The 57671-nt window shown below is 61.0% G+C and carries 54 protein-coding genes and 1 other RNA gene (2 of these 55 running past the window's edge); 35 read left to right on the top strand and 20 right to left on the bottom strand.

Annotated features, from left to right (window positions below; translation table 11 throughout):
• The 4 genes from I6L32_RS04870 to I6L32_RS04855 all read right to left on the bottom strand — a co-directional run.
• On the bottom strand, window positions 1–117 hold the 5' end (the start) of the coding sequence (locus I6L32_RS04870) for a transcriptional regulator (protein ID WP_010675859.1). It extends 246 nt beyond the left edge of the window; the window shows 117 of its 363 coding nt (coding positions 1–117); its start codon is at window positions 115–117; its stop codon lies beyond the left edge, outside the window.
• Window positions 118–425: 308 nt separating this feature from the next.
• Complete coding sequence (degS, locus tag I6L32_RS04865; RefSeq protein WP_010675858.1) at window positions 426–1553, bottom strand: outer membrane-stress sensor serine endopeptidase DegS; 1128 nt, start codon at window positions 1551–1553, stop codon at window positions 426–428.
• 89 nt (window positions 1554–1642) lie between these two features.
• A complete protein-coding gene (locus I6L32_RS04860) occupies window positions 1643–3001 on the bottom strand; it encodes a Do family serine endopeptidase (RefSeq protein WP_042015057.1) in 1359 nt (452 codons plus the stop codon).
• Between the two features lie 81 nt (window positions 3002–3082).
• Window positions 3083–3463 carry a YhcB family protein gene (locus I6L32_RS04855; RefSeq protein WP_010675856.1) on the bottom strand — a complete coding sequence of 127 codons (381 nt, stop codon included), beginning with the start codon at window positions 3461–3463 and terminating at the stop codon, window positions 3083–3085.
• Window positions 3464–3602: 139 nt separating this feature from the next.
• Here I6L32_RS04855 and zapE point away from each other — a divergent pair, with 139 nt between their 5' ends.
• The 8 genes from zapE (at window position 3603) to I6L32_RS04815 (ending at window position 9785) form a co-directional block, all read left to right on the top strand.
• The gene (zapE, locus tag I6L32_RS04850; protein WP_049637186.1) at window positions 3603–4697 is read left to right on the top strand and encodes a cell division protein ZapE; all 1095 of its coding nucleotides are present in this window, start codon (window positions 3603–3605) and stop codon (window positions 4695–4697) included.
• Between the two features lie 266 nt (window positions 4698–4963).
• Window positions 4964–5392 (top strand): 50S ribosomal protein L13, encoded by a 429-nt coding sequence (gene rplM, locus I6L32_RS04845; RefSeq protein WP_005336289.1) that lies wholly within the window; start codon window positions 4964–4966, stop codon window positions 5390–5392.
• Between the two features lie 14 nt (window positions 5393–5406).
• Window positions 5407–5799: a 30S ribosomal protein S9 gene (gene rpsI, locus I6L32_RS04840; protein WP_005336286.1), complete on the top strand. Its 393-nt coding sequence runs from the start codon at window positions 5407–5409 to the stop codon at window positions 5797–5799.
• Between the two features lie 299 nt (window positions 5800–6098).
• Window positions 6099–6689 carry a ubiquinol-cytochrome c reductase iron-sulfur subunit gene (gene petA, locus I6L32_RS04835; RefSeq protein WP_010675854.1) on the top strand — a complete coding sequence of 197 codons (591 nt, stop codon included), beginning with the start codon at window positions 6099–6101 and terminating at the stop codon, window positions 6687–6689.
• A gap of 2 nt (window positions 6690–6691) precedes the next feature.
• Window positions 6692–7909, top strand: a complete 1218-nt coding sequence (locus I6L32_RS04830) for a cytochrome bc complex cytochrome b subunit (protein WP_010675853.1) — start codon at window positions 6692–6694, stop codon at window positions 7907–7909.
• The gene (locus tag I6L32_RS04825; RefSeq protein ID WP_216944757.1) at window positions 7906–8640 is read left to right on the top strand and encodes a cytochrome c1; all 735 of its coding nucleotides are present in this window, start codon (window positions 7906–7908) and stop codon (window positions 8638–8640) included. The genes I6L32_RS04830 and I6L32_RS04825 overlap by 4 nt, the downstream gene beginning before the upstream one ends.
• 87 nt (window positions 8641–8727) lie before the next feature.
• Entirely contained in the window at window positions 8728–9357 is a 630-nt protein-coding gene (gene sspA / locus I6L32_RS04820) for a stringent starvation protein SspA (protein ID WP_039040485.1), read from the top strand.
• Window positions 9354–9785: a ClpXP protease specificity-enhancing factor gene (locus I6L32_RS04815; protein WP_029314842.1), complete on the top strand. Its 432-nt coding sequence runs from the start codon at window positions 9354–9356 to the stop codon at window positions 9783–9785. Before sspA ends, I6L32_RS04815 begins: the two co-directional genes overlap by 4 nt.
• A gap of 43 nt (window positions 9786–9828) precedes the next feature.
• Here the strand turns inward: I6L32_RS04815 and dolP are convergent, their stop codons facing one another.
• Genes dolP through I6L32_RS04795 form a run of 4 tightly spaced genes read right to left on the bottom strand, consistent with a single transcriptional unit; the run spans window position 9829 to window position 13115 of the window.
• Complete coding sequence (dolP, locus tag I6L32_RS04810) at window positions 9829–10407, bottom strand: division/outer membrane stress-associated lipid-binding lipoprotein (protein WP_010675849.1); 579 nt, start codon at window positions 10405–10407, stop codon at window positions 9829–9831.
• Between the two features lie 4 nt (window positions 10408–10411).
• Entirely contained in the window at window positions 10412–11002 is a 591-nt protein-coding gene (locus I6L32_RS04805; RefSeq protein WP_010675848.1) for an SIS domain-containing protein, read from the bottom strand.
• A 9-nt stretch (window positions 11003–11011) separates the two neighbouring features.
• Window positions 11012–11305 (bottom strand): YraN family protein, encoded by a 294-nt coding sequence (locus I6L32_RS04800; protein ID WP_232098019.1) that lies wholly within the window; start codon window positions 11303–11305, stop codon window positions 11012–11014.
• Between the two features lie 19 nt (window positions 11306–11324).
• Window positions 11325–13115, bottom strand: coding sequence for a penicillin-binding protein activator (locus I6L32_RS04795; RefSeq protein WP_049637188.1), 1791 nt, complete (start codon window positions 13113–13115; stop codon window positions 11325–11327).
• A 199-nt stretch (window positions 13116–13314) separates the two neighbouring features.
• Between I6L32_RS04795 and rsmI the strand changes: the two genes are divergently transcribed.
• From rsmI to mutT, 21 genes are all read left to right on the top strand, one after another.
• The gene (gene rsmI / locus I6L32_RS04790) at window positions 13315–14148 is read left to right on the top strand and encodes a 16S rRNA (cytidine(1402)-2'-O)-methyltransferase (protein ID WP_216944756.1); all 834 of its coding nucleotides are present in this window, start codon (window positions 13315–13317) and stop codon (window positions 14146–14148) included.
• A 62-nt stretch (window positions 14149–14210) separates the two neighbouring features.
• Window positions 14211–14597, top strand: an RNA gene (gene rnpB, locus I6L32_RS04785) — RNase P RNA component class A.
• A 447-nt stretch (window positions 14598–15044) separates the two neighbouring features.
• Window positions 15045–15503 (top strand): division/cell wall cluster transcriptional repressor MraZ, encoded by a 459-nt coding sequence (mraZ, locus tag I6L32_RS04780; RefSeq protein WP_039040489.1) that lies wholly within the window; start codon window positions 15045–15047, stop codon window positions 15501–15503.
• A complete protein-coding gene (gene rsmH, locus I6L32_RS04775) occupies window positions 15504–16442 on the top strand; it encodes a 16S rRNA (cytosine(1402)-N(4))-methyltransferase RsmH (protein WP_042015088.1) in 939 nt (312 codons plus the stop codon).
• A 3-nt stretch (window positions 16443–16445) separates the two neighbouring features.
• Complete coding sequence (ftsL, locus tag I6L32_RS04770) at window positions 16446–16760, top strand: cell division protein FtsL (protein WP_010675842.1); 315 nt, start codon at window positions 16446–16448, stop codon at window positions 16758–16760.
• Window positions 16757–18523 (top strand): peptidoglycan glycosyltransferase FtsI, encoded by a 1767-nt coding sequence (locus I6L32_RS04765; protein WP_010675841.1) that lies wholly within the window; start codon window positions 16757–16759, stop codon window positions 18521–18523. The genes ftsL and I6L32_RS04765 overlap by 4 nt, the downstream gene beginning before the upstream one ends.
• Window positions 18524–18618: 95 nt before the next feature.
• Entirely contained in the window at window positions 18619–20103 is a 1485-nt protein-coding gene (murE, locus tag I6L32_RS04760) for a UDP-N-acetylmuramoyl-L-alanyl-D-glutamate--2,6-diaminopimelate ligase (protein WP_039040490.1), read from the top strand.
• Complete coding sequence (murF, locus tag I6L32_RS04755) at window positions 20100–21455, top strand: UDP-N-acetylmuramoyl-tripeptide--D-alanyl-D-alanine ligase (protein ID WP_216944755.1); 1356 nt, start codon at window positions 20100–20102, stop codon at window positions 21453–21455. Before murE ends, murF begins: the two co-directional genes overlap by 4 nt.
• The gene (gene mraY / locus I6L32_RS04750; protein ID WP_010675838.1) at window positions 21449–22531 is read left to right on the top strand and encodes a phospho-N-acetylmuramoyl-pentapeptide-transferase; all 1083 of its coding nucleotides are present in this window, start codon (window positions 21449–21451) and stop codon (window positions 22529–22531) included. The genes murF and mraY overlap by 7 nt, the downstream gene beginning before the upstream one ends.
• A 3-nt stretch (window positions 22532–22534) precedes the next feature.
• Window positions 22535–23818, top strand: coding sequence for a UDP-N-acetylmuramoyl-L-alanine--D-glutamate ligase (gene murD / locus I6L32_RS04745; protein ID WP_216944754.1), 1284 nt, complete (start codon window positions 22535–22537; stop codon window positions 23816–23818).
• Window positions 23815–24999: a cell division protein FtsW gene (gene ftsW, locus I6L32_RS04740; RefSeq protein ID WP_043154095.1), complete on the top strand. Its 1185-nt coding sequence runs from the start codon at window positions 23815–23817 to the stop codon at window positions 24997–24999. Before murD ends, ftsW begins: the two co-directional genes overlap by 4 nt.
• The gene (gene murG, locus I6L32_RS04735; RefSeq protein ID WP_042880173.1) at window positions 24996–26063 is read left to right on the top strand and encodes an undecaprenyldiphospho-muramoylpentapeptide beta-N-acetylglucosaminyltransferase; all 1068 of its coding nucleotides are present in this window, start codon (window positions 24996–24998) and stop codon (window positions 26061–26063) included. Before ftsW ends, murG begins: the two co-directional genes overlap by 4 nt.
• A 110-nt stretch (window positions 26064–26173) precedes the next feature.
• Entirely contained in the window at window positions 26174–27628 is a 1455-nt protein-coding gene (murC, locus tag I6L32_RS04730; protein ID WP_041211792.1) for a UDP-N-acetylmuramate--L-alanine ligase, read from the top strand.
• A 97-nt stretch (window positions 27629–27725) separates the two neighbouring features.
• The gene (locus tag I6L32_RS04725) at window positions 27726–28478 is read left to right on the top strand and encodes a cell division protein FtsQ/DivIB (protein WP_029314839.1); all 753 of its coding nucleotides are present in this window, start codon (window positions 27726–27728) and stop codon (window positions 28476–28478) included.
• A complete protein-coding gene (gene ftsA, locus I6L32_RS04720) occupies window positions 28459–29718 on the top strand; it encodes a cell division protein FtsA (RefSeq protein WP_010675832.1) in 1260 nt (419 codons plus the stop codon). The genes I6L32_RS04725 and ftsA overlap by 20 nt, the downstream gene beginning before the upstream one ends.
• A gap of 39 nt (window positions 29719–29757) precedes the next feature.
• Window positions 29758–30909 (top strand): cell division protein FtsZ, encoded by a 1152-nt coding sequence (gene ftsZ / locus I6L32_RS04715; RefSeq protein WP_005305686.1) that lies wholly within the window; start codon window positions 29758–29760, stop codon window positions 30907–30909.
• A 102-nt stretch (window positions 30910–31011) separates the two neighbouring features.
• Entirely contained in the window at window positions 31012–31935 is a 924-nt protein-coding gene (lpxC, locus tag I6L32_RS04710) for a UDP-3-O-acyl-N-acetylglucosamine deacetylase (RefSeq protein WP_010675831.1), read from the top strand.
• Between the two features lie 140 nt (window positions 31936–32075).
• The gene (locus I6L32_RS04705) at window positions 32076–32981 is read left to right on the top strand and encodes a M23 family metallopeptidase (RefSeq protein WP_039040495.1); all 906 of its coding nucleotides are present in this window, start codon (window positions 32076–32078) and stop codon (window positions 32979–32981) included.
• A 57-nt stretch (window positions 32982–33038) separates the two neighbouring features.
• Complete coding sequence (secA, locus tag I6L32_RS04700; RefSeq protein ID WP_069785548.1) at window positions 33039–35759, top strand: preprotein translocase subunit SecA; 2721 nt, start codon at window positions 33039–33041, stop codon at window positions 35757–35759.
• A gap of 65 nt (window positions 35760–35824) precedes the next feature.
• A complete protein-coding gene (locus I6L32_RS04695) occupies window positions 35825–37009 on the top strand; it encodes a tetratricopeptide repeat protein (RefSeq protein WP_216944753.1) in 1185 nt (394 codons plus the stop codon).
• An 8-nt stretch (window positions 37010–37017) separates the two neighbouring features.
• Entirely contained in the window at window positions 37018–37422 is a 405-nt protein-coding gene (mutT, locus tag I6L32_RS04690; protein WP_171864957.1) for an 8-oxo-dGTP diphosphatase MutT, read from the top strand.
• 55 nt (window positions 37423–37477) lie between these two features.
• On the opposite strand, the gene yacG is transcribed toward mutT, so the two are convergent.
• The 9 genes from yacG to I6L32_RS04645 form a co-directional block, all read right to left on the bottom strand.
• Window positions 37478–37672: a DNA gyrase inhibitor YacG gene (gene yacG / locus I6L32_RS04685; protein ID WP_039040499.1), complete on the bottom strand. Its 195-nt coding sequence runs from the start codon at window positions 37670–37672 to the stop codon at window positions 37478–37480.
• 10 nt (window positions 37673–37682) lie between these two features.
• Entirely contained in the window at window positions 37683–38405 is a 723-nt protein-coding gene (gene zapD / locus I6L32_RS04680; protein ID WP_010675825.1) for a cell division protein ZapD, read from the bottom strand.
• 37 nt (window positions 38406–38442) lie between these two features.
• The gene (gene coaE / locus I6L32_RS04675; RefSeq protein ID WP_201921352.1) at window positions 38443–39057 is read right to left on the bottom strand and encodes a dephospho-CoA kinase; all 615 of its coding nucleotides are present in this window, start codon (window positions 39055–39057) and stop codon (window positions 38443–38445) included.
• An 18-nt stretch (window positions 39058–39075) separates the two neighbouring features.
• Window positions 39076–39951, bottom strand: a complete 876-nt coding sequence (locus I6L32_RS04670) for an A24 family peptidase (protein WP_201921354.1) — start codon at window positions 39949–39951, stop codon at window positions 39076–39078.
• A gap of 77 nt (window positions 39952–40028) precedes the next feature.
• Window positions 40029–41270 (bottom strand): type II secretion system F family protein, encoded by a 1242-nt coding sequence (locus tag I6L32_RS04665; protein ID WP_216944752.1) that lies wholly within the window; start codon window positions 41268–41270, stop codon window positions 40029–40031.
• 127 nt (window positions 41271–41397) lie between these two features.
• Window positions 41398–43104 carry a PilB family type IVa pilus assembly ATPase TapB gene (gene tapB, locus I6L32_RS04660; RefSeq protein WP_041213997.1) on the bottom strand — a complete coding sequence of 569 codons (1707 nt, stop codon included), beginning with the start codon at window positions 43102–43104 and terminating at the stop codon, window positions 41398–41400.
• Window positions 43104–43547, bottom strand: a complete 444-nt coding sequence (locus tag I6L32_RS04655; RefSeq protein ID WP_080988740.1) for a prepilin-type N-terminal cleavage/methylation domain-containing protein — start codon at window positions 43545–43547, stop codon at window positions 43104–43106. The genes tapB and I6L32_RS04655 overlap by 1 nt, the downstream gene beginning before the upstream one ends.
• A gap of 310 nt (window positions 43548–43857) precedes the next feature.
• Window positions 43858–44721, bottom strand: coding sequence for a carboxylating nicotinate-nucleotide diphosphorylase (gene nadC / locus I6L32_RS04650; protein WP_042864860.1), 864 nt, complete (start codon window positions 44719–44721; stop codon window positions 43858–43860).
• A 3-nt stretch (window positions 44722–44724) separates the two neighbouring features.
• Window positions 44725–45195 (bottom strand): TIGR02281 family clan AA aspartic protease, encoded by a 471-nt coding sequence (locus I6L32_RS04645; RefSeq protein ID WP_049637199.1) that lies wholly within the window; start codon window positions 45193–45195, stop codon window positions 44725–44727.
• Window positions 45196–45323: 128 nt separating this feature from the next.
• Between I6L32_RS04645 and ampD the strand changes: the two genes are divergently transcribed.
• From ampD to lpdA, 5 genes are all read left to right on the top strand, one after another.
• Window positions 45324–45896, top strand: coding sequence for a 1,6-anhydro-N-acetylmuramyl-L-alanine amidase AmpD (gene ampD / locus I6L32_RS04640; protein ID WP_039040507.1), 573 nt, complete (start codon window positions 45324–45326; stop codon window positions 45894–45896).
• Window positions 45897–46172: 276 nt separating this feature from the next.
• On the top strand, window positions 46173–46937 hold the full coding sequence (gene pdhR / locus I6L32_RS04635) for a pyruvate dehydrogenase complex transcriptional repressor PdhR (RefSeq protein WP_010675815.1): 765 nt from the start codon (window positions 46173–46175) through the stop codon (window positions 46935–46937).
• Between the two features lie 83 nt (window positions 46938–47020).
• Window positions 47021–49681 (top strand): pyruvate dehydrogenase (acetyl-transferring), homodimeric type, encoded by a 2661-nt coding sequence (aceE, locus tag I6L32_RS04630; protein ID WP_039040509.1) that lies wholly within the window; start codon window positions 47021–47023, stop codon window positions 49679–49681.
• A 120-nt stretch (window positions 49682–49801) separates the two neighbouring features.
• Window positions 49802–51694 (top strand): pyruvate dehydrogenase complex dihydrolipoyllysine-residue acetyltransferase, encoded by a 1893-nt coding sequence (gene aceF, locus I6L32_RS04625; RefSeq protein ID WP_216944751.1) that lies wholly within the window; start codon window positions 49802–49804, stop codon window positions 51692–51694.
• A gap of 149 nt (window positions 51695–51843) precedes the next feature.
• Entirely contained in the window at window positions 51844–53271 is a 1428-nt protein-coding gene (lpdA, locus tag I6L32_RS04620; RefSeq protein WP_010675812.1) for a dihydrolipoyl dehydrogenase, read from the top strand.
• Window positions 53272–53344: 73 nt separating this feature from the next.
• Here lpdA and I6L32_RS04615 read toward each other — a convergent pair whose 3' ends face one another.
• The 3 genes from I6L32_RS04615 to I6L32_RS04605 form a co-directional block, all read right to left on the bottom strand.
• Entirely contained in the window at window positions 53345–53527 is a 183-nt protein-coding gene (locus I6L32_RS04615; protein WP_017779057.1) for a hypothetical protein, read from the bottom strand.
• A 143-nt stretch (window positions 53528–53670) separates the two neighbouring features.
• Window positions 53671–55317, bottom strand: coding sequence for a methyl-accepting chemotaxis protein (locus I6L32_RS04610; protein ID WP_124243695.1), 1647 nt, complete (start codon window positions 55315–55317; stop codon window positions 53671–53673).
• 122 nt (window positions 55318–55439) lie between these two features.
• Window positions 55440–57350 carry a methyl-accepting chemotaxis protein gene (locus I6L32_RS04605; RefSeq protein ID WP_109421779.1) on the bottom strand — a complete coding sequence of 637 codons (1911 nt, stop codon included), beginning with the start codon at window positions 57348–57350 and terminating at the stop codon, window positions 55440–55442.
• A gap of 273 nt (window positions 57351–57623) precedes the next feature.
• On the opposite strand from I6L32_RS04605, the gene I6L32_RS04600 reads away from it, so the two are divergent.
• Window positions 57624–57671, top strand: the beginning of a protein-coding gene (locus I6L32_RS04600; protein ID WP_041211778.1) for a patatin-like phospholipase family protein. It continues 2256 nt past the right edge of the window; 48 of the gene's 2304 nt are visible here — the first part of the coding sequence; the start codon lies at window positions 57624–57626; its stop codon lies beyond the right edge, outside the window.

Raw genomic sequence — 57671 nt, 5'->3', positions numbered from 1 at the left:
GGGGCGTATGCCCTGATCCGCCAGCAGGTTGTGAATGCGGGCCAGGGTCAGGTCGGTCTTGCGCAGCAGTGCCGGGCTGTCCGGGGTCAGGGGGGCGTCATGGGTGTCGGTATTCAAGGTCTGCTCTCCAGGCTGGCAGAAAGGATGGGCTCACCATAAAGCGGAGGAGAGTGCGGGAGGAGGCAGGTTTTTTCCGATTCGAAGTGGAAATTCGGAGGGAAAGGCATCAAAAGAAGCCCTTTTGGCGTTCAGGAAGAGGAAAGGAGCGAACTGGCGGCAAGGGAGTGTGATCGGTGGCGCGTTTTGACGTCGCCTTCGCCCGATTGCTCATTGGCGCAATGTGTGAGCTGTCTCACGCACAGGTGGGAGCCGGAGGAAAGCGGGCACAAAAAAGGGCCCTGTCGGGCCCTGCGAGGATCCGCCCCTCAGGTGGCGGGTGCCGCACTGCTGGTCGGCAGGGTTTGGTTCTGGTAGCGCAGGTCCTCTTCGATGATGACATCGACGTCCAGCGGCTTGCCGTTGCGGATCACCGAGATGGTGAGCTTGGTGCCGGGGCGGCTCTCGACGATCTTGTCCATGACGGGACGCACGCCGGTGATGGCCTCTCCGTTGATCTTGAGCAGCACATCCCCACGTTTGAGACCGGCCTTGGTGGCTGGGCCATTGGGATCCAGGCTCTCCACCACCAACCCCTGCAAGTCCCCCAGGTTCAGCATGCGCGCGACGATGGGATTGATCTCGACGCTGGAGATGCCGAGGTAGCCGCGGATGACCCGGCCGTTGGCGATCAGCTCGTCCATGATGCGCTTGGCCAGCTTGTAGGGGATGGCAAAACTGATGCCATAGCTCTCCTGATTGCCGTTGAGGTGGTAGGCGGCGGTATTGATGCCCACCAGATCACCACGGCCATTGACCAGGGCGCCTCCGGAGTTGCCCTCGTTGATGGCGGCATCGGTCTGCAGCAGATCCTGCCGGCCGTTGCTGTCCGGCCCCATGCTGGAGAGGCCGATACGCCCGGTGGCGCTGATGATGCCCTGGGTGATGGTTTGGCCGACGTTGTAGGGGTTGCCGATGGCGAGCACCACGTCTCCCACGTCCGGCAGACGATCCGGGTCCTGCGGGATCACCGGCAGGTTGTCCGATTCGATGTAGAGCACCGCCAGATCGGTCAGTTTGTCGGTGCCGACCAGCTCTGCACTGAATACCCGACCATCTTGCAGGGCGACGATGATCTGGTCCGCATCGGCGATGACGTGATAGTTGGTGAGCACGTGACCGCGCTGGTTCATGATGACGCCGGACCCCAGCCCCTGGGGTCTGAGTTCGGCTTTTTCACCGCGATTGCCGGCGAAGCTGCGGGTGTAGATGTTGACGACGGCAGGGCCGGCACGATGGGCCGCGTAGGAGAAGCTCAGCTCGCGGGCATTGGTGATGAGGCCCGGCAGGGGGGCGCCGCCGCGAAAATTGGGGAACACCAGCAACAAAAGCGCAGCCATGGCGAGGCCAAAGCCGACGGACTTGCCCAAGTAGCTGATCAGAGGTGGGATTTTCATGTCTTTCTCGTCCGTACAGGCTGCGGGCAGAGAATAACATTATCGATGGATAAAAATCACCCGCGGCGGTTGCCGCGGGTGTGAGGGGCTTAACGGATCACCAAATAGAGCGAGGAGTCACCGCGCTGGATGTTCAGCGCCAGGACTTCCGGCTTGTTTTTCAACACCTTGGTCAGTTCACCCATGGAGTTGATGCGCTGGCGGTTGACCCCGATGATGATGTCGCCCTTTTGCAGGCCGGAGGCGGCTGCCGGTGAGCGGGGATCGATGTCGGAGACGGCCACGCCGGTCACGGGGTCCGTGGTGGTGCTCAGCTTGGCCCCTTCCAGTGCCGGATGCAGGGCGCTGGCCAGGATCTCGCTGTCATCCGCTTTCTTCAGGGTGACCTTGACGGTCTGCTCCTTGCCGTCACGGATGAGGCCGAGCGAGACCTGCTTGTCGGCCCCCATGGTGGCGATTTTGGCACGTAGCTCGCCGAAGGAGCGGATGGGCTTGCCATCGATGCTGATGATGATGTCGCCTGCCTTGATGCCTGCCTTGGCGGCGGCGGAGTCAGGCATGACCTGGTTGACGAAGGCACCGTCCTTCTTGTTGTAGCCGAAGGTCTTGGCGATTTCGCTGGTGAGCTCGGTGCCGGTAATCCCCAGCTGGCCACGGCGCACTTCGCCGTATTTCACGATCTGCTCGGAGAGATCGCGCACCATGTTGGACGGGATGGCAAAGCCGATGCCGATGTTGCCGCCGTTGGGGCCCAGGATGGCGGTGTTGATGCCGATCAGCTCCCCGCGCAGGTTGAGCAGGGCGCCGCCCGAGTTGCCGGAGTTGATGGCCGCATCGGTCTGGATGAAGTTCTCCAGATTTTCGATGTTGAGGCCGCTGCGACCCAGGGCGCTGACAATGCCGGAGGTGACGGTCTGGCCCAGGCCGAACGGGTTGCCGATGGCCAGCGCGTAGTCACCGACTCTCAGCTCGTCGGAGTCGGCGAACTTGATCTGCACCAGATCCTCGGCCTTGATTTGCAGCAGGGCGATATCCGACTGTTTGTCTTCCCCTATTTTCTTGGCCGCATACTCACGGCCATCCTTCAGGTTGACCTTGATCTCGTCCGCCTCGTGGACCACGTGGGCGTTGGTGATCACGTAGCCTTTCTTGGCATCGATGATGACGCCGGAACCAAGCGCCTGGAAGGGCTGCTCGCTCACCTGCTCGTCAGGCATGTTGGGGCCGAAGAAGAAGCGGAATTGTTCCGGCAGGCGTTGGCGGGTGATCTTCTTGCCAGAGACGGAGATGTTGACCACGGCAGGGGTCACCTGCTCGAGGACGGGGGCCAGGCTCGGCATCTCCTGGTTGTTCGCCATCAGGGGCAGTGCGGCCTGCGCCGGTGCTGAGGACATGGCGATACCGACACTGAGGGCTAAGACACTGAATACAGAAAGAGATTTACGCATATGAGAAACAGCTCCCAGAAAAAGTTGCAGTGCAATCGTCAAGGTCTGACCACGATAAAGCGTAATTAGTTCAACCGACGATCAGCCCGGCTGCTTGAGCAGGCCGGACGCACCGGCGTAATCGCGGGGAGGAAGGCCCGGCTCCTCGCTGTTGGCGGCATCGCCTGTTTCTTCCACTTCGGGTTCGCGGAACAGTGGTTCCTGTACCTTGGCCAGGAACTTGCTCTGTTCCGCCATGTGGCGATAAAGGGTCTGGTACTGTTCGGCCAGTTGCTCCATCAGGGCGGCGCTGTCGGCGAAGTGGGTGGTGATCTGCCCCTGGTAGCTTTCCAGCTCCTTGTGGGCTTTTTTCAGCTCTTGTTCCAGGCGTCCGGCATCCCGGCTACGGACAGAGAAGCGGCCGATCAGCACGCCGATGATCAGGGCGGCGATCGCCAGCAGGATCCCGTTAAACAGAGTCATAGAAGCTCCTTGTTACAGCTAACACGATGAATTTGAAGCGGTCGGATGGACCGCAACGCCTCGTTGGCACTATACCGTGCCCCCTGAGAGCGTGATACCATTTTGTCCCTCATTCAGGGACTTGGAGGCGGTTTACAGGATGACCCCGCAGCAAAAATATCAGCAGGATTTGCAGCGCCCCGGCTTTGTGGCCGATCCGGCCCAGGCCATGGCAGTCGCCCGCCTGGAGCGACTCTATCAGGATCTGTGCGCAAGCCCGACTCCGACCAGATCCCGTGGCCTGCTGGGTTGGCTGCAAAAGCCGAAAACCCGTGACCCCGTCCAGGGGTTATATATGTGGGGCGGTGTGGGCAGAGGCAAGACCTGGCTGATGGATACTTTTTTTGAGAGCCTGCCGGGGGAGCGCAAACTGCGCATCCACTTCCACCGTTTCATGCACCGTGTGCACGACGAGCTCAGAGGGCTGACCGGTCAGTCCGATCCGCTCAAGCTGATCGCCCGCAAGCTGACCGACGAGACCGACGTCATCTGTTTCGACGAGTTTTTCGTCTCGGATATCACGGATGCCATGCTGCTCGGCACTCTGTTCCAGGAACTCTTTGGCCATGGCGTAGTGCTGGTGGCCACATCCAACATCCCCCCTCAGGATCTCTACCGCAACGGGTTGCAGCGTGCTCGCTTCCTGCCTGCTATCGCGCTTATCGAGCGTCACTGCGAGGTGATCAATGTCGATGGCGGTGTCGATTACCGGCTGCGAACCCTGGAACAGGCAGAGATCTATCACTTCCCGCTGGATGAGCAGGCCAGGAGCAACCTGGATCGTTATTTCAGCCAGTTGACCGGGATTGGGCCGGTGACTGCCGCCGCACTGGAAGTCAACCATCGCCAACTGAGTGCACTGGGCGTGGGGGAAGGGGTGCTTTATATGGAGTTTGAACAGCTGTGCTGTACTCCACGCTCCCAGGGCGACTACATCGAACTGGCCCGTGAGTTCCACACCGTCCTGCTGGCCAATGTGCAACCCATGGGCAGCAGCACGGATGACGCGGCCCGCCGCTTCATCGCCATGGTGGACGAGTTTTATGAGCGGCACGTCAAGCTCATCATATCGGCGGCGGTCCCCATGACCGGGCTCTATGGCGAAGGCCTGCTGAATTTCGAATTCAAGCGTTGCCTTTCACGGCTTCAGGAGATGCAATCGCACGAATACCTTGCCAGAGTGCACCTTCCTTAGTCACAATACCGCGCCTGCCAGTCGGATGGGCATCTGCGGCAGGTAGGGCCGGGCGACATTTGCTAGCTTCATGGCAGTGAAATTAGCAGGTGATATTTAAGGCAACTTCACTTATAATCGCCCGGCCCACGTTACAGCTGTCGATAAGACAGCAACACTTTAAGCTTTACTTGTATTCGAAGGGGTACAGGTAGGCCATCGTTTGTTGTTTGTGGGAGAGCCCCCATAAGCAATTGGGTCTGTAACAGGTAATTGGGTTTAACTTAATGAAAACTTTCGTTGCCAAGCCAGAAACCGTAAAACGTGACTGGTACATTGTGGACGCAGAAGGTAAAACTCTGGGTCGTATCGCAACCGAGATCGCTGCTCGTCTGCGTGGTAAGCACAAAGCCGAGTACACTCCGCACGTTGACACCGGTGACTACATCATCGTTGTAAACGCTGAGAAGGTACACGTAACCGGTAAGAAATTTACCGACAAAATGTACCACGCTCACTCCGGTTTCCCGGGTGGTATCAAGTCCATCAGCTTCGACAAGCTGATTCAGCGTAAGCCGGAAATGGTAATCGAAGCTGCCGTCAAGGGCATGCTGCCGAAGGGCCCGCTGGGCCGTGCCATGTTCCGTAAGCTGAAAGTTTACGCAGGCGCAGAGCACGCTCATGCTGCTCAGCAACCTCAAGTACTGGATATCTAACGGGAACTGGCAACATGGCAGAAAATCAATACTACGGTACCGGCCGTCGCAAAAGCTCCACTGCTCGCGTATTCATCAAAGCGGGTAGCGGTAAAATCGTAATCAACCAGCGCTCCCTGGAGCAATACTTCGGCCGTCCGACTGCCCGCATGGTAGTTCGTCAGCCGCTGGAACTGGTCGAGATGACCGAGAAACTGGATCTGTACATTACCGTTAACGGTGGTGGCATCTCCGGTCAAGCTGGTGCGATCCGCCACGGTATCACTCGTGCTCTGATGCAGTACGACGAGACCCTGCGTTCCGAACTGCGTAAAGCTGGCTTTGTTACTCGTGATGCCCGTAAGGTTGAGCGTAAGAAAGTCGGTCTGCACAAAGCGCGTAAGCGTCCGCAGTACTCCAAGCGTTAATTCGCTTTTGGTACGCACTCTCAGGAGTGTCAAAAAAGCCTGGCAATTTGCCAGGCTTTTTTTATTGGTAATGTTACATGTGACAATGCTAAGCATACGTCACAAAAGACAAAAAATTGTGTATTTATTGTTTTTGCCCATCGACTCCCTTTCTTGTCAAATTGTTATCTTTTCTTTAAAATTTCCATGGTCTTTCTGTGTCAATTGCCACTCCGCTTCCATTGCAGTTGTCAGAGGGAGAGGAGAAGTAAACAGGGACACTATAAGAATGAGCGGAGTCCACATGGGAGAGTTTTTGGATGAGCAATGCGCCAGTTGATACCGGTCGCCGCAGATTTCTTACCTGGTCAACGGTTGCCGTTGGCGGTGTAGGAGCTGCTTTTACCGCAGTGCCGTTTATTAAGTCATGGAATCCGAGTGCCAAAGCCAAGGCGGCAGGCGCCCCGGTTGAAGTGGATATCAGCAAGCTGGAGCCGGGTCAGCTGATCCGCGTCGAGTGGCGTGGTAAACCGGTCTGGGTGGTGAAGCGTACCAAGCAGACGCTGGATGCTCTGGCTGCACACGATGACAAGCTGCGGGATCCTGCGTCAGACGAGCCACAGCAACCGGACTATGCCCACAATGGCTACAGATCCATCAAACCGGAAATCTTCGTGGCCGTTGGCATCTGCACTCATCTGGGATGCTCCCCGTCCTATCTGCCCGACAGCTTCGGCGAGCAGGTTCAAGGGGTAACTTCCGGCTTCTTCTGCCCCTGCCATGGCTCCAAATTCGACATGGCTGGTCGAGTGTTCCAGGGCGTCCCCGCACCGCTGAACCTGGTCATTCCGCCATACCAATTTCTTAGCGACACCACCATTCTGGTCGGTGCCGATGGCAAGGAGGCCTGACCATGTTTGCCAAACTCATGGGCTGGATCGATGATCGTTTCCCGCTCACGGCCATGTACAACGACCATATGGCCAAGTATCCGGCGCCCAAGAACCTGAACTTCTGGTACTTCTTCGGCTCTCTTGCCATGTTGGTGCTGGTCAACCAGATCATCACCGGCATCTGGCTGACCATGAACTACAACCCTTCGGCGGAAGGTGCCTTCGCTTCCGTGGAATACATCATGCGGGATGTGGATTACGGCTGGCTGCTTCGCTACATGCACTCCACCGGGGCATCCGCCTTCTTCATCGTGGTCTACCTGCACATGTTCCGCGGCATGATCTACGGCTCTTACCAGAAGCCACGGGAACTGCTGTGGATCTTCGGCATGCTGATCTTCCTGGTGCTGATGGCCGAGGCCTTCATGGGTTACCTGCTGCCCTGGGGGCAGATGTCGTTCTGGGGGGCCCAGGTCATCATCTCGCTGTTCGGTGCCATCCCCGTTATCGGTGACGATCTGACCCTGTGGATCCGGGGGGACTATGTCATCTCGGGTGCGACTCTGAACCGCTTCTTTGCGCTGCACGTCATCGCTCTGCCGCTGGTGCTGGTGATGCTGGTGGCCATGCATATCCTGGCGCTGCACGAGGTGGGCTCCAACAACCCCGATGGCATCGACATCAAGAAGCACAAGGACGAGAACGGCTGGCCACTGGATGCGGTCGCATTCCACCCCTACTTCACCGTGAAGGACATGATCGGGGTAGCCGGTTTCCTGTTCTTCTTCTGTGCCATCATCTTCTTCAAGCCGGACATGTGGGGCTATTTCCTCGAGAAACCGAACTTTGAGGTGGCCAACGGCCTGAAGACACCGGCGCATATCGCTCCGGTCTGGTACTTCACCCCCTTCTACGCCATCCTGCGTGCGGTGCCTGACAAGCTGCTGGGGGTCATCATGATGGGCCTCTCCATCGTGGTGCTGTTCCTGTTGCCCTGGCTGGATCGCTGCAAGGTGCGCTCGGTGCGTTACCGCAGCACCCTGCACAAGCTGAACATCGCCCAGTTCGTGGTCTGCTTCATTATCCTGGGGGTGCTGGGCGTGCTGCCATCAACCCCGACCCTGACGCTGATTGCACAGCTCTGTACTCTGGGTTATTTCGGATTCTTCGTCCTGTTGTTCTTCTACAGCAAGAATGAGAACACCAAGCCGCTGCCGGAGAGGGTGACATTCAAATGAAAAGAATAATTTTTGCAGTGCTGGCCCTGCTGCCAGGTCTGGTGTTGGCCTCTGGCGGTGGCTTCCCCCTCGACAAGGCGGAGTACGATCTGAGTGACAAGGCATCCCTGCAACGGGGAGCCGCCACCTTCATGAACTACTGTGCCGGCTGTCACTCCACCCAGTATCAGCGTTATAACCGGGTGGCGGCCGACATCGGCATTCCGGACGATCTGATGAAGGAGAACCTGGTCTTCACCGGCGCCAAGATCGGCGATCTGATGAAGAGCTCCATGTCCGAGAAGGATGCTGCGCGCTGGTTCGGCGCGCCGCCCCCCGACCTGACCCTGGTTGCCCGGGTGCGTGGTGCAGACTGGATCTACACCTATCTGCGTTCCTTCTACGTGGACGAGACCCGTCCATTCGGGGTGAACAACGCCGTCTTCCCATCCGTGGGTATGCCCCATGTGCTGGAGCCGTTGCAGGGGACGCCCCGCGCCGAGTTCGAGACGCACACCCTGGATGGCGTGGAGATGCAGCAAGTCGTCAGCATCAAATCTGACGGCAACGGTGAAATGAACAACGAAGAATATGATCAGACGGTACTGGATCTGGTAAACTTCTTGGTCTACTCGGCTGAGCCGGTGCAGCAGGAGCGCGAACGCATGGGCTTCTGGGTACTCGGATTCATCGCTATCTTCTTCATCTTCACTGTGCTGTTGAAGAAGGAATTCTGGCGCGACGTTCACTAAGCGACCAGATCGGAGTAATATGACGCACGGCAATGAAGACAGACATGCTTCATTGCCGTTTCTGCTTTTTAATGACGGGAGGGTTCAATGGCTGTAGCTGCCAATAAGCGTTCGGTAATGACGCTGTTTTCCGGTGCCAACGATATGTTCAGCCATCAGGTGCGTATTGTCCTGGCGGAGAAGGGTGTTAGCGTGGATATCTGCCAGGTTGATCCTGCCAACCTGCCGGATGAGCTGGCCGAGCTGAACCCGTACAACACTGTACCGACTCTGGTGGATCGCGAGCTGGCGTTGTACACCTCGCGCATCATCATGGAGTATCTGGACGAGCGTTTCCCGCATCCGCCCCTGATGCCGGTTTATCCGGTCGCGCGCGGCAACAGCCGTCTGATGATGCACCGCATCGAGCTGGACTGGTACTCTCTGGCCGACAAGATCATGGCGGGCACCGATACCGAAGCCGCCCGTGCCGAGCTGCGCGACAACCTGCTGGCCATCGCCCCCATCTTCGGTGAGATGCCCTACTTCATGAGCGAAGAGTTCGGTCTGGTCGACTGCTACATGGCGCCGTTGCTGTGGCGTCTGCCGAGCCTGGGCATCGACTTTACCGGTCGTGGCGCCAAAGAGCTGAAGGCTTACATGGTTCGCCTGTTCGAGCGTGAATCTTTCCAGGCTTCCCTGACCGAGGCCGAGCGCGAGATCCGTGCCGGCGTATGAGCATGGAACCGACAATGACACCCAGTCGCCCGTATCTGCTGCGGGCGTTTTTTGACTGGTTGCTGGATAACGATCTGACTCCCCATCTGGTGGTCAATGCCAACATTCCCCATGTGATGGTACCGATGCAGTTCGTGCAGGATGGCCAGATTGTTCTGAACATAGCCCCCCGGGCCGTGGGCCAGTTCCACATGGACAATGACGCTGTCAGCTTCAGCGCCCGTTTCGGTGGCGTATCGCAGCAGGTCTATATCCCCATGGCGGCCGTACTGGCCATCCATGCCAGGGAGAACGGAGTGGGGACCCTGTTCCCGCCTGAGCCCGGGTATGACCTCTGGCTGGAACAGGCACAGACACCCACATCGGTTGACCCCGAGCCGGAACCACCGCGCCCGAGCGGTCGCCCGACCCTGAAAGTCATCAAATAAAAAACGCAGCCTGAAGGCTGCGTTTTTTCATCCTGCCAGATGGTCAATTCTGGGCAAACTCGAAGGCTTTGATCACCTGCTTAACGCCGCTGACGTGGCGGGCGATTTCTACGGCCTGATCCCCTTCCTGGCGGGTGACCAGCCCAATGAGGAATACCTCGCCATTCTCGGTGACAACCTTCACCTTGGCGCTGTCGAAGTTCTTGGTGCCCAGCATGTCGGCCCGCACCTTGGAGGTGATCCAGGTGTCATTGCTGCGCACGCCGATGCTGACTGGTTTGCCAAGGCGCAGCTCGTTGTAGACATGGCGAACCCCTTCAATCCGGCTCACGATTCTGCCCGCTTCCTGTTTGTAAGCGTCAGAGGGTGTCTGACCCACCAGCAGCACACGGCCGTTGTTGCTGTAGACACTGATCTTGCTGGCGGCGCTCAGGGGCTTGTTGTCGGCCAACAGGTTGGCGGCTTTCAGCTCTATGGTCTGATCGTCCCACTGGGCACCCAGGGTGCGGCGATCACCGCTCGCTTTGGCGGTGCCAGCCGCGCCACCGACCACCACGGCAGCACAGCCTTGCAGCAGCAGGACGCCGGTCAGCAGGGCAAGAGCGAGAATAGGCTTCTTCATGGTTTCAGTCTTCCTGTTGCGGGAAAAGTGTCTGGTCGATGAGATCACAGAGACAGTGCAGGGTCAACAGGTTCACTTCCAGAATACGAGGACGGCGAGCGGAAGGAACGCGGATCTCCACGTCATTGGGGCCCAGCAGACCGGCGATCTCTCCCCCGTCTCCGCCACCGAGAACAATGATGGTCATGTCGCGGGAGAGGGCGGCCTCCGCAGCCTTGATGAGGCTGCGGCTGTTGCCTGTCGTGGTGATGACCACCAGGATGTCGCCTGGTTGTCCCAGCGCACGTATCTGTTTGGCATAGACCTCTTCGAAACCGTGATCCGTGGCGATGGCGCTGATGGTCGCCATGTCGGGCGTCAGGGCGAGACCGGGCAGGGAGGGGCGAGGCGTTTCATAGCAGTTCACCAGTTCGGAAATGAACAGCTGTGCCAATGCCGAGGAAGGACCATTGCCACATGCCATCACCTTGTGGCCATTGAGCAGGCAGATGGTCAGCATCTGGGCTGCCGTATGGATGGCATCCGGCAGTGCTTCGGCGGCAGCTATCTTGGTCTGGATGCTTTCGGTGTAATTCTCTTTGATGGGATCAGTCATGGGGTCCTCTTAAAACGCGTTCTGGATCCAGTCCGGCTGGTCGCCCTCGAACGCGATCACATCGAATCGACAGGCCTGGTTGGCCTCATTGATGGCATGTTGCTTGAAATAGTGGCGCGCGGCCAGCACGATCTTGTGCTGCTTGCGCCGGGTGACCGAGCTGGCTGCACCGCCATGGGTGGCGTGGGCACGATATCTCACTTCAACGAACACCAGGGTCTCCCCCTGGCGCATGATGAGATCGATCTCGCCGCCACGACAGCGGTAGTTGCGGGTCACGGGTTGCAGGCCGCGGGCCTGCAACCAGCGCTCCGCTATTTGTTCAAAGTGTTGTCCCTTGCTCGTCGCTGCCGACGGCAACAGGTTCAACCACTGCTGGTGAAGTTGTGTCAGTAGCCTCTTCATGAGTCGCATCCTCCAGCTGGGGGGCGGCGCTGTCGCTGACCAGCTTGCCATTCTGGTAGGTGGCCCAGTCCAGCATGCGCACTATGTTGCCCTGGGGATCCACGCTCAGCTGGCCACTCATGCCGGGTTGCTGCATGGCATTGACCTTGCGCATTTGCGGCAGGTTGCCTGCTAGGCTGACGGCATCGTAGCCGAGGGCGAACAAGCGCAGCAGGTCGCCCTGGGTCTGGGGCCAGAGCAGGGCAATCTGTTCACGCTGCGTCTCGAAGCCACCCAGCAGCAGTGGCATGTCGGAGATATGCATGCCGTTGAGCTCGGATGCTACCTCGGTCGTCCCGCCGTCGTATCCCCGCGAGCTGCTGTAGATGGGCAGGCTGCCCATGGGATTGACCGAGATGTCCACATAGGGCTTGATCATCCGGGTCTCCAGGCTGTTGGCCACCACATAGACGGCGTCGATGCTGCGCGGCGCTGCATCGGACAGCTGGACAATCTCCCCGGCTCGTGCGGTGGAACGGCCGCTCAGAGCGTTCTTGACCATGCCCTGCACTTCGTTGCGCGCCCCGAAGGTGGCAACCACGGGCTTCTCCTGGCTGACGCCGGCCCAGGCCTGCTCAAACGCCTTGATACTGCTGTAGCCAATCCGGCCTTGTGCCGCGATCAGCAGCGGCTTGCGATAGCCCTGACCATAGAGGTACTGGGCCGCCTGGCTCGCATCGGCAGCGGCGGAGAGCGAGAAATAGAAGGTGTTGTCGTTGACGATCGGCTTGTCCAGCTCGTTGAGCGCCAGCACCGGCACGGTCGGATTCGACTTGAGCAGCTCCTCCACCTGATCCTTGAGCAGGGGGCCGATGATCATGTTGGCCCCTTCCTGAATCGCCTGCTTGTAGAGATCCCCCATCGCCTTGCCCTGGGTATCGTAGAAGTTCAGGGTGAACTGGCTCTGATTTTCCTTGTAGGACATCAGCATGCCGTTGCGGATGGCGGCGCCCTGGGCTTCCAGGTTGCCGGAGAGCGGCAGGAAGACGGCGATCTGCTGCAGCGAACCGTTGTCCGTGATAGCGAGATCCCCAAGGCCGGCCGGCATGTCGCTCTGGGCAGGGTGGTTAGGGAAGCTCTGCTTCCAGCCGGCAAGCTGGCGGGCCAGCTGGCTCGGCTGTGCCCCGAACTCGTTCACCAGCGCCGCCAGTCGCAGCCAGCCGGTGGTGACATCGGGAGCTGGCTCCTCTTCGAGCGCCTGCAGGGTGGAGGGGGTCATGCTTTTCAGCAGTGACCAGATCTGCTGGTGATTGGTGGCCAGCTCATTCTTGGCCAGATAAGGTTCCAGCAGGATCAGCGACTTGGCCGCACCAAACTTGTTGTTGATGTCGAGCTGCAGCACCACGCGCTGGCGGTACCAGTCCTTCTGGGTATCGGCATCCAGCACCACATCCGGCTTGCCTTCCAGCAGGATCAGCGCCTGGTTGGCGTTGCCCTGGGCGAGCAGCAGGTGTGCCTGCAGCAGTTGCAACTGCGCCTGCTGCACCGGGCTCTTCGCCTGCTTCTGCAACTGCTGATACAGAGCGGCAGCCGGTTTGGCCTGGCCGAGCGCCAGATAGCTGCGCGCCGCCATCATCTGCCACACGAAGGCCTCTGCCGGTTTGGCGGGATCCACCTGCTCCAGATACCACTGGGCATTCTTGGTCAGATCCGAGAAGGCTGACGGCATGCCGGGTTGTCCGGAAGATTGATTGGGCTCCGACGCACAGGCGGCGAGCAGGACTGCCGCGAGTAGGATGCCGAAGAGTCGTGATACACTTAGCTGCTTTATAACCCGGTTCAAGTTCATTCCCCGACCAGTGTTGAAATTCTCCATAGTGTAAACGGGCCAATATGGCGACACAATTGTCGGGACACTCGGAGCTCCCATGAGTGACATCCCAACCCTGTATATAGTCCCCACTCCGATCGGCAATCTGGCCGACATCACCCAGCGAGCACTGGACGTGCTGCGCAGCGTCGATCTGGTGGCCGCCGAGGATACCCGGCATACCGGGATCCTGCTCAGCCACTACCAGGTCTCGATACCGACCTTTGCCCTGCACGATCACAACGAGCAGCAAAAGGCGGATGTGCTGATCGCCCGCATCAAGGAGGGCAAGAGCGTGGCCCTGGTCTCCGATGCGGGGACGCCGCTCATCAGCGACCCCGGTTATCACCTGGTCACCCGTTGTCGCGAAGCCGGGGTCAAGGTGGTGCCGCTGCCCGGTCCCTGCGCTGCCATCACGGCGCTGTCCGCCGCCGGGCTGCCCACCGACCGCTTCGCCTTCGAGGGTTTCCTGCCGGCCAAGGCCAAGGGGCGGGATGATCGCCTGCAAGCCGTCATCGAAGACACCCGCTCTCTGGTGTTCTACGAATCGCCGCGCCGGGTGCAGGAGACGGTGGAAGCGATTGCTCGCATCCTTGGCGAGCGCCAGGTGGTGGTGTGCCGCGAGCTGACCAAGACCTTCGAGTCCATCCACGGTCTGCCCGCCTCCGAGATGCTGGCCTGGCTCGGAGAGGACGATAACCGTTGCCGCGGGGAGATCGTGCTGGTGGTCGCCGGTGCCAGCAAGGTGGATGACGAGTTGCCTGCGGAGGCGATCCGCACCCTGGGCCTGCTGGTCAGCGAGCTGCCCCTCAAGAAGGCTGCGGCCCTCACCGCCGAGATCCACGGGGTGAAGAAGAACGCCCTCTACAAATACGGTCTCGAGCACTATTAATTGCCGTAAACCGGAATTGACGGTTTACCCCGTCCGTCTCGCGAGGCTATAATCCGCGCCTCGGAGTTGGCTGGGCAATCGCTGCTTCGTCGTTGTGTCCCTCGGGACAGACGGGCGGAGGGGAGGAAAGTCCGGGCTTCACAGGGCAGGGTGCCAGGTAACGCCTGGGGGGCGCGAGCCTACGACCAGTGCAACAGAGAGCAGACCGCCGATGGCCCGCAAGGGATCAGGTAAGGGTGAAAGGGTGCGGTAAGAGCGCACCGCGCGACTGGCAACAGTTCGTGGCACGGTAAACTCCACCCGAAGCAAGACCAAATAGGCCCCTATTGGCGCGGCCCGCGTTGGGGGCGGGTAGGTTGCTTGAGCCAGCGAGCGATTGCTGGCCTAGAGGAATGATTGCTACCCGGGGCAACCCGGTACAGAACCCGGCTTACAGGCCGACTCCGACCTCTTTCCTGAAGAGCCTTGCGATTTATCGCAAGGCTCTTTTTATTAACCATAAAGTACTGCCTCGGTTGACTCGTGATATTTACTGTTGGGCTAGCTATGTTTAACAAATGTATTTTATATCAATCTGTTATGTGGAATTTTTCCATGTTCTGAATATCGTGATGGCGCTGGAGAAGCGCGGCCTGCATGGCTGATGTTTATTCGTGCAATTTGTCAGTTTTTTAATTGCTGAAAATTAATCGAGTTGCGGGTAACACAAATAACTTGTGGAAAATCAATTCATTTAATCGGTAGTCCCATCACGCTGCGTCAATATGTTCCCCATGCCCGAGATCCTTGCTTGAAAAGCCCCCTGCTCGTCCTTAAACTTCATGGTGGAGAAAAGTGGATCAAAGTGGTTTTATTGGGCATCTAGCCCCCATAACTCACCTTTCGGGGACTGCAATTTGTTGCGTGGCGCTCACGCCATCAGCCTGGACAGCAAGGGGCGGTTGGCGATTCCGACCAAATTTCGTGATTGGCTGCGCGACGAATGCGACGGCCAGCTGGTCTGCACCATCGACATCGCCCATCCCTGTCTGCTGCTTTATCCCCTGAATGAATGGGAAGAGGTGGAGCGCAAGCTGAAGACCCTTTCCAGCACCAACCCGGCGGAACGCCGCCTGCAGCGTCTGCTGCTCGGCCACGCGGCCGAATGCGAACTGGATGGCAATGGCCGTCTGCTGCTCAGCCAGCCGCTGCGCAGCCATGCCGGGCTGGACAAGAAAGTCATGCTGGTGGGCCAGCTCAACAAATTCGAGCTGTGGGATGAAGCCCGCTGGCAACAACAGATCAACGACGACATCCTGGGCCTGCCCGAGGACGACTGGGCAAGTTCACCACGACTACAGGATTTTTCTTTATAAATGACCCAAGCCGCTGAACACATCACAGTGCTGTTGCACGAAGCCGTCGAAGGGCTGGCCATCAAGCCGGACGGTATCTACGTCGACGGTACCTTTGGCCGGGGTGGTCACTCTCGTCTCATTCTCCAGCATCTGGGCCCCAATGGCCGTCTGATCGCCATCGACCGGGATCCCCAGGCCATTGCCGAGGCGGCCAAGATCCAGGATCCCCGTTTCGAGATCGTGCACGGTCCCTTCTCCGGTATCACCCGCTATCTGACCGAGCGCGGCCTGCTGGGCAAGGTCGATGGCTTCCTGCTGGATCTCGGTGTCTCCTCCCCCCAGCTTGACGATGCCGAACGTGGCTTCAGCTTCATGAAGGACGGCCCGCTCGACATGAGGATGGATCCCACCTCCGGTCAGAGTGCCGCCGAGTGGCTGGCTCGTGCCGATGTGGACGACATCGCCTGGGTGCTGAAAACCTTCGGTGAGGAGCGCTTCGCCAAGAAGATTGCTCGCGCCATCGTGCACGACCGGGTGACCGAGCCCTATGTGCGCACCCGCCAGCTGGCGGAGATGATTGCCCGGGTCAACCCGAGCAAGGAGAAGGGCAAGCACGCGGCGACCCGCAGCTTCCAGGCCATCCGCATCTATATCAACAGCGAGCTGGACGAAATTGAAACCGCCCTCAACGGTGCGCTGGACGTGCTGGCTCCTCACGGTCGTCTCTCCGTCATCAGCTTCCACTCTCTGGAAGATCGGCTGGTGAAGCATTTCATTCGAAAGCATGAGAAAGGTCCGGAAGTACCCCACGGCATCCCCCTGACCGAAGCCCAGCTTGCCGGTGGTCGCAAGCTGAAGTCGATCGGCAAGGCGCTCAAGCCTTCCGACCACGAGGTCAATGAAAACACCCGGTCCCGCAGCTCGGTGCTGCGGGTCGCAGAGCGTCTTGCGGAGTAAACGATGAGCGATGTGCGCGTTCACCTCGCCAGGGAGATCGTTGCGGATCTCTGGCGCCACAAGTTGCAGGTCCTGTTGACCGTCGCCGTGCTGGTCACCGCCTTTGCGGTGATCCTGGTGACCAACATGACCCGGGGTCTGACGGCCAAGCAGAACGATCTGATGGCGGAGGAGGACAGGCTCAACATCGAGTGGCGCCACCTCTTGCTGGAACAGGGCACACTGGCTGAGCACTCCCGGGTGGCGAGTCTGGCCATGGACAAGTTGCAGATGGCTCGTCCCCTGGTGACCACTGAAAAGGTAATTACACAACCATGACACGCAAGGCCGCCACCAAGGCTCCGGCAAAGGACAAAGCCAAGGCGAAAGCACCCTCACTCTACCCGTGGCGCTTTCGTACCCTGGTTTTCTTCATCGGCATCGCGTTTGCGGGGCTGATCCTGCGGCTGGCCTGGATCCAGGTGATCGATCCTGACAGACTGCGCCAGGAGGGGGACATGCGCTCCCTGCGCACCACCTCCACCCAGGCGGTGCGCGGCATGATCACGGACCGCAATGGCGAACAGTTGGCGGTATCCGTACCGGTCGAAGCGGTCTGGGCTGATCCCAAGACGGTGCATGAGTCCGGTGCCATCCACAACGAGCGTGCCTGGCTGGCACTCTCCGCCGTGCTCAAGCTCGACATCAACACCCTCAAGCATCGCATCGCCAACCCGAGCAAGCGCTTCGTCTATCTGCAGCGGCAGGTGACGCCTGCGGTGGCCGAGTACATCAAGGGGTTGAAGCTGGGGGGCATCTATCTGCGCCCCGAGGCGCGCCGTTTCTACCCGACCGGCGAGATAAGCTCCCACCTGGTGGGGGTGACCAACATCGATGGCAGCGGCATCGAGGGGATTGAGCGCAGCTACAACGAGTGGCTGACCGCAACCCCTGGCGAGATGCGAGTGCGCAAGGACAGGCAGGGCCGCGTCATCGAGCGCCTGGGCCTGGTGAAAGAGGGCAAGCACGCCAACGATCTGCAACTGAGCATCGATCAGCGGGTGCAGGCGCTGGCCTATCGCGCCCTCAAACGGGCTACCGACGAGAACAAGGCCACCTCCGGCTCCATGGTGATGTTGGATGTGAAGACCGGCGAGGTGCTCGCCATGGTCAACACCCCCTCCTACAACCCGAACAACCGCGGTCAGTACCAGAGTTTCCGGGTGCGAAACCGGGTGGTGACCGATACCTATGAGCCGGGCTCCACGGTCAAGCCATTGATTTTGCTTAGTGCCTTGCAAGCCGGTGTCACCAGCTGGAAGGACTTCATCCCGGGCGGCCCCCTCTTCATCGGGGCCAAGCAGATCCGTGACGTGAGTATCCACAAGGCGACCAACCTGTACGACATCCTGCGCTACTCCTCCAACATCGGCATGTCGCGCATCGCGCTGCGGATGCCGGCCCAGGAGATGATCAACACCCTGAGCATGGTGGGCTTCGGCATGGACACCGGCAGCGGCCTGATGGGGGAGAGCAGCGGCATGCTGCCCCAGCGTCGCCGCTGGTCCGACATCGAGCGAGCCACCCTGTCGTTCGGTTATGGTCTGCGAGTGACCCCGCTGCAGCTGGCCTCCGCCTACGCCACCCTGGCCAACAAGGGCAAGCGGGTTCCGCTCTCCATCATCAAGGTGACCAAGCCGCCCAAGGGTGAGCAGGTCATCGATCACAACAACGCCGCAGCCATGTTGCAGGCGCTGGAGTACGTGGTCAGCAATGCCATTCCCAAGGCCCAGATCCCCGGTTATCGGGTCGGTGGCAAGAGTGGTACCGCCAAGGTGGCCGTGGCTGGGGGCTATGGCAAGGACTACATGGCCTGGTTTGCCGGTTTCGCGCCGGCCAGCAATCCCCGTTTCGTCATGGTGGTGGTGATCAACGAGCCCAAGGGGGATGCCTACTACGGCGGTGCCGTGGCGACCCCGCCCTTTGCGGAGGCCATGGGAGGCGTGTTGCAGCTCTTCAACATCCGTCCCGATGCGATCCCGCCCGAGGTACCCGCCAAGCTTGCCCGCACGGAGGCCAACAATGGCGCACCGCGTACTTGACGGGCATCCGGCTTTTTCCATCGGCCCCGCTGCTGTCGGGGCGTTTTCCATGGCGTGTACGAGCGCCCGCATTCCCGCATTTTCGGAGGCTTCCCATGCCGCCCCGCACACTTGATCAACTGATGAGCCGCTTCGGCATCGATGCCCCGGCGCTTTCCCTCACCGATCTCCAGCTCGACAGCCGGCGGGTCGGTCCCGGCTCGCTCTTCGTGGCGATTCGTGGCCATCAGGTGGATGGCAGGCGCTTCATCGAACAGGCGGTGGCTCAGGGAGCAACCGCCGTGCTGTTTGAGGAGGACGGAGAATTCGTCCCTCCGGCGACCCAGATCCCCTGCATCGGCATGAGGGATCTTCCCGCTCGTCTCTCCGAGCTGGCCGGTCATTTCTACGGTCACCCTGCGCAAAAGCTGCAACTGGTGGGCATCACGGGCACCAACGGCAAGAGCACTACGGCCCTGCTGGTGGCCAACTGGCGCACCCTGCTGGGGGGCAAGGCCGGGGTCATGGGCACCATAGGCAACGGTCTGTTTGGCGAGCTCATCGAAGCAGAGAACACCACGGGCAGCGCGGTCCAGGTGCAGGCCAATCTGGCCGCCTTGCAGCAGCAGGGGGCCGATCTGGTGGCGATGGAGGTCTCCAGCCACGGTCTGGTGCAGCATCGCGTGGCGGCCCTGCCGTTTGCCGCGGCAGTCTTCACCAACCTGAGCCGGGATCATCTGGACTATCACGGCACCATGGAGGCCTATGCCGCCGCCAAGGAGGAGCTGCTGAAGCTGGTGGATGAGCCTTGCGCCGTCATCAACGCCGATGACCATCTGGGACGGCAATGGCTGGCGACCTATCCCGGTGCGGTGGCCTTCGGGGTTCATGGTCCGATTGAAAACCATGCTGGACGACAACTGACGGCGCAGGATCCCCATTTCCACCAACAAGGTTTTGATACGCGCATTAACTCCAGCTGGGGGAATGGTGTATTATCCGCCCCCTTGCTCGGCCGCTTCAACGTCAGCAACGTGCTGGGCGCCATGGGCGCCATGCTGGTGCTCGGCTACGACTTCGATGACCTGCTGGCGACGGCCCCCAGACTGCAACCGGTGACCGGTCGCATGGAGTGCTTCGGCGGTGGCGATGCGCCGCTCGCCGTGGTCGATTACGCCCACACCCCGGATGCGCTGGAGAAGGCCTTGCAGGCCCTGCGGGTGCACTGTCACGGCCGGCTCTGGTGCCTGGTGGGTTGTGGTGGCGACAGGGATCGCGGCAAGCGTCCCATGATGGCTGCCATGGCGGAGCAGCATGCGGACTGCGTGATCCTGACCGACGACAATCCCCGTACCGAGGAGCCGGCCCGGATCATGGCCGACATGGTGGCGGGTCTTCGCGATCCCGGCGCCGTGCAGATTGAGCACGACAGGACCAAGGCAATCCAGCTGGCACTGAGCCAAGCGAGCAAAGAGGACATCATCCTGGTGGCCGGCAAAGGCCACGAGGATTATCAGATCATTGGAACCGACAAGCGGCACTACAGCGATCGGGAAACCGTCGCAGCCGCCTTGCACACATTAATGGAGTCATTCAAATGATGACCCTCAGGCTTGCCGACCTGGCGCAGGTGCTCGATGCCCGTCTGATCGGGGGCGACCATGAGATCACGGCGGTCAGCACCGACACCCGTACCCTGGGCGCGGGGGCGCTGTTCGTAGCCCTGCGCGGCGAGCGTTTCGACGCCCACGATTTCTGCGACCAGGCGGTTGCCGCCGGCGCCAGTGCCCTGCTGGTAGAGCGCGAATTGCCGCTGGCCATTCCACAACTGGTGGTGGCCGACACCCTCAAGGGGCTTGGGCGTCTGGGCAGGCTGGTGCGCGAGCGCATCAATCCGAAAGTGCTCGCCATCACAGGCAGCTGTGGCAAAACCACGGTGAAGGAGATGGCGACGGCCATCCTGCGCTGTGAAGGGGAGGTGCTGGCCACCGCCGGCAACTTCAACAACGAGGTGGGGGTGCCGCTGACCCTGCTGCGCCTCGAGCCGCAACACCAGTTCGCGGTGATGGAGCTGGGAGCCAACCACCCGGGCGAGATCGCCTGGACCACGTCGCTCGCCAGACCCGACGCCGCCATCATCAACAACGTCGCTGCCGCGCACCTGGAAGGCTTTGGCTCCCTGGAAGGGGTGTTCCATGCCAAGAGCGAAATCTTCGAAGGGTTAGGCGAGGGCGGCACTGCCATCGTCAATGCCGACAACGAGTTCTGGCCGAAGTGGCGTGAAAAGGGCATCCAGTGCGCCTTCTCCCTCCAGGATCAGCGTCAGCCGTTCCACGCCCGCGACATCGTGCTCAACGAGCAGGGTTGTGCCGGGTTCGTGATGGTGACGCCCCAGGGAGAGCTGACCCTGACCCTGGCCATTCCGGGTCGCCACAACGTGGCCAACGCCCTGGCTGCCGCCGCCGGGACCCTGGCCCTGGGCGCATCGCTTGCGTCCGTCAAGGCGGGACTGGAGCAGATGGCGCCGGTCAAGGGCCGTTTCTGCGTGCAACGCTGGGGTGGCCTCACTCTGGTGGATGACACCTACAACGCCAGCGTGGAGTCCGTGCTGGCGGGTATCGATGCCCTGACCGCCATGAACGGCTACAAGGTGCTGGTATTCGGTGACATGAAAGAGTTGGGTGAGGAGTCCGCCGCGCAGCATGCCCGGGTCGGACACCACGCCCGTGAGCAGGGCCTCGATGCCGTGCTGACCGTAGGGGAACAGAGTCGCCACACCGCAGATGCCGCGGATGGCCGACATTTCGATAACAAGGCGTCGTTGTTTGAAGTGCTTGCGCAAATGATAAAGACACATCAGGAAATTTCGATTCTGGTCAAGGGCGCCCGTGGCTCCCGCATGGAAGATATCGTCGAGATGGTCAAGGGCCATCAGGAGTCAGCCACATGCTAGTCTGGCTGGCGGAACTGCTCACCCCGCACTTCACCTTCTTCAACGTCTTCTCCTACCTGACGTTTCGCGCCATCCTGTCGATCATCACCGGTCTGGTGGTGGCGCTCTGGATGGGGCCGCGCCTCATCCGTCGCCTGCAGATCATGAAGTTCGGCCAGGTGATCCGCAACGACGGTCCCGAATCCCACCTCAGCAAGAAGGGCACCCCGACCATGGGCGGCCTGATGATCATTGCCGCCATCTTCACTTCTGTGCTGCTCTGGTGCCGCCTCGACAACCCCTATGTCTGGCTGGTGCTGTTCGTGCTGGGGGCCTATGGCGCCATCGGTTTTGCCGATGACTATCTCAAGGTGGTGCGCAAGAACACCGACGGCCTCATCGCCCGCTGGAAGTACTTCTGGCAGTCCGCGGTCGCGCTGGGTGTGGCGGTGTTCCTCTACGCCACGGCCACCCACGATGGTCAGACCCAGCTGGTGGTGCCCTTCCTCAAGGATGTGATGCCCCAGCTCGGCCTGATGTTCATCCTGCTGACCTACTTCGTCATCGTCGGTACCTCCAACGCGGTCAACCTGACCGATGGCCTGGATGGCCTCGCCATCATGCCCACCGTGATGGTGGCGGGGGGCTTCGCCCTGATCGCCTGGGCGACCGGCAACGTCAACTTCGCGAACTACCTGCACATTCCCTACGTGCCCTACACTTCCGAGCTGGTGATCGTCTGTACCGCCATCGTGGGCGCGGGCCTGGGTTTCCTCTGGTTCAACACCTACCCGGCCCAGGTCTTCATGGGGGACGTCGGTTCCCTGGCTCTGGGCGGCGCGCTCGGTACCATCGCGGTGCTGGTGCGTCAGGAGTTTCTGCTGGTGATCATGGGGGGTGTCTTCGTGATGGAGACCGTCTCGGTGATCCTGCAGGTCGGATCCTACAAACTGCGCGGCGTGCGGATCTTCCGCATGGCCCCCATCCATCACCACTATGAGAAGAAGGGCTGGCCGGAGCCGCGCGTCATCGTGCGCTTCTGGATCATCACCCTCATGCTGGTGCTGCTTGGCCTCGCCACCCTGAAGGTGAGGTAAGCCATGGTCATCATCATCGGACTCGGCAAAACCGGACTCTCCTGCGTCGATTACTTCCTCGACCGCGGCGTCACGCCGCTGGTGATGGACACCCGTGCCAATCCGCCGGGCAAGGACGAGCTTCCCCCCGAGGTGGAGCTCATCCACGGGGTGGACGCTGAGCGGCTCAAGCAGGCGCACATGATAGTGGCGAGCCCGGGCATCGCCCTGGCGACTCCGGAGTTGAAGGCCGCCGCCGAGTTCGGGGTGCGCATCGTCGGTGACATCGAACTGTTCGTGCGTGAAACCCAGACGCCCGTCATCGCCATCACCGGCTCCAACGGCAAGAGCACGGTCACCACGCTAGTGGGTGAGATGATCGCCGAGGCGGGACTCAAGGTCGGTGTGGGGGGCAATATTGGCACCCCGGCGCTGTCGCTCCTCAAGCAGCCCATGGATCTCTGCGTGCTGGAGCTCTCCAGCTTCCAGCTCGAGACCACCTACAGCCTGCGGGCCGCCGCCTCCGTGGTCTTGAACCTCAGTGAAGATCATATGGATCGCTATACCGGCATGGCGGATTACCGCGCCGCCAAGATGGAGATCCATCAGCACTCCCAGCACATCCTGATCAATCGCGACGATCCCCAGACCCTGCCCGATGTGGGTCAGGTTTGGCAGAGTTTCGGCCTCGACTGCAACGGCTACGGCCGCTGCGAGCTGGAGGGCCGTCACTGGCTGACTTTGCACGGCGAGCCGCTCCTGGCGGTGGACGAGATGAAGATAGTGGGTGCCCACAACCAGGCCAATGCCCTGGCGGCCATGGCCCTGTGCGATGCGGTGGGCATTCCCCGCGAGGCACAACTTGCCGTGCTGCGCCGCTTTGAAGGCCTGCCTCACCGTGCCCGCTTCGTGCGGGAGGTAAATGGGGTGCGCTGGATCAACGACTCCAAGGCCACCAACGTGGGGGCGACCCTGGCCGCCGTGGCCGGGGTGCGTGAAGCGGTCAAAGGCCGCCTGCTGCTGCTGGCCGGTGGCCAGGGCAAGGGGCAGGACTTCGGCCCGGTGCAGGCGCTGCTCGGCAGCCAGATCGATCACATGTACTGCTTTGGTCAGGATGCCGAGGTGCTGCTGGCCCTGGGCGAACAGACCGAGCGGGTTGCCGATCTTGACGCTGCTGTCGCCAAGGCGGCGACCGATGCCAGGCCCGGTGACTGGGTGCTGCTGGCACCGGCCTGCGCGAGCCTGGACCAGTTCAAATCCTTCGAAGCTCGCGGAGATCGCTTCACCGAACTGGTGCTGGCACTATGAACGCCCTTCGCGCCGTCGCAGGATTCTTGCAGCGCTGGTTGCTACCGGCGCGCCCCGCCGGTCTCTACGATCGGCAGCTGGTGGTGCTGGCACTCGCCCTGATGGGCGTCGGGCTGGTAATAGTGGCGTCCGCTTCCATTCCTGAGGGGATCGCCATCAACAACGATCCCTTCATGTTCGTGAAGCGCCACGGCATGTTCCTGGTGATGGCGCTGGGTATCTCCTGGTTCGTGTTGCAGGTGCCCATGGCACGCTGGCAGCACTACAACGGCCCCATGTTGTTGCTGGCCATCGTGCTGTTGGTGATGGTGCTGCTGGTGGGGCGCAGCGTCAACGGCTCGGTACGCTGGCTGCCGCTGGGCCCCTTCAACCTGCAGCCGGCCGAGTTCGGCAAGCTGGCGCTGTTCGTCTATCTGGCGGGTTATCTGGTGCGCCGTCAAAGCGAGGTGCGCGAGCGCTTCATCGGTTTCATGAAACCCATGGCGGTGCTGTTCGTGGTGGCCATCCTGCTGCTGGCCCAGCCGGATCTCGGGTCAGTGGTGGTGATGTTCGTCACCTCCCTCGGGATGCTGTTCCTGGCCGGAGCCCGGCTGGTGCAGTTCATCGGTCTCATCCTGGTGGGGGTGAGCGCAGTGGTGACCCTGATCATCGCGGAGCCCTACCGGATGCGGCGGGTGACCTCCTTCCTCGACCCCTGGGCAGACCCCTTCGGCAGCGGCTATCAGCTGACCCAGTCCCTGATGGCCTTTGGTCGGGGGAGCTGGTTTGGCGAAGGGCTTGGCAACTCCATCCAGAAGATGGAGTACCTGCCGGAGGCCCACACCGACTTCGTGTTCGCCATTCTGGGCGAAGAGCTGGGCTACGTGGGGGTGCTTGGCGCACTCTTCCTGATTTTTGCGCTGGCGGTGAAGGCGCTCAAGCTGGGTCACCAGGCGCTGGTGGCCGAGCGGCTCTATGAAGGTTATCTGGCCATCGGCATCGGCATCTGGTTCAGCTTCCAGACTTTCGTCAACGTCGGTGCCGCCAGCGGCATGATGCCTACCAAGGGGCTGACCCTGCCGCTGGTCAGTTATGGCGGCTCCAGTCTCATCATCATGATGGTGGCGGTGAGCATGTTGATTCGTATCGATTTTGAGTTGCGCCAGGCAAGTGCCCAGGCGCGCGTGCGGGAGGTTGCGTGAGCAAGACGTTACTGGTGATGGCGGGTGGTACCGGGGGTCATGTGTTCCCCGGCCTGGCCGTCGCCGATCGCCTCAAGGCCCAGGGCTGGACCATCCACTGGCTCGGCACTGCCGACCGGATGGAGGCGGAGCTGGTGCCTGCCCATGGTTATCCCATCTCCTTCATCGACATCCAGGGGGTGCGTGGCAACGGCATCAAGCGGCTGCTCGCGGCGCCCTACCGTGTCATCAAATCCGTGCTGCAGGCCCGCCAGGTGCTCAAGACCATCCAGCCCGATGTGGTGCTGGGCATGGGGGGCTTCGCCTCCGGCCCGGGTGGCGTGGCCGCCTGGCTGTCCGGCATTCCGCTACTGCTTCACGAGCAGAATGCCGCCGCCGGCCTGACTAACAAGCTGCTGGCCCGTATCGCCAGGCGGGTACTGATGGCCTTCCCGGGTGCCTTCGCCCCCAATGCCCGCACCGCCGTGGTGGGCAACCCGGTGCGCCCCGAGGTGGTGGCGCTGCCTGATCCCCAACTGCGCAGCAGCAGTAATCCTCTGCGCCTGCTTGTGGTCGGTGGCAGCCTGGGGGCCCGGGTCCTCAACGAGCAGGTGCCTCCTGCGGTTGCAGCTGCCGGTGTGCCCATCGAGGTGCGTCACCAGTGCGGCAAGGGCAACGGGGAGGCCGTGGCTGCCTCCTATGCCGGGCTGGGGGTCGAGGCCGAGGTGAGTGAATTTATCAAGGACATGGCGGATGCCTATGCCTGGGCGGACCTGGTGGTGTGCCGCGCCGGCGCATTGACCGTCTCCGAAGTGGCCGCTGCCGGTGTGGCCGCCATCTTCGTGCCCCTGCCCCATGCGGTGGACGATCACCAGACACGCAACGCCCTGACCCTGGTCGACGGCGGTGCGGCCGAGTTCCTGCCCCAGTCCGAGCTGACGCCGGCGGCGCTGGCGTCGCGCCTATCCTGGCTCGCCGGGCGCAGGGAAACTCTGTTGAACATGGCCCAGGCCGCGCGCCGGGTCGCCATCATCGATGCTGCCGAACGGGTTGCCGATGAGTGCAAACGGCTCGCCACCGGCTGAGCCAAACGAGATGGAAGGCCAAGATGTGCCGCCAAGGCCCCGCTTCTGTCTTCGAACTGATGAATGTCGCCGAATGAAAATGGCCTGTGGCCGCGAATTGAGAAAGAACTATGACCAAGGTTGAACTGGCAAAACTGCGTACCGTTATCCCCGAAATGCGCCGCGTGCGTCGCATCCACTTCATCGGCATCGGTGGCGCCGGTATGGGCGGTATTGCGGAAGTGCTTGCCAATGAAGGGTATCAGGTGACCGGCTCGGATCTGGCCCGCAACGGGGTGACCGAACGCCTGGCCTCTTTAGGCGCACACATTTTTGTCGGTCACAGTGCCGAGCATGTGGACGGTGCCAGCGTGGTGGTGGTTTCCACCGCCATCAAGCAGGACAACCCCGAGCTGCTGGCTGCCCGCGAGCTGCGTATTCCCGTGGTGCGCCGCGCCGAAATGCTGGCTGAGCTGATGCGCTTCCGTCACGGCATCGCCATTGCCGGGACCCACGGCAAGACCACCACCACCAGTCTGGTGGCGAGCATCTATGCCGAGGCGGATCGCGACCCCACCTTCGTCATCGGCGGTCTGCTCAACAGCGCCGGCACCAATGCCCGCCTGGGCAGCAGCCGTTATCTGATTGCCGAGGCGGACGAGAGCGACGCCTCCTTCCTGCATCTGCAACCCATGGTTTCCATCGTGACCAACATCGAAGCGGATCACATGGACACCTATGGTGGCGATTTCTCCAGGTTGAAGGCCACCTTCATCGATTTCCTGCACAACCTGCCGTTCTACGGTCTGGCCGTGGTGTGTGTGGATGACCCCGTGATCCGCGGCATGCTGCCGGAGATCGCCCGTCCTACCCTCACCTACGGTCTGAGCGATGATGCCGATGTGCAGGTGCTGGACTTCGTGCAGACCAGCAATCGCAGCCGCTTCCGGGTGCGCCGTGCAGGGGCGGGTGAGCTGGAGGTGACCCTGAATCTGCCGGGCATCCACAACGCCCTCAACGCCGCCGCCGCCATCGCGGTGGCAACCGAAGACGGTATCGGCGACGAGGCCATCATCCAGGCACTTTCCAAGTTTGAAGGGGTGGGGCGCCGCTTCCAGCAATATGGCGAGTTTGAAACCGGCCGTGGCAAGGCCATGCTGGTGGACGATTACGGTCATCACCCGAGCGAAGTGAAGGTGACCATCAACGCCGCTCGCGCCGGCTGGCCCGAGAAGCGGCTGGTGATGGTGTTCCAGCCGCACCGCTACAGCCGGACCCGGGATCTCTACGAAGATTTCGCAGATGTGCTCTCCAAGGTGGACGTGCTGGTGATGCTGGAGGTCTATGCCGCCGGTGAGGAGCCCATCCCCGGTGCCGATGGTCGTGCCCTGTGCCGTTCCATCCGCTCCCGCGGCACCCTGGAGCCCATCTTTGTCGCAACGCCGGACGATGTGCCCGCGGTGCTGGCCGACCTGATTGGCGAGGGGGATCTGGTATTGACCCAGGGGGCGGGTAACGTCGGTGCACTGGCCCGTCGTCTCGGCGAGATGAAATTGAGCGTGGATAGCATGAAATCCGGTGCCTGAGGGCCCAATGAGTATTTTGACCGCCAAGCCGAGGCCTATATAATGGCGAACCGGTCTGCAAGTGGCCGGCATGGCGCGTTTTACGGGGATCGATCGGGTGGAGGCAAGGGCACAAGGGCGCACCAAGGGGGGCTTCATCGCCGGGGTGGCATTTTTCATCCTGGTCATGTGGGGGCTCTACCAGACTGCGCTGGATGTTAAAGACTGGCTGACGGATGCCAGTCGGTTGCCCATGAGCGAGCTGTTGCTGCAGGGGCAACACGAATATTTGAAGGCCGATGAGTTGCGTGCTGCCGTGCTGGATGGTGCCGAACTTCGCAACTTCTTCGAGCTGGATGTGAACGAATTGCAGGCGCGTCTGAACGCTCTGCCCTGGGTGGCCCAGGTCTCGGTACGAAAGAAGTGGCCGAACAAGATCAAGGTCTATCTCACGGAACAGGATGTGGCGGCTCGCTGGAACGGCAACCGCTTCGTCAACACCAAGGGTGAGGTATTCAGTGCCCCGGACAGGGTGAAGAAGCCCCTGATGCAGTTGTCCGGGCCCGATGATCAGGCCGCCAAGGTGCTGGAAGCCAGCCATCAGTACGAAACGCTGCTGGCGGCCAAGGGATACAAGTTGCTGGGGGTGAATCTGACCCCCCGCCATGCCTGGGAACTGACCCTGGATGGCAACATTCAGCTGTTTGTGGGGCGCTCGGATATCGCGCTTCGTCTGCAGCGGTTTATCGATGCCTTTCCGGTCATCGAGCCCCGTGAGCGGGTTGCTTACGTGGATCTTCGATACGACACCGGGATGGCAGTTGGCTGGAAGAAAAGCGAAGAGAAAGTGAATGACCAACACCGCAGATAGAAATTTGATTGTCGGACTGGATATCGGCACGACCAAGGTGGCGGTACTGGTTGGCGAAGTATTGCCTGATGGCGAACTCAATGTCATCGGCATGGGCAGCCACGCTTCTCGCGGTATGGAGAAGGGCGGGGTCAATGACCTCGACTCCGTGGTCAAGTCCCTGCGCCGCGCGGTGGAAGAGGCCGAGATGATGGCAGACTGCCAGATCAGTTCCGTCTATCTGGGGCTGTCCGGCAAGCACATCGATTGCCGCAACGAGACCGGCATGGTGCCCATCTCCGACGAAGAGGTGACCCAGGAGGATGTGGACAACGTCATCCACACCGCCAAGTCGGTGCGGTTGTCTGACGAGCTCCGGGTTCTGCACGTGCTGCCCCAGGAGTTCGCCATCGACTATCAGGAAGGGATCAAGAACCCGGTCGGTCTCTCCGGCGTGCGGATGGCAGCCAAGGTGCATCTCATCACCTGCCACAACGACATGGCGCGCAACATCGAGAAGTGTGTGGAGAAGGTGGGTCTGCGGGTGGATCAGCTGATCTTCTCCGCCCTGGCCTCCAGCTACGCCGTGCTGACCGAAGACGAGAAGGAGCTGGGTGTCTGCGTGGTGGACATCGGTGGCGGCACCATGGACATGTCGCTCTTTACCGGCGGCGCCCTGCGTCACACCAAGGTGATTCCCTATGCTGGCAGCACGGTGACCAGCGACATCGCCTATGCCTTCGGCACGCCGCCGCTGGATGCGGAGGCGATCAAGGTGCGCTATGGCTGTGCCCTCGGCCGCCTGGTCAGCAAGGAAGACAATATCGAAGTGCCCAGTGTCGGCGGTCGCCCGGCGCGCAGCCTGCAACGGCAGACGCTGGCGGAAGTGATTGAACCCCGTTACACCGAGTTGCTCTCCATGGTGAATGACGAGCTGGTGCGGGTGCAGAGCGAATTGAAGGCACAGGGGGTCAAGCATCAGCTGGCCGCCGGTGTGGTCTTGACCGGTGGCGCGGCCCAGATCGAAGGCATTGTGGAGTGCGCAGAGCAGATCTTCCAGAGCCAGGTCCGGGTGGGCGAGCCCATGAATATCCGGGGATTGAGTGATTACGTACAGGCACCGGTGTACTCGACTGCGGTCGGGTTGTTGCAGTACGGCCGCACCAACCAATCCACCGGTAGTAACAAGGAATATGCCGCCAAGGCAAGCGTAGGTGGGCTGGTCAAACGGGTCAGCAACTGGTTGCGTGGTGAGTTCTAAAGATTTTGCTGAGTCAGGCAAATAAAGCGGAGAGACAACATGTTTGAATTTATGGATAGCCACACTGACGAAGCCGTCATCAAGGTGATAGGTGTGGGTGGCGGCGGCGGCAACGCAGTCGAGCACATGGTTCGTCAAAACATCGAAGGTGTCGAGTTCATCACCGTGAACACCGACGCCCAGGCACTGCGCAACTCCAGTGCCAATACCACCTTGCAGATCGGCGGTGGCATCACCAAGGGTCTGGGTGCCGGGGCCAACCCGGAAGTGGGTCGTGACGCCGCCATGGAAGACAGGGAAGCGCTGCGCGAGCTGCTGACCGGTTCCGACATGGTGTTCATCGCTGCCGGCATGGGTGGTGGTACCGGTACAGGTGCTGCACCGATCGTGGCCGAAGTGGCCCGCGAGATGGGTATCCTGACCGTTGCCGTCGTGACCAAGCCGTTCTCCTTCGAAGGGAAGAAGCGGATGGGCTTCGCCGCTCACGGCATCGAAGAGCTCTCCAAGAACGTCGACTCCCTGATCACCATCCCCAACGATAAGTTGCTGAAGGTGCTGGGTCGCGGCATCTCCCTGCTGGACGCCTTCAAGGCGGCCAACGACGTGCTGCTGGGTGCAGTACAGGGCATCGCCGAGCTGATCACCCGCCCGGGCCTCATCAACGTCGACTTCGCGGACGTACGTACCGTGATGCGCGAGATGGGTACCGCCATGATGGGTACCGGCTCCGCCTCCGGTGACGACCGTGCCGAAGAAGCGGCCGAGAAGGCCATCTCCAGCCCGCTGCTGGAAGACGTGGATCTGGCCGGTGCCCGCGGCATCCTGGTCAACATCACTGCTGGCATGGACATGACCATCGAAGAGTTCGAGACCGTGGGTAACGCGGTCAAGGCCTTCGCGTCCGAGAACGCTACCGTGGTGGTGGGTACCGTAATCGACCCGGAAATGCACGACGAACTGCGCGTTACCGTAGTGGCGACCGGTATCGGTGCCGAGCGCAAGCCCGACATCACTCTGGTCAAGAACAACATGGTTCAAGAGCGTCCGGCCCGTCAGCCCCTGATCAGCGAAGCCCTGCAGTCTCGCGTGATGGAAGAGGCCCCGGCCAAGGTGGTGAACGCCGAACCGCAAGCTCGTCGCGAACCGGATTATCTCGATATTCCTGCGTTCCTGCGCAAGCAGGCAGACTAAGCCTCTGATGGCTCTGGTTTGTTTGTTGCTTAAGGATTGTGCTAAGATGGCCCGGCAACGACCATCTGGTCAGGAATTTGAGCTGTTAAAGCGGATACGCCCATGATTAGACAAAGAACCTTGAAAACGAGTGTCCAGGCCACCGGTGTGGGCCTGCATTCGGGCCGGAAAGTCACTATGACGTTCCGTCCGGCGCCTGTTAACACAGGGATCGTTTACTTGCGTACCGATCTGAATCCTGTGGTCGCGCTGCCAGCCAACGCCGATCAGGTGCGTGATACTGTGCTTTGTACCGCTCTGGTGAACGAAGCCGGTGTTCGCGTGTCGACCATTGAACATCTGTCTGCCGCTCTGGCCGGGATGGGGATCGACAACCTCTATGTCGAGGTTGATGCCCCCGAGATCCCGGTAATGGACGGCAGTGCGCATCCGTTCATCTATCTGCTGCAGGAAGTGGGTATTCGTGAACAGAACGCGCCCAAGCAGTTCGTGCGGATCAAGCAGAGCATCCGGGTTGAAGACGGCGACAAGTGGGCGGAATTCCACCCCTATCGCAACGGCTTCAAGATGGATCTCGAGATCGATTTCCAGCATCCGGTGTTTGAAGGCCGCAACCAGCGTTGCGTGCTGGACTTCTCCGGCAGCTCCTTCGTGAAAGAGATCAGCCGTGCCCGTACCTTCGGCTTCATGCGTGATATCGAGTACCTGCGTTCCCAGAACCTGGCACTGGGCGGCAGCCTGGAAAACGCCGTGGTGCTGGATGACTACCGGGTGCTGAACGAAGATGGTCTGCGTTACGAGGACGAGTTCGTCAAGCACAAGATGCTGGATGCCATCGGCGATCTGTACATGTGCAATCGCAGTATCATCGGTGAATTCCGTGCCTACAAGACGGGCCATGCCCTGAACAACAAGCTGCTGCGTGCCCTGCTGGCCCAGCAGGAGGCCTGGGAACTGGTGACCTTCGAGGGTGAGGGCGACAAAGCGCCTATCGCTTACTACGACAACGGTCTGGTTCTGGCCTGATAGCTGTGCAACAGGACGTCGGTCATCTCTCCGCACCGACGTCCTGTCATTTGTTTATTCCATCCTTTAATACCGATTATCTCCCGGTTTTATTGCCCGTGCAGGCCCTTGGCCTCACCTGACCGAGAAGACAGATTTCTATGAGTATTACCCTGATCCTCCACGGTAAGCAGCGCCGCAGGTTGCACTTACCCAAACAACGTCTGGCCTGGGTCGGCGGTATTCTCTTCACTGTATTGGCCTTGGGGGGCGGCTGGCTCTGGCAGAGCTGGCAGCAGAAAATGGAGGCGCTGGAAGTGGCGCTGACCCTGGCGCAGCAGCAAAAATCCACGCAAGGGGCCGATGAAGCCCGCGAACAGCTTGCCATGCTGGCCGCCCAGGTGGGCACCATGCAGGGACAACTTGGTCGCCTCAACGCCCTCGGCGAGCGCCTGACCGAGAAGGCGGACCTCGATCCCGAGGAGTTCAACTTCAAGGAGCTGCCCCCGATGGGCGGCCCTTCCTACGATGCAGACCTGGAAGTCAGCCTGGGTGAACTGCAAGATTCCATGGAACACCTCAGCCGTCAGCTCAGCAGCCGCGAAGAACAGCTGTCGGTACTTGAATCCTTCATCATGAACCACCATATCACCGATGCGGGTTTCATCCCCGGCTCACCGGTCAAGCAGGAGCGTGTCTGGATCTCCTCCGGTTTCGGTGGGCGGGTCGATCCGTTCAACGGTCGCGCCAAGATGCACAAAGGGGTGGATTTCCGCGGCAGGCCCGGCACCCCCATCCTGGCGACCGGCAAGGGGATTGTCAGCTGGGCGGGGCGCCATCCGGAGTTTGGCAACATGGTGGAGATTGACCATGGCAATGGTCTGGTCACCCGCTATGCCCACAATTCCAAGTTACTGGTGGATGTGGGCACCCTGGTCGATGAGGGCCAGAAGATTGCCCTGATGGGGCGAACCGGTCGTGCAACCGGAGTTCATTTGCATTACGAAGTGTTGAAAGATGGTCGTCAGGTCAACCCCGCGCGCTTTCTGAATGCCAGACGGGGTTAGGTTTTTTCTTCAGGTTCCAGTGACGGAACGCTTATATAACCAAAACAGTTGGTACCCATGATTAGCACACTGCTCACCAAGATTATCGGCAGCCGGAACGACAGAACGCTCAAGGCTTTGCGCAAAATTGTAAAACAGATCAATGCGATGGAGCCTCAGTTCGAGGCACTGTCCGACAGCGAGCTGCAGGCCAAGACCGCCGAGTATCGCCAGCGCCTGGAGCAGGGTGAGACCCTGGAGCAGTTGCTGCCGGAGGCCTTCGCCACCGTGCGTGAAGCCTCCCGCCGGGTGTTCGGCATGCGCCACTTCGACGTCCAGCTGATCGGCGGCATGGTGCTGAACTCCAACCGTATCGCCGAGATGAAGACGGGTGAAGGCAAGACCCTCACCGCGACCCTGCCGGCCTACCTGAACGCCCTGACCGGCCGCGGTGTGCACGTCGTGACGGTGAACGACTATCTGGCCAAGCGTGATGCGGAAGCCAACCGCCCGCTGTTCGCCTTCCTCGGCATGACGGTGGACTGCAACGTGCCCGGCATGGATGCATCCCAGAAGCGCGATGCCTACGCTGCCGACATCACCTACGGTACCAACAACGAATTCGGTTTCGACTACCTGCGCGACAACATGGCATTCTCGCCGGAGCAGCGCGTACAGCGTCCGCTCAACTACGCGCTGGTGGATGAGGTGGACTCGGTGCTCATCGATGAAGCCCGCACCCCGCTCATCATCTCCGGTCCGGCGGAAGACAGCTCCGCCATGTACACCCAGATCAACAAGTTGATCCCGCTGCTGGTCAAGCAGGACAAGGAAGACTCCGAGGAGTACACCGGCGACGGTCACTACACGGTGGACGAGAAGAACCGCCAGGCGCTGCTGACCGAAAACGGCCAGATCTTCGTGGAAGAGCTGCTCAAGAAAGAGGGACTGCTGGCCGAGGATGACTCCCTGTTCTCCGCCACCAATATCAGCCTGCTGCATCACGTCAATGCCGGCCTGCGCGCGCACACCCTGTTCGAGCGCAACGTCGACTATATCGTCCAGAAGGACGAGATCGTCATCGTCGACGAGCACACCGGCCGCACCATGCCGGGTCGTCGCTGGTCAGACGGTCTGCACCAGGCGGTCGAGGCGAAGGAAGGGGTCAAGATCCAGAACGAGAACCAGACCCTGGCCTCCATCACCTTCCAGAACTACTTCCGTCTGTACGACAAGCTGGCGGGCATGACCGGTACTGCGGATACCGAAGCCTTTGAATTCCAGCAGATCTATGGCCTGGATACCGTGGTCATCCCGACCAACAAGCCGATGGTGCGCAAGGACATGGGCGATCTCGTCTACCTGACCGCCCAGGAGAAATACGCGGCCATCGTGCAGGACATTCGCGAGTGCGTGAAGCGCGGCCAGCCCGTGCTGGTCGGTACCGTCTCCATCGAGAACTCCGAGCTGCTCTCCGGCATCCTGACCAAGGAAAATATCCCGCACAAGGTACTGAACGCCAAGTTCCATGCCATGGAAGCGGAGATCGTCGCCCAGGCCGGCCAGACCGGCGCTGTCACCATCGCCACCAACATGGCCGGTCGTGGTACCGACATCGTGCTGGGTGGCAACTGGCAGGCGGAGATCGCCCAGCTGGAAAACCCGTCAAGCGAGCAGATTGCCGAGCTGAAAGCGGCCTGGCAGGTGCGTCATGACGAAGTACTGGCGGCCGGTGGTCTGCATATCATCGGTACCGAGCGTCACGAATCCCGCCGTATCGACAACCAGCTGCGCGGCCGTTCCGGTCGTCAGGGTGATCCGGGTTCCTCCCGCTTCTACCTCTCCATGGAAGATACCCTGATGCGGATCTTCGCCTCCGACCGCGTGACCGGCATGATGAAGAAGCTGGGCATGGAAGAGGGCGAGGCCATCGAGCATCCCTGGGTAACCAAGGCCATCGAGAATGCCCAGCGCAAGGTGGAAGGTCGCAACTTCGACATCCGTAAAAACCTGCTCGAGTTCGACGACGTGGCCAACGATCAGCGCAAGGTGGTCTACGAGCAGCGCAACGAACTGCTGGACACCAACGACATCTCCGAGACCATTCACGTCATCCGTGACGACGTCTACGGCGCCATCATCGACGAGTACATCCCGCCCCAGTCCCTGGAAGAAATGTGGGACGTGCCGGGTCTGGAAGCGCGTCTGAAGTCCGATTTCGCCCTGGATCTGCCGCTGCAGCAGTGGCTGGCGGAAGACGACAAGCTATATGAAGAGAAGCTGCGCGAACGCATCCTGGATGAAGCCACCAAGCTCTATGCCCACAAGGAAGAGCTGGTCGGCAAGGAGGTGCTGCGCAACTTCGAGAAGGCGGTGATGCTGCAAACCCTGGACGGCCTGTGGAAAGAGCACCTGGCGGCCATGGATCACCTGCGTCAGGGCATCCATCTGCGCGGCTACGCCCAGAAGAACCCCAAGCAGGAGTACAAGCGCGAATCCTTCGATCTGTTCACCCAGATGCTGGAAACCCTCAAGCGCGACGTGGTCAGCATCCTGAGCCGGGTACAGGTGCAGGAGCGGGATGTGGAGGCGATGGAAGAGCAGCAGCGCCAGCAGGCCGAAGCCGCTCCCCGTACCTACACCCATGCCACGGCCGAAAACCAGCTGGCTGACGAGGATACGGGTGGGGCCGAGGGCCATACCACCTTCGTGCGCGACGAGCAGAAGATCGGGCGCAATGATCCCTGCCCCTGTGGTTCGGGTAAAAAATACAAGCACTGTCACGGTCAGCTGACCTGACACCCTGCCATGATGAATACACCGCCTCCGGGCGGTGTATTCATTTTCGGACCAAGGAGGGGACGATGAGCAGATTGCCGGCGGGATGGGATGGGGAGGCACATGGGCACTGGCTGCAGGAGAGACGCCAGGAGGCGATCCGTTGTGTGCTGAGCAGGCTGAACGCAGAGACGAACAAATCTGTTCCCCTGCAACTGCAGTTTGCCTATTACCTCTTTTTGTCCGGCGATCCCGCCTCGGCGGCCCAGGTGCTGACGCTGGCGTACCGGTCCGCACCCGATAACACTGAGGTGCTGCGCAATCTCTGTGTCTGCCTCTCGCGCTCCGATCAACATGAGCGGGCCGTGACGCACCTGGTCGAACTGGTGCGGCGCGAGCCGGATGATTATCTGGTCCATGACGGGCTTTGCACTTCCCTTGCCAAGCTAGGACGCCATGAAGAAGCGGCACAAGCGGGAACCCGTGCCCTGACTCTCAAGGATGAGGCCGTCTCGCAGCCTGTCGCGGGGTGGGTGCTGCCGGCAGAGGGGCCGGATGACTGGCTCGCGGAGCAGGGGGAGAAGCAGGCAGTCATCGCCTTCTCCTTGTGGGGAGCACAGCCCCGCTATTTACGGGGAGCACTCGACAATGTGCTGGCCGCAGCTTACCTCTATCCGGGCTGGCGGGTGCGCTTCTATGTGGATGGCAGTGTCCCTCAGGGGCTTCTGGCCTGCCTGCAGGAACATGGCGCCGAGATAAAGGTGCAGCCCGATAGTCAATCCCAGCGTCAGCGCCTCTGCTGGCGCTTCCAGGTCGCCAATGATCCCGGAGTGGGGCGCTTTCTTGTGCGCGATGCGGACTCCGTGCTGAATCTGCGGGAGCGGCTGGCGGTCGATGACTGGCTTGCATCGGGGCGCTGGTTCCATATCATGCGTGACTGGTGGAGCCACACCGATCTGGTGCTGGCCGGCATGTGGGGCGGTGTGGCCGGTGTGCTGCCTCCCCTTGCGCCGCTGATGGCGAGCTATCAGCCCAGTACCATGGAAACACCGAACATCGACCAGTGGTTCTTGCGAGACTGTTTATGGCGCTATCTGCGCCAGAGCGCGCGGGTACACGATCGTTGTTTCACTCCGCCCGGTGCGGTGCCCTGGCCGCAGGTTGCGCCGCCGGGCAATGAGCATGTCGGGCAGGATCTCTTCAGGGCCCGGGGGGATCAGCAGGCCATTCGGCTTGCCCCCTGGATCGCCCGTTTGCCGTGTTTACGCTGAGGACAATGATGGAACAGAAGAAACGGATCTGGGTGGCGGTGGGCGTCATCGAGAACGAACGGGGCGATATCTTCATCGCCAAACGCTCAGCCGATCGCCATCAGGGGGATCGCTGGGAGTTTCCCGGTGGCAAGGTGGAGTCGGGGGAGGATCTGCTCACCGCGCTGGACAGGGAATTGTGGGAAGAGATCGGGATCCGGGTGCAGGATTGTGCCCCCTTCATGGAGCTGCACCACGACTACCCCGACAAGCAGGTCTTGCTGGATATCTGGAAGGTGACCCGCTTCCACGGCGAGCCCTTTGGCAAGGAGGGGCAGGAGTGCCGCTGGGTGCCACTGGCCTCGCTGCACGAATACCGCTTCCCGGATGCCAACGGCCCCATCGTCGCGCGGTTGCAGGCCTCGCTTGCCTGAAAGGATCGATACCAACGAAAAAGGGCCTGAGGGCCCTTTTTTGATCGTGAAGTGTTTATTGCCAGGGATCGCCCTGTTCCGGGTCGGGCAGCAGATCCGGGTTGATCTCGCCCGGGATGCGCTTCTGTTCATCCGCCCACTCGCCGAGGTCGATCAGCTGGCAGCGCTTGCTGCAGAAGGGGCGAAACGGGCTCTGCGGACCCCATTCGATCTCGCTCTGACAGGTCGGACACTTTACCTTGGTCACCATGGGGCGCTCCTCAACAACAGGCGAGCTGGAAGGAGACGTCGCCTATCTGCTGCTCCGTCGTCGGCAGGAAGCGCAGGGCGAAGCGGTTCTTGTGGCCGCTCAGGGTCGGATAGCAGGGCTGGGTGCCCGCCAGACGGATGCGGATCAGTTCAGCCCCTTCGGCAGTATCCTGGAAGAAGCCGTTGGTGGCCACCTGGTCGCTGAAGTTGCCCGACTCGCGCCACAGGCGCAGCAACAGGGAGATGGCGTTCATCAGCAGGGTGATGTCACTCAGCCATTGCTGCATCTGCTGGTGGCGGGTGACGGCCGGGGTCGCCAGCCAGTGGTGCAGTTGCGGCACATCGAAGGCGCACAGACCACCCGGAATGGAGAAGCGCTGACGAATGGAGCCGAGCAGGCGATCCTCTTTCAGACGGGCACCGGGGCGCGGGGAGTTCAGCAGGTTGCGGGAGAGCTGGGTACTCTCTTGCTGCATCCGCTGGATCTGCTCGAGATCGACGTCAGGCAGACTGGCCCAGTGGCTCAGGCGTTGGCCGAGGCGCTCCAGATCCTTGATGAGATCGGCACGCAGGTCACCACGCTCCAGCAACTCCTGCAAATCGAACAACCCCTTGAAGAAGGCGATATGTGCCCAGGACTGGTCACTCTCCAGATTGTCGCGGATCTGGGAAAACAGGGACTCCAGACGAAGATAGGTCCGGCTTTTTTCATTGAGGGGAAAATCGTAAATCATGCCTAATCCTGGCCAGCCATAAACCGGCCTAGTGTACTCACAGTTGCTGGGCTTGTTGAGAGGCAAATGCCAGATATGTCTGGTGCAGGGCGAAAATTCGCTGCCAGATGGTCTCACTCGTACCACTCTGGTTGTCCAGGACGTCGTCGGCCATCGCCAGGCGCTCGCTGCGGCTCGCCTGGGACGCCAGTATCGCCTGGGCCTGTTCCCGACTGACGCCATCGCGGCGGCAGGTACGCTCGATTTGCGTCGCTTCGTCCACATCGATCACCAGTACCCGATCGGCGAGGGAAGTGAGCCTGTTTTCCACCAGCAAGGGGACGACCAGCAGGCAGTAGGGGGAGCGGGTTGCCGCACACTGGCGCAGCATCTCGGTGCGGATGAGGGGATGGAGCAGGGCATTGAGCCACTCCTTGGCCTGCGAATCGGTGAAGATCCGCTCTCGCAGCCGGCGGCGATCGAGCTGGCCATCGGGGGCAACGACATCCGGGCCAAAATGGGCGGCGATGGCAGCCAGAGCAGGGGTGCCGGGCTCCACTACCTCGCGGGCGATGATGTCCGCATCCACCACCTCGATGCCCAGCTCGGCAAAGCGGTTGGCAACCGTGGTCTTGCCGCTGCCGATTCCCCCTGTGATTGCGACTACATACATGGGTCAGAGATCCTTTTGCTAGAGCACGACATCAAGATACCAGCGGGTGATGCTATCGCCCCACAGCAGCGTTATCCAGCCCGCGATGGCGAGATAAGGGCCAAAGGGAATGGGTTTGCCCTGGTGGTGGTTGCGCAGCAGGATGAGACCGATGCCGATGATGGCGCCCGCCAGCGAAGAGAGCAGCAGCACGATGGGCAAGGCTTGCCATCCCAGCCAGGCGCCCAGTGCCGCCAGCAGTTTGAAGTCGCCATAGCCCATCCCTTCCTTGCCGGTCAGCAGCTTGAAGGCCCAGTAGAGGCTCCAGAGCACCAGATAACCCGCCATGGCGCCGACCACCCCATCGGCCAGGGGCACGAAACCGCCCGCCAGATTGAACAGCAGGCCACCCCAGAGCAGGGGCAGGGTGAGCTGATCCGGCAAGAGCATCTTGTCCAGGTCGATGAAGGTCAGTGCGACCAATGTCCAGGTGAGCAACAAAGCGGCAAGGGTGCCCCAGCCGGGGGCAAGCGCGGCTGCTACCGAGACCGACAGCAGGGCGGTGAGCAGCTCGACCAGGGGATAGCGAGCCGAAATGGAGGCGTGGCAGTTGCGGCAGCGCCCCCTGAGCCATAGCCAGCTCAGTAGGGGAATGTTCTCCAGCGCCCCTATGGGGTGGTCGCAGTGGGGGCAGCGGGAGCGAGGTACCATGAGGTTGTATCGTCCGGTTGCAGGAGGAGTCTCTTCACCGTCACCGAAATAGTCGCTGTATTCGGCATGCCAGGCCCGCTCCATCATGATGGGCAGGCGATGGATCACCACGTTCAGGAAGCTGCCCACCATCAGGGAGAAAAGGAAAATCAAGGAGAGATAGAGCCAGGGCAAGCCCTGGGCCAGTTCGATCAAAGGCACCATAGATCAATCGCTTGTGTCGGGAACGGGGATGACAGATGGCCGGGGGAAATGCACCGCCCGGCCCTCTGTCGAGAGGGTCAGTGTATCACAGAGCCCAGCTTGAAAATGGGGAGGTACATGGCTACTACCATGCCGCCGACCAGCACCCCGAGCACCACCATGATGATGGGTTCGAGCAGGCTGGTGAGGCCGTCGACCATGTCGTCCACCTCCTGTTCGAAAATGGCGGCGACCTTGGAGAGCATGTCGTCGATGGCGCCGGATTCCTCACCGATCATCACCATCTGGGTCACCATGTCGGGGAAAAGATCCACGGTGCGCATGGCGACGTTGATCTGCATGCCGGCCACCACCTCGTTGCGAATGGCCATGGTCGCAGTGCGATAGACATAGTTGCCGGATGCTCCGGCCGCCGAAACCAGGGCATCCACCAGCGGGATACCGGCGGAGAAGGTGGTGGAGAGAGTGCGGGCAAAGCGGGCCATGGCCGCCTTGTGCAGTATGTTGCCCACAACGGGAATGGTGAGGATGAACTTGTCCGTGTTGTCCCTGACCTTCTGGGATTTTCGCCAGGCCCGCACATAGAGGAAGACGGCGAGAGCAGCGCCGCCAAAGATGGCGTACCACCACTCCTGCATAAAGCGGGAGATGGCGATGACGAACCGGGTAAAGGCGGGCAGCTCGGCACCGAAGCTCTTGAAGATATCCTCGAACTGGGGAATGACGAAGAGCAGCAGGATGGAGGTGACGACGATGGCCACCAGAATGACCATGGACGGATAGAACATGGCCTTCTTGATCTTGGATTTGAGGGCTTCGTTCTTCTCGCGGTAGATGGCGATACGGTCGTAGATGGTCTCCAGGGCACCGGATTGCTCCCCGGCCTCGACCAGATCGCAATAGAGGTCGTCGAAGTGGCGGGGATGGCGGCGCAACGCCTCCGAGAGCGGGGTGCCCGTTTCCACATCGGCGGCGATCTGGCCGATGAGCTCGCGCACCGCCGCTTTCTCGTGGCCGCGAGCAATGATCTGAAGACTCTGCACCAGAGGCACGCCGGCGGAGAGCATGGTAGTGATCTGGCGGGAGATGACGGCGATGTCCATCGGCTTGATCTTGGCGCCGCCCTTGGAGAAGAGCCCCTGGCTCTGCTTGCTGACCCTGGTGACGTTGACGCCCTGCTTGCGCAGCTCGGCCTTGACGGTGGTGATGCTGTCGGCTTGCAGCTCGCCGGAGACCTTCTGTCCCTTGCGGTTGACGCCGTGCCAGCGGTAGGAGAAGACTTTTTTCGGTGCGTTGCGTTTTTGAGCTATTGTGGCCATCACTGCATCCTGCAATTGGGCGACGGTGGCCGGATGTTGCTGCCTGTCCGGCTCATCTTGGCTTGAAGAAGGTCATCGGGGTGATGGCAGCGGCTTCACCCGGCGAGATGACTCGGGCACTGCGAACTCAGTTGGTGGTGATCCTGTTGATTTCGGCCAGACTGGTGACGCCAAGACGCGCTTTCTCGAGGCCGGATGTGCGCAGGGTGCGCATCCCTTCCTTTTGGGCTATCGCGGCAATCTGCAGCGAGTTGGCTCCCTGCATGATGAGTTTGGCGATGTTGTCGGACATCAGCATGATCTCATAGATGCCGACCCGGCCTCTGTAGCCTCCCGAGCACTCCTTGCATCCCACGGGCTTGAACAGCCGCAACCCGGCGGCCAGTTGCTGCTGGGTGAAGCCCAGCTCCAGCAACTCGGCTTCCGGCACCACTTCCGGCGCCTTGCAGTGATCGCAGAGTTTGCGGGCAAGGCGCTGGGCCATGATGAGGGTGACCGAAGAGGCGATGTTGAAGGCCGGCACCCCCATGTTCATCATCCGGGTGAGCGTTTCTGCCGCCGAGTTGGTGTGCAGGGTGGAGAGCACCAGGTGACCGGTCTGGGCGGCCTTGATAGCAATCTCGGCGGTTTCCAAATCCCGTATCTCCCCCACCATGACGATGTCGGGATCCTGGCGCAGGAAGGAGCGCAGGGCGCTGGCGAAGGTGAGCCCCGCCTTGGGATTGATCTGCACCTGGTTGACGCCGGGCAGGTTTATCTCGACCGGATCTTCGGCGGTGGAGATATTGACCTCGCTGGTGTTGAGGATGTTGAGGCCGGTATAGAGTGAGACCGTCTTGCCTGACCCCGTCGGGCCGGTCACCAGGATCATGCCCTGAGGTTTGGAGAGGGCGTGCAGGTATTGCGTCTTCTGCCGGTCGTCAAAGCCGAGTTGATCGATATTGAGCCGGGCGGCCGAGGAGTCCAGCAACCGGATCACGATCTTTTCGCCCCACATGGTGGGCAGGGTGTTGACCCGCATGTCCATGGATCTGTTGCGTGAGATCTTGAGTTTGATCCGGCCATCCTGGGGCAGGCGCCGTTCGGCAATGTCGAGCCGTGCCATCACCTTGAGGCGAGCCGCGAAGCGGTTGGCCAGGTTGACCGGCGGCGTGGCGACTTCGTGCAGTATGCCGTCTACCCGAAAGCGGATCCGGTACTTGGTCTCGTAGGGTTCGAAATGCAGGTCGGAGGCCCCGCGCTTGATGGCATCCATCATGATCTTGTGGATGTATTTGACGATGGGGGCATCATCGTCTGCGGTGTTGACGCTCTCGTCGAGGCGGGAACTCTCGTCGGAGACCTCGAGTTCGGAGATCTCGGCCTCGTCGATATGATCCATGCCCAGGGTATCCTGCTCGCTCTCCATCAGCTTGCCGATGGCGGCGGTCAGCTTGCTCTCTTCGACCAGCAGGGCTTCCGTATGCAGGCCAAAACTGAAACCAAAGTCCTCCAGAGCCGACACATTGGTCGGATCGGACATGGCGATATAGAGGGTATGCCCCTGGGTGTAGATGGGCAGGACATGGTGCTTTTCAATCAGCTTTTGATTGAGGTATTTCTGCGGGATCTCGGCGAGATCAAAGGCCGCCAGATCAAGCAGAGGTACCCCATATTCCAGCTCGCAGAAATCGGCGAGGGCTTTGCTGTCGAGGATGTCGTTTTCAATCAGGAAGGTGACAAAGGGCTTGCGCTGCGCCTTGGCCTGGCTCAGATAGCGCTGTGAGTCCGGCTCACTGAGGAGGGAAGAAGCGGCCAGGCTGGTGGCCAGGCCGCTATTGAGGCTAGAGGTCATTAGTTAGGGCAATAGTCAGTATTAGCTGTACCATCTTCTTTCGCGCAGCTTCCTGACCAAGCAATGGGGATATTACTTGCGTCCCCTGTGAGCTTGTATGTTTCACCTTCTGTGAGTGGTGACTGATCTGCGCTTGCTGCTGCCGTAATCGTGTAGTTATTACCGGTTACATCAACAGCAATAGTTGGAAGTCCAGTTGAGGCTGCTGCAGAAGGTGTCACATTCGCTATACCATTGGTGCCTGGGGTACAGTCAGCCACACTTTTTGTTTGCACACACACCTCGATCGCAGTTTTTTGAGCTCCTGTTGCTGTGACTAATTCGGTCATCTTGGCTTTCCGGCTGTAATTTTGATACGCAGGCATAGCGATGGCGGCGAGGATGGCGACGATCGCAACGACGATCATCAATTCGATTAGCGTAAACCCTGACTGTCTTTTCATGTGAAATATCCTTTTTTCCATGTTTCCTGATAAGCACCGGTGGAATGCTATCCACGCTGGTATCTTATCCGAGCGCTTCGGGTTGGCAACAGAGGCGGGGACCTTGTTAGCCACTTTTATGTCATTTAGTGAAATGTGTAGAAAAATCAAAGATTAAATGGCTTCCATTGGCACTTGTTATGAGGCGGGAGGGCCCATCTTCACACTCCTTATGTCGTGGGATCCTGCATAAAGAAAAGGCGCCGATGGCGCCTTTTGCAAGTTTCGAGCCCTGTAATATTTTTGGGCACGAGCAACGGATGGGGCTTGCTCAAGCCTCGACAAAGCGCATGGAGAGATCCAGTGCCCGCACATGCTTGGTCAGCGCTCCCACCGAGATGAAGTCGATCCCGGTCGCGGCGTATCCGGCAAGGGTATCGAGGGTGACGTTGCCGGAGACTTCCAGCTTGGCTCTGCCCTGATTGAGGCGAACGGCTTCCTGCATCATGGGGATGTCGAAGTTGTCCAGCATCACGATGTCGGCCCGTGCGGCCAGGGCCTGCTCCAGCTCGGCCAGGGATTCGACCTCGACTTCCACCGGTTTGTCCGGATTGAGACGGCGCGCTTCGCTGATTGCTTCAGCGATGCCACCGCAGGCGAGAATGTGGTTCTCCTTGATGAGGTAGGCATCAAACAAACCGATACGGTGGTTTTTGCCGCCCCCGCAGGTGACCGCATATTTCTGGGCGCTGCGCAGGCCGGGCAGGGTCTTGCGGGTATCGAGCAGGCGGCAGTCAGTGCCTTCCAGCTCGGCCACATAACGGGCGGTCAGGGTGGCGACCCCGGAAAGGGTCTGCACGAAGTTCAGCGCATTGCGCTCGCCGGTCAGCAGCACGCGGGCGGGGCCATGGAGGCGGAACAGCTCCTGATTGGGGGCAAGGCGTTCACCATCTTGCACTTTCCACTCGACCTTCACTTCGCCACCGAGCTGGGCAAACACCTCGTCGACCCAGGGCTGGCCGCAGAAGACGCCCGCCTCGCGGGTGATGACTCGCGCGGTCGAGATGCGATCAGCCGGGATCAGCTGGGCCGTGATGTCGGCGCTGGCATCCGGTTGATCCAGCGCGGTGAGGGCATCGCCCAAGTCTTCGAGAAGTGCGGCGCGCACGGCGCGGCGGATGTCCTGTTGTAACATGCCTTATTCCTGCAAGGGTCTGAGAAGCAATTGCCTGTCTTTCTGGCGCAATTCCAGCCTGCCCAGGGCATTCATGCCCACCAGGATCTCCTCCCCGTCGGCAGCCGGATTGATAAAGACTGACAAATCGTACAGGGTCAGCGGACCCATCGCCAGACTTTCGATCCGGCCGGTTTCGACCTGGATCTCTCCGGCTGCCGTATTGACACGGCTGCGGCCCGTGGCGACGAGGCCGAGCCGGGCGGCCACCTGGCTCGGTATGGTCACCCGGGTTGCTCCTGTGTCCAGCAGCAGTTGCACCGGCTGGTCGTTGATGGCACCCTCCAGACGATAATGGCCGCTGGCATCGGCCCTGAGCAGCAGATCGCCGCTGGCGGTCACCGACGGTTGTTCACGACCATGAAAGTAGAGGGTCAGCAGACCCAGCAGCGAGAGCCAGGTGAGCAGCCAGAGACGGCGTGCCATCGGGTGCATAGTGTGTCCCATATCGCGCGAGTGAATGGCTCAGCCTAACATAGCGTTATCCATGAATTCAGAGACTTGTTCCCAGTTTTCCCATCCCGCCAGAGGCACATCGCTTCCATTTGTGAGTCGAGCAGACGATGACACAACCCACAACCCTGTTTTCCATCGATCGAGAAGGATGGTGCGAGCAGGCCCGCAAGGTGCCTTCCCCCCATCACAATGAGAGGCTCAGCCCGGAGGATGTCTCCTTGCTGGTGATACACGGCATCAGCCTGCCCCCCGGGCAGTTTGGTGGCCCCTTTATCGACGATCTGTTTCTGGGGCGGCTCGATCCCGGTGCTCACCCCTATTTCGCCGGTATTCATCAACTGAGGGTCTCGGCCCACTGCCTGATCCGCCGTGATGGGGAACTGGTACAGTACGTGCCTTTTGGCGCCAGGGCATGGCATGCGGGAGTCTCGAGCTGGGAGGGGAGGGAGGCGTGCAACGATTTTTCCATCGGGATCGAACTGGAAGGGACCGACGAGCTTCCCTACAGCGACAAGCAATACGAGGTACTGTCGGACCTCAGCCGGGCGATTGTTCACCGTTATCCCGCCATCACGGCGGACCGTATTGTCGGCCACTGCGACATCGCGCCGGGCCGCAAGACGGATCCGGGTGACAGTTTCGAATGGCCTCGCTATCGGGAAAAGCTTCACTTTGAGTGAAAAATCTAAAAATTATTTTGTGTTTTTAGAATCAATGGCTTGCCTTGTCTGGTAAGCCATTTTTCATGCTGTTGAGCAAATGTTATCGGTGAGCAAGCTCACAAATATTGGTCAGACCATTTTCTATGAGCTATATCATGATTCCGCGTTTTTACCCCCAAAGTGGCAACCTAGCTTCTTGATTCAGATCATCTTTTGGGTGGACTTTTTTCAAGCCCTCTGCTAATTTTCGCCCCAACCATAAAATTGGTAATACCAATTTAACAAAGTAGCCTCATGCCCTATATCAAGATAACTCAGCCCAAGCTGGCCGACGCCATCGTCGCCGAGCTGGAAAGCATGATTCTGGAAGGCAGCCTGCAGCCGGGCCAGAAGTTGCCGCCCGAGCGGGAACTCGCCATCCAGTTTCAGGTGTCGCGCCCTTCCTTGCGCGAAGCCATCCAGCGCCTGGAAGCGAGAGGACTCTTGTATCGTCGTCAGGGCGGTGGCACTTACGTACAAAATGCCCTGAGCAAGGGGATCGCCGACCCCCTGTTCGAACTGCTCAGCACTCACCCGGAAGCCCAGTACGACCTGCTGGAGTTTCGTCACGCGCTGGAAGGCATCTGTGCCTACTATGCGGCGCTGCGGGGCACCGAGGCTGATTTCGAACGGATTCGCCTGGCGCAAGCCGCCATCGAAGAAGCCGGTCAGCAAGGGTCGCTGGTGGTCGAATCGGCCGCCGTGACCCAGTTCTATCTGGCCGTGGCCGAGGCCTCCCACAACGTGGTGCTGCTGCATCTGTTGCGGGCCATGGGCCCCATGCTCGAGCAGAACATTTTACGCAATAACGAAATTTTGAATCGCCGTCCGGGAGTGGTCGCCAAGATCCGTCGCCATCGTGCGAGCCTGATCGAGGCTATCCTGTCGGGGGCTCCGGAGCGGGCCAGGGCTGCTTGTCATGAGCACCTGGCCTTTATCGAGGACACCTTGTTGGATATGCAGAGGGAAGACAGCCGGATCCAGCGATCCATGCGTCGGATCCGTCAGCAGGAAAACTAATCCCACAAGGCTTTCTTAATTGTCGAATGCTTGCGCCCTTCGCCGTGCAATGCCGTGCAATCACAACAACATAGGAACCAGCCATGTCTGATATCCTGAAGAACGATGTGGACCCGATAGAAACGCTGGAGTGGCTTGCCTCTCTGGAATCCCTGCTGCGTGAAGAGGGTCCGCAACGCGCTCAGTTCATCCTTGAACAGTTGGCCGAGAAAGCCCGCGCAAGCGGTGTGGACGTGGCTGCCAAGGCAAACCGCGACTACATCAACACCATCCCGTCCAGCGACGAGCCGGCTTACCCGGGCGACCTGGAAATGGAACGCCGCATTCGCGCCATCATCCGCTGGAATGCCATGATGATCGTGCTGCGCGCCTCCAAGAAAGACCTGGACCTGGGTGGTCACATGTCTTCCTTCGCTTCTTCCGCGACTATCTACGAAGTCTGCTACAACCACTTCTTCCGTGCCCGCAACGAGAAGGACGGTGGCGATCTGGTCTACTTCCAGGGTCACATCTCCCCGGGCATCTACGCCCGTGCATTTGCCGAAGGTCGCCTGACCGAAGAGCAGCTGGACAACTTCCGTCAGGAAGTGGATGGCAAGGGTATCCCTTCCTACCCGCACCCGAAACTGATGCCGGAATTCTGGCAGTTCCCGACCGTTTCCATGGGTCTGGGCCCCATCGCCGCCATCTATCAGGCGCGTTTCCTGAAGTACCTGACCGACCGTGGCATCAAGGATTGCTCCGAGCAGACCGTTTACGCCTTCCTGGGTGATGGCGAGATGGACGAGCCGGAAGCCAAGGGTGCCCTGACCGTTGCCGTGCGTGAAAAGCTCGACAACCTGGTGTTCGTGGTAAACTGCAACCTGCAGCGTCTGGATGGTCCGGTTGTCGGCAACGGCAAGGTCATCAACGAGCTGGAAGGCCTGTTCGCCGGCGCTGGCTGGGACGTGACCAAGGTCATCTGGGGTCGCAAGTGGGATGAGCTGCTGAAGAAAGACACTTCCGGCAAGCTGATCCAGCTGATGAACGAGACCGTGGACGGTGACTACCAGACCATGAAGTCCCGTGACGGTGCCTACGTGCGCGAGCACTTCTTCAACCGTTACCCGGAAACCGCCGCGCTGGTCAAAGACATGACCGACGAGGAGATCTTCGCCCTGAACCGCGGTGGTCACGACCCCCGCAAACTGTTCGCCGCCTTCTCCAAAGCAGCACAGACCAAGGGCAAGCCGACCGTGATCCTGGCCAAGACCATCAAGGGCTATGGCATGGGCGAAGCGGCCGAAGGCAAGAACATCGCTCACCAGGTCAAGAAGATGGATCTGGGCTCCGTGCGTCACCTGCGCGATCGTTTCAACCTGCCGGTCACCGACGAGCAGCTGGAAAACCTGCCGTACCTGAAGATCGAAGAGGGTACCGAAGAGCACAAGTACCTGCACGCCCGCCGTGCCGCACTGAAGGGCTATGTACCGACCCGTCTGCGCGAGAGCACCACCAAGCTGGAAATCCCGGCGCTGGATGCCTTCGGTCCGCTGCTGGGTGAACAGGCGCGCGAAATCTCCACCACCATGGCGTTCGTGCGTTCCCTGAACGTGATGCTGAAAGACAAGTCCATCGGCAAGCGCATCGTCCCGATCCTGGCTGACGAAGCCCGTACCTTCGGTATGGAAGGCCTGTTCCGCCAGATCGGTATCTACAGCCCGCACGGTCAGCAGTACACCCCGCAAGACCGCGACATCGTCTCCTACTACAAGGAAGACAAGCAGGGTCAGGTTCTGCAAGACGGTATCAACGAGCTGGGCGCCATGTCCTCCTGGCTGGCTGCTGCCACCTCTTACAGCACCAACGACTGCCCGATGATCCCGTTCTACATCTACTACTCCATGTTCGGCTTCCAGCGGATCGGCGACATGGCGTGGGCAGCCGGTGACCAGCAAGCCCGTGGCTTCCTGCTGGGCGCGACCTCCGGTCGTACCACTCTTAACGGAGAGGGCTTGCAGCACGAAGATGGTCACAGCCACATCCTGGCCAACACCATCCCGAACTGCATCTCCTACGATCCGTCCTACGCCTATGAAGTGGCGGTGATCGTACAGGACGGCCTGCGCCGCATGTACGGTGAGAACCCGGAGAACGTGTTCTACTACATCACTACCCTGAACGAGAACTATGCCATGCCGGCCATGCCGGAAGGCGCCGAGGAAGGCATTCGCAAGGGTATCTACAAGCTGGAAACCGTGGCCGGCACCAAGGCCAAGGTACAGCTGCTGGGTTGTGGTTCCATCCTGGGTCACGTGCGCACTGCCGCCCAGATCCTGGCCAGCGAGTACGGCGTGGGTTCCGACGTGTTCAGCGTCACCTCCTTCAACGAACTGGCTCGTGACGGTCAGGACGCGGATCGCTGGAACATGCTGCACCCGACCGCCGAAGCGCGTGTGCCCTACATCGCTCAGGTACTGGGCAGCGAAGCCACCATTGCCGCGACCGACTACATGAAGTCCTTCGCCGATCAGGTGCGTGCCTTCGTTCCGACCGAGAACTACCGTGTACTGGGTACCGACGGTTACGGCCGCTCCGACAGCCGTGCCAACCTGCGTCGTCACTTCGAAGTGAACGAGTTCTACGTAGTGGTTGCTGCCCTGACCGAACTGGCCAAGCGCGGCGAGGTAGACAAGCAGGTTGTGGCCGAAGCCATCGCCAAGTACGGCATCGATGCCGACAAGGTCAACCCGCTGTACGCGTAAGAGGATTGAGTGTCGCGCCGGGTATCCGGCGCGACCTTGCCTGGGTTTAAACGGATAACGCGGGATGCGCGTGGTGATGCTCAGGCTGCCACGCGGATGCACGCAAGAGGATAAAGCGCAATGTCCAAACAGATTATGGTGCCGGATATCGGTGCCGATGAAGTTGAAGTCACCGAGATCATGGTGGCCGTGGGTGACAAGGTCGAACTGGACCAGTCCCTGATCGCCGTGGAAGGTGACAAGGCCTCCATGGAAGTCCCGGCCCCCGCCGCCGGTATCGTCAAAGAGATCCTGATCAAGGTGGGCGACAAGGTTGCCACCGGTTCCCAGATCATGGTCTTCGAAGCCGAGGGTGCTGCCGCACCGGCTCCGGTCCAGGCTGCTGCCCCGGTTGCTGCCGCGCCGGCCACCGCTCCTGCTGCTGCTCGCCAGGACGTCAACGTGCCGGACATCGGTGGTGACGAAGTCGAAGTGACTGAGATCATGGTTGCCGTGGGCGACATGGTTGAAGCCGATCAGTCCATCATCGCCGTGGAAGGTGACAAGGCCTCCATGGAAGTGCCGGCACCGTTCGCCGGTCGCGTGGTCGAGATCAAGGTTGCCGCCGGCGCCAAGGTTTCTACCGGCTCCCTGGTGATGGTCTTTGAAGTGGCGGGCGCTGCCCCGGCCGCTGTTGCCGCGCCGGCTCCTGCTGCTGCCCCCGTGGCTGCCGCTGCTCCGGTTGCCGCCGGTGCCAAGGACGTCAACGTGCCGGACATCGGCGGTGACGAAGTGGAAGTGACCGAAATCATGGTCGCCGTGGGTGACAAGGTTGAAGCCGACCAGTCCCTGATCACCGTGGAAGGTGACAAGGCCTCCATGGAAGTGCCTGCGCCGTTCGCCGGTGTGGTCAAGGAGATCAAGGTGAAGGCGGGTGACAAGGTCTCCACCGGTTCCCTGATCATGGTATTCGAAGTGGCGGGTGCCGCTCCGGCTGCCGTGGCTGCTCCGGCTCCTGCCGCAGCGCCCGTTGCTGCCGCTCCGGCTGCCGCCGCTCCTGCACCGGTTGCCCAGGCTGCTGCCGCCTCCGATTTCGTCGCCAACGACGCCTACGTCCACGCCTCCCCGGCTGTACGCCGTCTGGCGCGCGAGTTCGGTGTCAACCTGGCCAAGGTGAAAGCCTCCGGTCGCAAGGGTCGCATCGTCAAAGAAGACGTGCAGGCTTACGTGAAGGATGCGGTCAAGCGCGCCGAGTCCGCTCCGGCTGCCGGTACCGGCACTGGCAACGGCATGAGCGTCGTGGCCTGGCCGAAGGTTGATTTCAGCAAGTTCGGCCCTGTCGAAGAGCTGGAACTGACCCGTATCCAGAAGATCTCCGGTCCTGCCCTGCACCGCAACTGGGCCATGATCCCCCACGTCACCCAGTTCGACGAAGCCGATACCACGGATCTGGAAGCGTTCCGCAAAGAGCAGAACATCCTGGCCGAGAAGCAGAAGCTGGACGTGAAGATCACCCCGCTGGTGTTCATCCTGAAGGCGGCCGCCAAGGCCCTGGAAGCCCATCCGCGCTTCTGCAGCGCCCTGTCCGAAGACGGCAGCAAGCTGATCATGAAGAAGTACATCCACATCGGTGTGGCGGTGGATACCCCCAACGGTCTGGTGGTTCCGGTGGTTCGCGACGTCAACAAGAAGGGCATCCACGAGCTGTCCCGCGATCTGGCCGAGATCTCCAAGAAGGCCCGTGCCGGCAAGCTGACCGCTGCCGACATGCAGGGCGGTTGCTTCACCATCTCCAGCCTGGGTGGCATCGGCGGTACCAGCTTTACCCCGATCGTCAACGCGCCGGAAGTGGCCATCCTGGGCGTCTCCAAGTCCGAGATGAAGCCGAAGTGGAACGGTAAAGAGTTCGTGCCGCGCCTGATGCTGCCGCTGGCTCTGAGCTACGACCACCGCGTCATCGATGGCGCCGACGGTGCCCGCTTCATCACCACCCTGAGTGGTGTGTTGTCCGACATCCGTCGACTGGTCCTGTAAGTGAGAGGGCGGGCCCAGAGCCTGCCCTTTTTACTTCTCATTTCGTTAACAGGATTGTAAACTTGCCCCGTTTTTTTCACGGCTGCAGCCGCCTCGTTCTGGTTTAAGACTGCGCTGTCCGGGGATATAAGAACGACAAAGAGGTCATGATGAGTAAAGAAATCAAAACCCAGGTCGTAGTACTGGGTGCTGGCCCTGCCGGTTATTCCGCTGCCTTCCGTGCGGCTGACTTGGGTCTGGATACCATTATCGTCGAGCGTTACTCCACCCTGGGTGGCGTCTGCCTGAACGTGGGTTGCATCCCGTCCAAGGCACTGCTGCACGTCGCCAAAGTCATTGAAGAAGCCAAGGCGCTGGCCGAGCACGGCATCGTCTTCGGTGCCCCGCAGACCGACATCGACAAGGTGCGTCTGTGGAAAGAGAAGGTCATCAACCAGCTGACCGGCGGTCTGGCTGGCATGGCCAAGATGCGTAAAGTCCAGGTCGTGAACGGCTTCGGCAAGTTCACCGGCCCAAACACGCTGGAAGTGGAAGGCGCCGACGGCAAGACCACCGTCACCTTCGACAACGCCATCATCGCCGCCGGTTCCCGTCCGGTGAAGCTGCCGTTCATCCCCCATGACGACCCCCGCGTATGGGACTCTACCGATGCGCTGGAACTGACGACCGTTCCTGGCAAGCTGCTGGTCATCGGTGGCGGCATCATCGGTCTGGAGATGGGTACCGTGTACTCCTCCCTGGGTTCCGAGATCGACGTGGTGGAATTTGCCGACCAGCTGGTACCGGCTGCCGACAAAGACATCGTCAAGATCTACACCAAGCGCGTTGCCAAGAAATTCAACATCATGCTGGAGACCAAGGTCACCGCCGTTGAAGCCCGTGAAGACGGTCTGTACGTCTCCTACGAAGGCAAGCACGCCCCGGCAGAGCCGGTTCGCTACGACAACGTGCTGGTTGCCGTTGGCCGTGTGCCGAACGGCAAGATGCTGGATGCCGAGAAGGCCGGTGTTGCCGTCAACGAGCGCGGTTTCATCGAAGTCGACAAGCAACTGCGTACCAACGTCGCCCACATCCACGCCATCGGCGACATCGTCGGTCAGCCCATGCTGGCCCACAAGGGTGTACACGAAGGCCACGTGGCGGCCGAAGTCATCGCCGGCAAGAAGCACTACTTCGACCCGAAAGTGATTCCGTCCATCGCCTATACCGAGCCTGAGATGGCCTGGGTGGGTCTGACCGAGAAGGAAGCCAAGCAACAGGGTCTGAACTTCGAAGTCGCCACCTTCCCGTGGGCTGCTTCCGGTCGCGCCATCGCGTCCGACTGCTCCGACGGCATGACCAAGCTGATCTTCGACAAGGAGAGCGGCCGCGTCATCGGTGGTGCCATCGTGGGTACCAACGGCGGTGAACTGCTGGGTGAAATCGGTCTGGCCATCGAGATGGGTGCCGACGCCGAAGACATCGCGCTGACCATCCACGCTCACCCGACTCTGCACGAGTCTGTGGGTCTGGCTGCCGAAGTGTTCGAAGGCTCCATCACCGACCTGCCGAACGCCAAGGCCAAGAAGAAAAAATAATCTTCTGCCCGTTTCATAAGAAAAGCCGCTCCATGGAGCGGCTTTTTGTTGTCTGTCTTTCGGCACCCTGCGGTCAGCAGCGCCCCTTCTTGGCCTGTCCCGGTGGGCAGAAGGTACCGTAGCCTCCGCGATCCCCATCGCTGACCCGGATCCGGGTATCGTCCACGCTCACATCGGCCCCGTGCACCCGCACGGGCCCGCTGCTGCAGGCACTGAGCAGCCCCCCCAGCACTATCATCACGACCAGCTTGCCCATCATACCTCCTCGCGTTTTCCTGATTATGAGGCATGTGGCAGGGCGGTGGGAGACGACGTATCCCCCGTGCGTCACGGCTTGCCGTGGTCATGAAGAAGGGCGCCGAAGCGCCCTGGTGCGGGTCAGGAAGAGGTGCCGGACGCTCAGAGGCGGAAGTTGCCGACCAGCTTGTCGAGCTCGCCGGAGAGGTGCTGCAGGTTGCGGCTCGACTCGGTCAGGTGATGGGCGATATCGGCGGTCTCCATGGTGAGCTGGTTGATGTCCTCCACGTTGCGGTTGAGTTCGCCCACCACGCTCGACTGCTCTTCGGTGGCGGTGGCGACCTGGATGTTCATGTCGCTGATCTGGGTGATGTGTCCGGTGATCTGGTCGAGGGCGCCGTTGGCCTCGTCGGCCTGGGTCACCACCCGCAGGCTCTGGTTGCGGCCCTGGGCCATGGCGCTGACGGCGCGGGCGCTCTGCTCCTGGAGGCTGTTGATCATGCCCTGGATCTCGGCGGTGGAGGCGGCGGAGCGGCTGGCGAGGTTGCGCACCTCGTCGGCCACCACGGCGAAGCCACGGCCCTGCTCGCCGGCGCGGGCGGCCTCGATGGCGGCGTTGAGGGCCAGCAGGTTGGTCTGCTCCGAGATGCTGCGGATGGTGTCGAGGATGCTGCCGATGGAGTCGGTCTGGCTCGCCAGGGACTCGATGACCCCGGCGACCTGTTCGATTTCACCGGAGAGGCCGACGATGCCGTGACGGGCCTGGGCGACGACCTGGGCCCCTGCATCGGCCTGCTCGTTGGCCTGCTTGGCGACGTCGGCGGCGAGAGACGCATTCCCTGCGATCTCGGTGACGGTGGCCCCCATCTCGTGGATGGCGGTGGCGACCTGGACGGTGCGATCCCGCTGGGCGGTGCAGTTGTGCTGGGTGAGCTGGGCCTTGGCGGCCACCTCGCTGGCGGTGGCCGCCACCTGGCGCGAGTTGCTCGCCACCTGCACGATGGCCCCGTGGATCCGGGTCACGAACTGGTTGAAGCTGTGGGCAATCTCGGCCAGCTCGTCCTTGCCGGTAAGACTGGCGCGGCTGTCGAGGGCGAGGTGGCGGGCCACCTCGCCAATATGGGATTGCAGGAAGGAGACCCGGCGGCGCAGCCCGATGAGGATGAGGGTCGAGACGAGCAGCGAGATGGCGATGGCGATGACGATGATGGCGATCATCTGGGTACGACCGCTGTCATAGCTGTTTTCGCTCAGGTCGTTGCGATGCTGGGCCTGACCTATCAATCCGTCGAGCAGCTCATTGGCGCCCTTGCGCATGACCCCGTAGCTCTGGCTGTAGCGATCCCGGTAGATGGCGCGTGCCTCGTCCATCTTGTTGTCAGAGAGCGCCTGCAACATGGGGGTCAGCTCCTCCCGCTCCACCCGGGTGAATTGATCGAGCAGGGTCTGGGCTCTGGCCCGGGCGTCGGGATCGACCTGGGCCTTGACGGCCTGCTCCATGGCCTGGCGCATCTCGGGAATGTCTTCCTCGCGGGTCTCCTTGACCCGGGTCAGCACCCCCTTTTCGTCGCGCAGGGAGGTGTCCTGCAATAGCATCATGTCGATGCCGACGCGCATGCGCGGGATGCGGGAGGCCACTTCCGCCATGGCCCGCATGGGGGTGGCGGTATTCTGGAACAGCTCTTCGGCCTGCTGCCTGATGTTGTCCATGCTGCGCAGACTGGCGGCGCCAACCAGCAGCAGGGCGAGACAGGGCACGGTGACGGCCAGGATCAGTTGGGTTTTGATGGTGAGGTTGCCTGCCAGCATGTTGACTCCTTGGTGTGTTGCTGTGTCGCTACTGTAGCGGCTTGTCATGACGGTTCGCAGTCATGGGGGTCGGTATTCCCTGTCGACCCGGTGAAAAAAGGGCGCCGCAGCGCCCTTTCATCTTATAACCGGAAGTTGCCGACCAGCTTGTCGAGCTCGCCGGAGAGCTGTTGCAGGCTGCGGCTGGACTCGGTCAACTGGTGGGCGATATCAGCGGTCTCCATGGTGAGCTGGTTGATGTCCTCCACGTTGCGGTTGATCTCCCCGACCACGCTGGACTGCTCTTCGGTGGCGGTGGCGACCTGGATGTTCATGTCGCTGATCTGGGTGATGTGCCCGGTGATCTGGTCGAGGGCGCCGTTGGCCTCGTCGGCCTGGGTCACCACCCGCAGGCTCTGGTTGCGCCCCTGGGCCATGGCGCTGACGGCGCGGGCGCTCTGCTCCTGGAGGCTGTTGATCATGCCCTGGATCTCGGCGGTGGAGGCGGCGGAGCGGCTGGCGAGGTTGCGCACCTCGTCGGCCACCACCGCGAAGCCACGGCCCTGTTCGCCGGCGCGGGCAGCCTCGATGGCGGCGTTGAGGGCCAGCAGGTTGGTCTGCTCCGAGATGCTGCGGATGGTGTCGAGGATGCTGCCGATGGAGTCGGTCTGGCTCGCCAGAGACTCGATGACCCCGGCCACCTGCTCGATCTCACCGGAGAGGCCGACGATACCGTGGCGGGCCTGGGCGACGACCTGGGCCCCTGCATCGGCCTGCTCGTTGGCCTGCTTGGCGACGTCGGCGGCGAGAGACGCATTGCCGGCGATCTCGCTGACGGTGGCTCCCATCTCGTGGATGGCGGTGGCGACCTGAACGGTGCGATCCCGCTGGGCGGTGCAGTTGTGCTGGGTGAGCTGGGCCTTGGCGGCCACCTCGTTGGCGGTGGCGGCGAGCTGGCGGGAGTTGCTCGCCACCTGCTCGATGGAACCGTGGATCTTGGCGACAAAGTTGTTGAAGCCGGTCGCCACCTGGGCCAGTTCGTCACGGCCATCGACCTTGAGGCGATGGGTGAGGTCGCCATCACCACTGCCGAGTTCGCGGAACAGGCGGGCCAGTTCGTTGAGGGGGCGGCTCACTGAGCCCGCCAGGAGAACGCCGAGCAGCCCCATGCCGACGGCGATGGCCAGGCTGACCAGCACCATGTGCAGGCGCGCTCTGTCCAGTTCGGCATAAATCTCGGCCTCCGGCACCTGGGCCACCAGATACCAGTCGAGCAGGGGGATGTAGCTGCTGGCCAGGATCACGGGCTGGCCGTCGACCTCGGCATGGGTGGCGGCAAAGGGCTGCTTGTTGAGCAGGTTGGTGCTACTGCCGCTGGCCAGCTGGGTCAGGTTGTCCCGATCGATGCGGGCGGCGTCGGGGTGCAGCTTCACCTTGCCGCTGCCGTCTGTCATGAAGACGAAGCCGCTGTCGCCGATGCGAAAGTTGGCGAGCATGCTGACCATGCTGTCGAGGGATTTGGCGAGGCCAGCGAGGCCGCGTCCGTCGAGTTGCTGGAAGTTGACGAACAGTTTCACCTCGCCGTTGCTCTCCCGAAAGATGCTGAGCATCAGATCCTGGCGGCTCTTGGTGTAGTCATAGAACCAGTTGTCCTGCTCGTGGTTCAGGATGCGCAGAAAACCGTCCTGGTTGTAGTAGGCGGCACTCTGACGATCGGCGAAGGAGGCGGTGACCAGACCATACTGGCTCGTCATGTCCTTGAGCTGGTTGATGAGGATGGACTCCTGCTCCTTGGGCATGCCGCGCTCGACCCAGTCCAGCACGAAGCGGTCGTTGGCAAGCTGTCTGGCGGCATTGGCGACCGAGGTGAGATCCTTTTCGATCTCCTTGCCGATGCGCTGGGTCAGGTTGGGCAGCTCCTGCTCGAACATGCGGTCCTCGATCAGCTGCTGGGCAGAACGCTGGCTGAAATAGCCCACCAGCAGGCAGGAGAGGGCCACGGCGAGGATGACGGTGGCCAGAATTTTCTGTTTCAGTGTCAGGCTTGCGAACATAAGGGTGACTCGGAAGTGTGAACCAGGGTTGAACTCATAATAGCGGCTGATTTGGCGCGCTCTTGAGGCGGCGGGGGCCTTTATTGTCGATTAACGTTTGCGCTCACACCCGGATTGGGCTGGATTGGCGCCCGATTTTGCCTAGACATCGTCGCAAGCGGGGCGACCCCTCGCCAGCACCCCGGCTTGCGGTTAAAGTGCTTGCACTTATAGTAGGCTGCACCTGACTGGCGGCCTGCCCGCTCGACTCGCACCGGATTTATGGACTCTCATATGCGCATCTTTCATCGGGGATGGACCCACCTGCTCGTGCTCCTGCTG

Origin of the sequence: Aeromonas sp. FDAARGOS 1402 (assembly GCF_019046925.1) — a bacterium.
GTDB lineage: Bacteria > Pseudomonadota > Gammaproteobacteria > Enterobacterales > Aeromonadaceae > Aeromonas > Aeromonas caviae.
Note: the sequence above shows the minus strand (reverse complement) of the source record. Positions and strands in the feature narration are given on the sequence as shown.

Coding starts and splice junctions, on each gene's coding strand:
- zapE (WP_049637186.1), top strand. CDS start 3,603: ATGACCCCGCAGCAAAAATATCAGCAGGATTTGCAGCGCCCCGGCTTT.
- I6L32_RS04665 (WP_216944752.1), bottom strand. CDS start 41,270: ATGGCCACAATAGCTCAAAAACGCAACGCACCGAAAAAAGTCTTCTCC.
- aceF (WP_216944751.1), top strand. CDS start 49,802: ATGTCCAAACAGATTATGGTGCCGGATATCGGTGCCGATGAAGTTGAA.
- ftsW (WP_043154095.1), top strand. CDS start 23,815: ATGAACGCCCTTCGCGCCGTCGCAGGATTCTTGCAGCGCTGGTTGCTA.
- rplM (WP_005336289.1), top strand. CDS start 4,964: ATGAAAACTTTCGTTGCCAAGCCAGAAACCGTAAAACGTGACTGGTAC.
- I6L32_RS04815 (WP_029314842.1), top strand. CDS start 9,354: ATGAGCATGGAACCGACAATGACACCCAGTCGCCCGTATCTGCTGCGG.
- rpsI (WP_005336286.1), top strand. CDS start 5,407: ATGGCAGAAAATCAATACTACGGTACCGGCCGTCGCAAAAGCTCCACT.
- murD (WP_216944754.1), top strand. CDS start 22,535: ATGGTCATCATCATCGGACTCGGCAAAACCGGACTCTCCTGCGTCGAT.
- secA (WP_069785548.1), top strand. CDS start 33,039: ATGATTAGCACACTGCTCACCAAGATTATCGGCAGCCGGAACGACAGA.
- I6L32_RS04805 (WP_010675848.1), bottom strand. CDS start 11,002: ATGACTGATCCCATCAAAGAGAATTACACCGAAAGCATCCAGACCAAG.
- ftsA (WP_010675832.1), top strand. CDS start 28,459: ATGACCAACACCGCAGATAGAAATTTGATTGTCGGACTGGATATCGGC.
- I6L32_RS04855 (WP_010675856.1), bottom strand. CDS start 3,463: ATGACTCTGTTTAACGGGATCCTGCTGGCGATCGCCGCCCTGATCATC.
- ftsL (WP_010675842.1), top strand. CDS start 16,446: ATGAGCGATGTGCGCGTTCACCTCGCCAGGGAGATCGTTGCGGATCTC.
- rsmH (WP_042015088.1), top strand. CDS start 15,504: ATGACCCAAGCCGCTGAACACATCACAGTGCTGTTGCACGAAGCCGTC.
- ampD (WP_039040507.1), top strand. CDS start 45,324: ATGACACAACCCACAACCCTGTTTTCCATCGATCGAGAAGGATGGTGC.
- aceE (WP_039040509.1), top strand. CDS start 47,021: ATGTCTGATATCCTGAAGAACGATGTGGACCCGATAGAAACGCTGGAG.
- I6L32_RS04655 (WP_080988740.1), bottom strand. CDS start 43,547: ATGAAAAGACAGTCAGGGTTTACGCTAATCGAATTGATGATCGTCGTT.
- tapB (WP_041213997.1), bottom strand. CDS start 43,104: ATGACCTCTAGCCTCAATAGCGGCCTGGCCACCAGCCTGGCCGCTTCT.
- I6L32_RS04615 (WP_017779057.1), bottom strand. CDS start 53,527: ATGGGCAAGCTGGTCGTGATGATAGTGCTGGGGGGGCTGCTCAGTGCC.
- rsmI (WP_216944756.1), top strand. CDS start 13,315: ATGAGTGACATCCCAACCCTGTATATAGTCCCCACTCCGATCGGCAAT.
- lpdA (WP_010675812.1), top strand. CDS start 51,844: ATGAGTAAAGAAATCAAAACCCAGGTCGTAGTACTGGGTGCTGGCCCT.
- ftsZ (WP_005305686.1), top strand. CDS start 29,758: ATGTTTGAATTTATGGATAGCCACACTGACGAAGCCGTCATCAAGGTG.
- murF (WP_216944755.1), top strand. CDS start 20,100: ATGATGACCCTCAGGCTTGCCGACCTGGCGCAGGTGCTCGATGCCCGT.
- sspA (WP_039040485.1), top strand. CDS start 8,728: ATGGCTGTAGCTGCCAATAAGCGTTCGGTAATGACGCTGTTTTCCGGT.
- I6L32_RS04765 (WP_010675841.1), top strand. CDS start 16,757: ATGACACGCAAGGCCGCCACCAAGGCTCCGGCAAAGGACAAAGCCAAG.
- murC (WP_041211792.1), top strand. CDS start 26,174: ATGACCAAGGTTGAACTGGCAAAACTGCGTACCGTTATCCCCGAAATG.
- coaE (WP_201921352.1), bottom strand. CDS start 39,057: ATGTATGTAGTCGCAATCACAGGGGGAATCGGCAGCGGCAAGACCACG.
- I6L32_RS04705 (WP_039040495.1), top strand. CDS start 32,076: ATGAGTATTACCCTGATCCTCCACGGTAAGCAGCGCCGCAGGTTGCAC.
- I6L32_RS04795 (WP_049637188.1), bottom strand. CDS start 13,115: ATGCCGTCAGCCTTCTCGGATCTGACCAAGAATGCCCAGTGGTATCTG.
- I6L32_RS04670 (WP_201921354.1), bottom strand. CDS start 39,951: ATGGTGCCTTTGATCGAACTGGCCCAGGGCTTGCCCTGGCTCTATCTC.
- nadC (WP_042864860.1), bottom strand. CDS start 44,721: ATGTTACAACAGGACATCCGCCGCGCCGTGCGCGCCGCACTTCTCGAA.
- I6L32_RS04610 (WP_124243695.1), bottom strand. CDS start 55,317: ATGCTGGCAGGCAACCTCACCATCAAAACCCAACTGATCCTGGCCGTC.
- I6L32_RS04645 (WP_049637199.1), bottom strand. CDS start 45,195: ATGCACCCGATGGCACGCCGTCTCTGGCTGCTCACCTGGCTCTCGCTG.
- murE (WP_039040490.1), top strand. CDS start 18,619: ATGCCGCCCCGCACACTTGATCAACTGATGAGCCGCTTCGGCATCGAT.
- lpxC (WP_010675831.1), top strand. CDS start 31,012: ATGATTAGACAAAGAACCTTGAAAACGAGTGTCCAGGCCACCGGTGTG.
- zapD (WP_010675825.1), bottom strand. CDS start 38,405: ATGATTTACGATTTTCCCCTCAATGAAAAAAGCCGGACCTATCTTCGT.
- degS (WP_010675858.1), bottom strand. CDS start 1,553: ATGAAAATCCCACCTCTGATCAGCTACTTGGGCAAGTCCGTCGGCTTT.
- pdhR (WP_010675815.1), top strand. CDS start 46,173: ATGCCCTATATCAAGATAACTCAGCCCAAGCTGGCCGACGCCATCGTC.
- mutT (WP_171864957.1), top strand. CDS start 37,018: ATGGAACAGAAGAAACGGATCTGGGTGGCGGTGGGCGTCATCGAGAAC.
- petA (WP_010675854.1), top strand. CDS start 6,099: ATGAGCAATGCGCCAGTTGATACCGGTCGCCGCAGATTTCTTACCTGG.
- I6L32_RS04605 (WP_109421779.1), bottom strand. CDS start 57,350: ATGTTCGCAAGCCTGACACTGAAACAGAAAATTCTGGCCACCGTCATC.
- dolP (WP_010675849.1), bottom strand. CDS start 10,407: ATGAAGAAGCCTATTCTCGCTCTTGCCCTGCTGACCGGCGTCCTGCTG.
- I6L32_RS04830 (WP_010675853.1), top strand. CDS start 6,692: ATGTTTGCCAAACTCATGGGCTGGATCGATGATCGTTTCCCGCTCACG.
- I6L32_RS04860 (WP_042015057.1), bottom strand. CDS start 3,001: ATGCGTAAATCTCTTTCTGTATTCAGTGTCTTAGCCCTCAGTGTCGGT.
- mraY (WP_010675838.1), top strand. CDS start 21,449: ATGCTAGTCTGGCTGGCGGAACTGCTCACCCCGCACTTCACCTTCTTC.
- I6L32_RS04825 (WP_216944757.1), top strand. CDS start 7,906: ATGAAAAGAATAATTTTTGCAGTGCTGGCCCTGCTGCCAGGTCTGGTG.
- yacG (WP_039040499.1), bottom strand. CDS start 37,672: ATGGTGACCAAGGTAAAGTGTCCGACCTGTCAGAGCGAGATCGAATGG.
- I6L32_RS04695 (WP_216944753.1), top strand. CDS start 35,825: ATGAGCAGATTGCCGGCGGGATGGGATGGGGAGGCACATGGGCACTGG.